Annotated in this window: 56 protein-coding genes and 1 pseudogene (1 of these 57 running past the window's edge); 24 read left to right on the top strand and 33 right to left on the bottom strand. The window is 46.0% G+C overall.

What is annotated here, in order from left to right; genetic code table 11:
• From atpB to JGK07_RS11560, 3 genes are all read right to left on the bottom strand, one after another.
• Nucleotides 1-318, bottom strand: the beginning of a protein-coding gene (atpB, locus tag JGK07_RS11570) for a F0F1 ATP synthase subunit A (RefSeq protein ID WP_293154916.1). The gene continues 438 nt to the left of window position 1, outside the view; only the first 318 of its 756 coding nucleotides appear in the window; the start codon lies at nt 316-318; its stop codon lies off the left edge, out of view.
• A gap of 27 nt (nt 319-345) precedes the next feature.
• Nucleotides 346-717 carry an ATP synthase subunit I gene (locus JGK07_RS11565; protein WP_293180536.1) on the bottom strand — a complete coding sequence of 124 codons (372 nt, stop codon included), beginning with the start codon at nt 715-717 and terminating at the stop codon, nt 346-348.
• Between the two features lie 227 nt (nt 718-944).
• The gene (locus JGK07_RS11560) at nt 945-1172 is read right to left on the bottom strand and encodes a hypothetical protein (protein ID WP_293197041.1); all 228 of its coding nucleotides are present in this window, start codon (nt 1170-1172) and stop codon (nt 945-947) included.
• A gap of 171 nt (nt 1173-1343) precedes the next feature.
• On the opposite strand from JGK07_RS11560, the gene JGK07_RS11555 reads away from it, so the two are divergent.
• Nucleotides 1344-2426 (top strand): trypsin-like serine protease, encoded by a 1083-nt coding sequence (locus JGK07_RS11555; RefSeq protein ID WP_293180395.1) that lies wholly within the window; start codon nt 1344-1346, stop codon nt 2424-2426.
• An 85-nt stretch (nt 2427-2511) separates the two neighbouring features.
• Here the strand turns inward: JGK07_RS11555 and JGK07_RS11550 are convergent, their stop codons facing one another.
• Nucleotides 2512-2964 (bottom strand): nitrate reductase associated protein, encoded by a 453-nt coding sequence (locus JGK07_RS11550; protein WP_293180399.1) that lies wholly within the window; start codon nt 2962-2964, stop codon nt 2512-2514.
• Between the two features lie 297 nt (nt 2965-3261).
• Between JGK07_RS11550 and moaA the strand changes: the two genes are divergently transcribed.
• The 3 genes from moaA to JGK07_RS11535 all read left to right on the top strand — a co-directional run bounded on the left by moaA (nt 3262) and on the right by JGK07_RS11535 (nt 4983).
• On the top strand, nt 3262-4251 hold the full coding sequence (gene moaA, locus JGK07_RS11545) for a GTP 3',8-cyclase MoaA (RefSeq protein WP_293180402.1): 990 nt from the start codon (nt 3262-3264) through the stop codon (nt 4249-4251).
• An 88-nt stretch (nt 4252-4339) separates the two neighbouring features.
• The gene (locus JGK07_RS11540) at nt 4340-4690 is read left to right on the top strand and encodes a type II toxin-antitoxin system RelE/ParE family toxin (RefSeq protein WP_293180405.1); all 351 of its coding nucleotides are present in this window, start codon (nt 4340-4342) and stop codon (nt 4688-4690) included.
• Complete coding sequence (locus JGK07_RS11535) at nt 4687-4983, top strand: XRE family transcriptional regulator (RefSeq protein WP_242717105.1); 297 nt, start codon at nt 4687-4689, stop codon at nt 4981-4983. Before JGK07_RS11540 ends, JGK07_RS11535 begins: the two co-directional genes overlap by 4 nt.
• A 32-nt stretch (nt 4984-5015) precedes the next feature.
• On the opposite strand, the gene JGK07_RS11530 is transcribed toward JGK07_RS11535, so the two are convergent.
• Both JGK07_RS11530 and JGK07_RS11525 read right to left on the bottom strand, forming a co-directional pair.
• On the bottom strand, nt 5016-5606 hold the full coding sequence (locus JGK07_RS11530; protein ID WP_293180410.1) for a Uma2 family endonuclease: 591 nt from the start codon (nt 5604-5606) through the stop codon (nt 5016-5018).
• Between the two features lie 73 nt (nt 5607-5679).
• Complete coding sequence (locus JGK07_RS11525) at nt 5680-5982, bottom strand: helix-turn-helix domain-containing protein (protein ID WP_293180413.1); 303 nt, start codon at nt 5980-5982, stop codon at nt 5680-5682.
• Nucleotides 5983-6102: 120 nt separating this feature from the next.
• Here JGK07_RS11525 and JGK07_RS11520 point away from each other — a divergent pair, with 120 nt between their 5' ends.
• Together JGK07_RS11520 and JGK07_RS11515 are read left to right on the top strand one after the other, a co-directional pair.
• Nucleotides 6103-6327 (top strand): hypothetical protein, encoded by a 225-nt coding sequence (locus tag JGK07_RS11520; protein ID WP_293180416.1) that lies wholly within the window; start codon nt 6103-6105, stop codon nt 6325-6327.
• Nucleotides 6320-6787 (top strand): hypothetical protein, encoded by a 468-nt coding sequence (locus JGK07_RS11515; protein WP_293180419.1) that lies wholly within the window; start codon nt 6320-6322, stop codon nt 6785-6787. The genes JGK07_RS11520 and JGK07_RS11515 overlap by 8 nt, the downstream gene beginning before the upstream one ends.
• A 178-nt stretch (nt 6788-6965) precedes the next feature.
• Here JGK07_RS11515 and JGK07_RS11510 read toward each other — a convergent pair whose 3' ends face one another.
• Nucleotides 6966-7781 (bottom strand): class I SAM-dependent methyltransferase, encoded by an 816-nt coding sequence (locus tag JGK07_RS11510; protein ID WP_293180422.1) that lies wholly within the window; start codon nt 7779-7781, stop codon nt 6966-6968.
• Between the two features lie 478 nt (nt 7782-8259).
• Between JGK07_RS11510 and JGK07_RS11505 the strand changes: the two genes are divergently transcribed.
• Entirely contained in the window at nt 8260-8421 is a 162-nt protein-coding gene (locus JGK07_RS11505; RefSeq protein ID WP_293190977.1) for a hypothetical protein, read from the top strand.
• A gap of 110 nt (nt 8422-8531) precedes the next feature.
• On the opposite strand, the gene JGK07_RS11500 is transcribed toward JGK07_RS11505, so the two are convergent.
• Nucleotides 8532-9791 carry a bifunctional 2-polyprenyl-6-hydroxyphenol methylase/3-demethylubiquinol 3-O-methyltransferase UbiG gene (locus JGK07_RS11500; protein ID WP_293180425.1) on the bottom strand — a complete coding sequence of 420 codons (1260 nt, stop codon included), beginning with the start codon at nt 9789-9791 and terminating at the stop codon, nt 8532-8534.
• Between the two features lie 307 nt (nt 9792-10098).
• On the opposite strand from JGK07_RS11500, the gene JGK07_RS11495 reads away from it, so the two are divergent.
• The 4 genes from JGK07_RS11495 (at nt 10099) to JGK07_RS11480 (ending at nt 14283) form a co-directional block, all read left to right on the top strand.
• A complete protein-coding gene (locus JGK07_RS11495; RefSeq protein WP_293180428.1) occupies nt 10099-10278 on the top strand; it encodes a hypothetical protein in 180 nt (59 codons plus the stop codon).
• Between the two features lie 143 nt (nt 10279-10421).
• Nucleotides 10422-13208, top strand: coding sequence for a phycobilisome rod-core linker polypeptide (locus JGK07_RS11490; RefSeq protein WP_293180431.1), 2787 nt, complete (start codon nt 10422-10424; stop codon nt 13206-13208).
• Between the two features lie 342 nt (nt 13209-13550).
• Entirely contained in the window at nt 13551-13784 is a 234-nt protein-coding gene (locus JGK07_RS11485; RefSeq protein ID WP_293180433.1) for a hypothetical protein, read from the top strand.
• Complete coding sequence (locus JGK07_RS11480; protein ID WP_293180435.1) at nt 13777-14283, top strand: hypothetical protein; 507 nt, start codon at nt 13777-13779, stop codon at nt 14281-14283. Before JGK07_RS11485 ends, JGK07_RS11480 begins: the two co-directional genes overlap by 8 nt.
• On the opposite strand, the gene JGK07_RS11475 is transcribed toward JGK07_RS11480, so the two are convergent.
• Both JGK07_RS11475 and JGK07_RS11470 read right to left on the bottom strand, forming a co-directional pair.
• The gene (locus tag JGK07_RS11475; protein WP_293180438.1) at nt 14280-14918 is read right to left on the bottom strand and encodes a Uma2 family endonuclease; all 639 of its coding nucleotides are present in this window, start codon (nt 14916-14918) and stop codon (nt 14280-14282) included. The genes JGK07_RS11480 and JGK07_RS11475 overlap by 4 nt on opposite strands.
• Nucleotides 14919-14967: 49 nt before the next feature.
• Nucleotides 14968-15858: a LysR family transcriptional regulator gene (locus tag JGK07_RS11470; protein WP_293180441.1), complete on the bottom strand. Its 891-nt coding sequence runs from the start codon at nt 15856-15858 to the stop codon at nt 14968-14970.
• A gap of 18 nt (nt 15859-15876) precedes the next feature.
• Here JGK07_RS11470 and JGK07_RS11465 point away from each other — a divergent pair, with 18 nt between their 5' ends.
• The 6 genes from JGK07_RS11465 (at nt 15877) to JGK07_RS11440 (ending at nt 20596) form a co-directional block, all read left to right on the top strand.
• A complete protein-coding gene (locus tag JGK07_RS11465; protein WP_293180444.1) occupies nt 15877-16044 on the top strand; it encodes a hypothetical protein in 168 nt (55 codons plus the stop codon).
• Between the two features lie 129 nt (nt 16045-16173).
• Nucleotides 16174-16854, top strand: a complete 681-nt coding sequence (locus JGK07_RS11460) for a type 1 glutamine amidotransferase domain-containing protein (protein WP_293180447.1) — start codon at nt 16174-16176, stop codon at nt 16852-16854.
• 85 nt (nt 16855-16939) lie between these two features.
• Complete coding sequence (locus JGK07_RS11455) at nt 16940-17176, top strand: hypothetical protein (protein WP_293180450.1); 237 nt, start codon at nt 16940-16942, stop codon at nt 17174-17176.
• Nucleotides 17177-17414: 238 nt separating this feature from the next.
• Nucleotides 17415-18785, top strand: coding sequence for a P-loop NTPase fold protein (locus tag JGK07_RS11450; protein WP_293180453.1), 1371 nt, complete (start codon nt 17415-17417; stop codon nt 18783-18785).
• 266 nt (nt 18786-19051) lie between these two features.
• Nucleotides 19052-20053, top strand: coding sequence for a shikimate dehydrogenase (locus JGK07_RS11445; RefSeq protein ID WP_293180456.1), 1002 nt, complete (start codon nt 19052-19054; stop codon nt 20051-20053).
• A gap of 111 nt (nt 20054-20164) precedes the next feature.
• A complete protein-coding gene (locus JGK07_RS11440; protein ID WP_293180459.1) occupies nt 20165-20596 on the top strand; it encodes a hypothetical protein in 432 nt (143 codons plus the stop codon).
• A gap of 151 nt (nt 20597-20747) precedes the next feature.
• On the opposite strand, the gene JGK07_RS11435 is transcribed toward JGK07_RS11440, so the two are convergent.
• The 3 genes from JGK07_RS11435 to JGK07_RS11425 all read right to left on the bottom strand — a co-directional run bounded on the left by JGK07_RS11435 (nt 20748) and on the right by JGK07_RS11425 (nt 22119).
• Nucleotides 20748-21035, bottom strand: coding sequence for a YggT family protein (locus JGK07_RS11435; RefSeq protein ID WP_293180462.1), 288 nt, complete (start codon nt 21033-21035; stop codon nt 20748-20750).
• 221 nt (nt 21036-21256) lie between these two features.
• Nucleotides 21257-21580, bottom strand: coding sequence for a hypothetical protein (locus JGK07_RS11430; RefSeq protein ID WP_293180465.1), 324 nt, complete (start codon nt 21578-21580; stop codon nt 21257-21259).
• Nucleotides 21581-21750: 170 nt separating this feature from the next.
• Nucleotides 21751-22119, bottom strand: a complete 369-nt coding sequence (locus tag JGK07_RS11425) for a YkgJ family cysteine cluster protein (RefSeq protein WP_293180468.1) — start codon at nt 22117-22119, stop codon at nt 21751-21753.
• Nucleotides 22120-22447: 328 nt separating this feature from the next.
• Here JGK07_RS11425 and JGK07_RS11420 point away from each other — a divergent pair, with 328 nt between their 5' ends.
• The 3 genes from JGK07_RS11420 to JGK07_RS11410 all read left to right on the top strand — a co-directional run bounded on the left by JGK07_RS11420 (nt 22448) and on the right by JGK07_RS11410 (nt 23741).
• Nucleotides 22448-22672, top strand: a complete 225-nt coding sequence (locus JGK07_RS11420; RefSeq protein WP_325315843.1) for a hypothetical protein — start codon at nt 22448-22450, stop codon at nt 22670-22672.
• 96 nt (nt 22673-22768) lie between these two features.
• Complete coding sequence (locus JGK07_RS11415; RefSeq protein WP_293180471.1) at nt 22769-23422, top strand: Uma2 family endonuclease; 654 nt, start codon at nt 22769-22771, stop codon at nt 23420-23422.
• A gap of 178 nt (nt 23423-23600) precedes the next feature.
• The gene (locus tag JGK07_RS11410; protein WP_293180474.1) at nt 23601-23741 is read left to right on the top strand and encodes a photosystem II reaction center protein Ycf12; all 141 of its coding nucleotides are present in this window, start codon (nt 23601-23603) and stop codon (nt 23739-23741) included.
• A 459-nt stretch (nt 23742-24200) separates the two neighbouring features.
• Here JGK07_RS11410 and recJ read toward each other — a convergent pair whose 3' ends face one another.
• Nucleotides 24201-26276, bottom strand: coding sequence for a single-stranded-DNA-specific exonuclease RecJ (gene recJ, locus JGK07_RS11405; RefSeq protein ID WP_293180477.1), 2076 nt, complete (start codon nt 26274-26276; stop codon nt 24201-24203).
• Between the two features lie 351 nt (nt 26277-26627).
• Here recJ and JGK07_RS11400 point away from each other — a divergent pair, with 351 nt between their 5' ends.
• Nucleotides 26628-27533, top strand: coding sequence for a bestrophin family protein (locus JGK07_RS11400; RefSeq protein ID WP_293197036.1), 906 nt, complete (start codon nt 26628-26630; stop codon nt 27531-27533).
• 312 nt (nt 27534-27845) lie between these two features.
• Here the strand turns inward: JGK07_RS11400 and lnt are convergent, their stop codons facing one another.
• From lnt to JGK07_RS11385, 3 genes are all read right to left on the bottom strand, one after another.
• A complete protein-coding gene (gene lnt / locus JGK07_RS11395) occupies nt 27846-29651 on the bottom strand; it encodes an apolipoprotein N-acyltransferase (protein ID WP_293241867.1) in 1806 nt (601 codons plus the stop codon).
• Between the two features lie 342 nt (nt 29652-29993).
• Nucleotides 29994-31076: a photosystem II q(b) protein gene (psbA, locus tag JGK07_RS11390; protein WP_293180485.1), complete on the bottom strand. Its 1083-nt coding sequence runs from the start codon at nt 31074-31076 to the stop codon at nt 29994-29996.
• Between the two features lie 606 nt (nt 31077-31682).
• Nucleotides 31683-32030 carry a histidine triad nucleotide-binding protein gene (locus JGK07_RS11385; RefSeq protein ID WP_293180488.1) on the bottom strand — a complete coding sequence of 116 codons (348 nt, stop codon included), beginning with the start codon at nt 32028-32030 and terminating at the stop codon, nt 31683-31685.
• A gap of 244 nt (nt 32031-32274) precedes the next feature.
• On the opposite strand from JGK07_RS11385, the gene JGK07_RS11380 reads away from it, so the two are divergent.
• Nucleotides 32275-33804, top strand: coding sequence for a YifB family Mg chelatase-like AAA ATPase (locus JGK07_RS11380; protein ID WP_293190961.1), 1530 nt, complete (start codon nt 32275-32277; stop codon nt 33802-33804).
• 685 nt (nt 33805-34489) lie between these two features.
• Here the strand turns inward: JGK07_RS11380 and JGK07_RS11375 are convergent.
• The gene (locus JGK07_RS11375) at nt 34490-36358 is read right to left on the bottom strand and encodes an adenylate/guanylate cyclase domain-containing protein (protein WP_293190959.1); all 1869 of its coding nucleotides are present in this window, start codon (nt 36356-36358) and stop codon (nt 34490-34492) included.
• Nucleotides 36359-36638: 280 nt separating this feature from the next.
• Complete coding sequence (locus JGK07_RS11370; RefSeq protein ID WP_293224592.1) at nt 36639-39959, bottom strand: PAS domain S-box protein; 3321 nt, start codon at nt 39957-39959, stop codon at nt 36639-36641.
• Nucleotides 39960-40139: 180 nt separating this feature from the next.
• On the opposite strand from JGK07_RS11370, the gene tnpB reads away from it, so the two are divergent.
• Entirely contained in the window at nt 40140-41315 is a 1176-nt protein-coding gene (gene tnpB, locus JGK07_RS11365; protein WP_293197034.1) for an IS200/IS605 family element RNA-guided endonuclease TnpB, read from the top strand.
• A gap of 264 nt (nt 41316-41579) precedes the next feature.
• Here tnpB and JGK07_RS11360 read toward each other — a convergent pair whose 3' ends face one another.
• The 4 genes from JGK07_RS11360 to JGK07_RS11345 all read right to left on the bottom strand — a co-directional run bounded on the left by JGK07_RS11360 (nt 41580) and on the right by JGK07_RS11345 (nt 46208).
• Complete coding sequence (locus tag JGK07_RS11360) at nt 41580-44699, bottom strand: SMC family ATPase (protein ID WP_293190955.1); 3120 nt, start codon at nt 44697-44699, stop codon at nt 41580-41582.
• A gap of 65 nt (nt 44700-44764) precedes the next feature.
• Nucleotides 44765-45106 (bottom strand): type II toxin-antitoxin system PemK/MazF family toxin, encoded by a 342-nt coding sequence (locus tag JGK07_RS11355; protein WP_293212749.1) that lies wholly within the window; start codon nt 45104-45106, stop codon nt 44765-44767.
• Nucleotides 45099-45440: a hypothetical protein gene (locus JGK07_RS11350; protein ID WP_293212751.1), complete on the bottom strand. Its 342-nt coding sequence runs from the start codon at nt 45438-45440 to the stop codon at nt 45099-45101. Before JGK07_RS11350 ends, JGK07_RS11355 begins: the two co-directional genes overlap by 8 nt.
• 372 nt (nt 45441-45812) lie before the next feature.
• A complete protein-coding gene (locus JGK07_RS11345; protein WP_293212753.1) occupies nt 45813-46208 on the bottom strand; it encodes a type II toxin-antitoxin system VapC family toxin in 396 nt (131 codons plus the stop codon).
• A 488-nt stretch (nt 46209-46696) separates the two neighbouring features.
• Here JGK07_RS11345 and JGK07_RS11340 point away from each other — a divergent pair, with 488 nt between their 5' ends.
• Nucleotides 46697-46963, top strand: a complete 267-nt coding sequence (locus JGK07_RS11340) for a nucleotide disphospho-sugar-binding domain-containing protein (protein WP_363319680.1) — start codon at nt 46697-46699, stop codon at nt 46961-46963.
• A gap of 30 nt (nt 46964-46993) precedes the next feature.
• Here the strand turns inward: JGK07_RS11340 and JGK07_RS11335 are convergent, their stop codons facing one another.
• From JGK07_RS11335 to JGK07_RS11290, 10 genes and pseudogenes are all read right to left on the bottom strand, one after another.
• A complete protein-coding gene (locus JGK07_RS11335; protein WP_293212757.1) occupies nt 46994-49036 on the bottom strand; it encodes an amylo-alpha-1,6-glucosidase in 2043 nt (680 codons plus the stop codon).
• 125 nt (nt 49037-49161) lie between these two features.
• Complete coding sequence (locus JGK07_RS11330) at nt 49162-49287, bottom strand: hypothetical protein (RefSeq protein ID WP_293212759.1); 126 nt, start codon at nt 49285-49287, stop codon at nt 49162-49164.
• Nucleotides 49288-49343: 56 nt separating this feature from the next.
• A complete protein-coding gene (locus JGK07_RS11325) occupies nt 49344-50906 on the bottom strand; it encodes a GMC family oxidoreductase (RefSeq protein WP_293224598.1) in 1563 nt (520 codons plus the stop codon).
• Nucleotides 50907-50917: 11 nt separating this feature from the next.
• On the bottom strand, nt 50918-51724 hold the full coding sequence (locus JGK07_RS11320; protein ID WP_293241870.1) for a glucose 1-dehydrogenase: 807 nt from the start codon (nt 51722-51724) through the stop codon (nt 50918-50920).
• A gap of 5 nt (nt 51725-51729) precedes the next feature.
• Nucleotides 51730-52512: an aquaporin gene (locus tag JGK07_RS11315; RefSeq protein ID WP_293241873.1), complete on the bottom strand. Its 783-nt coding sequence runs from the start codon at nt 52510-52512 to the stop codon at nt 51730-51732.
• A 28-nt stretch (nt 52513-52540) separates the two neighbouring features.
• Nucleotides 52541-53044, bottom strand: a complete 504-nt coding sequence (msrB, locus tag JGK07_RS11310) for a peptide-methionine (R)-S-oxide reductase MsrB (protein WP_325315842.1) — start codon at nt 53042-53044, stop codon at nt 52541-52543.
• Between the two features lie 9 nt (nt 53045-53053).
• Nucleotides 53054-54421, bottom strand: a complete 1368-nt coding sequence (locus JGK07_RS11305) for a 2Fe-2S iron-sulfur cluster-binding protein (protein WP_293241876.1) — start codon at nt 54419-54421, stop codon at nt 53054-53056.
• A 283-nt stretch (nt 54422-54704) separates the two neighbouring features.
• Nucleotides 54705-55082: a hypothetical protein gene (locus JGK07_RS11300; RefSeq protein WP_293197029.1), complete on the bottom strand. Its 378-nt coding sequence runs from the start codon at nt 55080-55082 to the stop codon at nt 54705-54707.
• 59 nt (nt 55083-55141) lie between these two features.
• Nucleotides 55142-55879, bottom strand: a complete 738-nt coding sequence (locus JGK07_RS11295) for a DUF4079 domain-containing protein (RefSeq protein ID WP_293180524.1) — start codon at nt 55877-55879, stop codon at nt 55142-55144.
• Nucleotides 55880-56288: 409 nt separating this feature from the next.
• Nucleotides 56289-56756, bottom strand: a pseudogene (locus tag JGK07_RS11290) (IS1 family transposase); the annotation flags it as partial.

Raw genomic sequence — 56756 nt, 5'->3', positions numbered from 1 at the left:
TACAAAAATAAACAGGAACAATGTGCCAATAAATGGCAGCCAAGGACGGTACTCTTTCTCGCCGAGTTGATTTCTAGCCAAGTCTCGAACGAATTCTAAGGCGTACTCCATGAAATTTTGCATTCCGCTCGGAATTCTCTGCACATTGCGAGTTGCCGCGAGGGAAGCTATCAGGAGGAGAGCAATCACAATCCAGGAGGTAATAAATACCTGTCCGTGAACTTTGAGACTGCCTATGTGCCAGTAGAAATGCTTTCCTACTTCCAACTCAGCGAGGGGAAAAGCATTAAAGGCATTTAAGACATTTAGCATTTCCATTCACAAGAAGTTCACACAGTGGAGGGTTCACCGACTGCCTGACCCATTGGCAGGGTCGGTAACAAACAGGCTTTGCAGCATATAAAAGACGATCGCGCCCTTATACGTCAGAAATCCCAAAAATATGGGCAAAATCTGTAGCTCTTTCAACTGAGTTGATACTACAATCAACCCAATAAATACAGCTAACCTATTTTTGCTCAGACTCGTTTTTTGCGGGCCGATGCGTTCAACGTCTTTAGCCAACATTCTCAAGTAAACCACACCGGCGATCGCCCCAAGCATATAATTTAGGGCAATGTTGAGTGAATAAAAAATCCACACCGAGATAAAAATTATTCCCGTGAAAGCGAGAGTGACCACAAACAACTGTTGTTGAAGTTTGTAGAAATCTTGCATAGTGTCGGTGGACTCCGGTTCGGACGAACCTGTCTGAGAGATGTCCCCCGTTTCAGCGATGGATGCGCGAGATTGATCTGACAAGGTTACTTGACTTTTAAAGCAGTCGGTGTTAGTTGACTCCCACTACAATTAATTCGGTTGAAACCGTCTTGTAGCGACAAGTGTGACAAAAGCTACAGCTCGTACACTTCAGATCGAATAATACCACGCGCAGGTAACATAACTTAAAAAAAAATGAATTTTTTGATTGGTTTCTGAGAAAAGTCTGGCTGAGTTACCGAACCCAGGTAAGCGTGCCGAACCTTTCCGAAACCAGAAGCTAGAAGGGTTTTATGCAGACAGCCGGAGATTCTCTGAATATTTATCATGTTGTCGTTGTCGAGCGACTCGGAAATCTTTTTGGTCGATCGACATAATTCTACATCTCCCACCGCCCGATCGCACCAACTCACACTTTATATCGCCTGAAGCGCACAAAATCTTTCTTACTTAGTATAAAAAAACGGGAGCTTTTTGGCGAATATAAAGATTTGTAACAAAGCCCAACATTTTGCATAAAAATCGAGTTTTGCACCAGATAGGTCAATAGAACAACAAATTTAACATCGATCTCGGTGCTTACTGTGAAAACTCAAAACCTAATTACATCAACGCTAACAGCCTTTGTGGCAGCAGCAGGTTTCAGTGGCAGCGCGATCGCCGGTACGATTCGGCACGATCGATCCGACGCCCAGTACATAAACTTCGCCAACCAAAACCAATTTGCCAGCGTCGGCCGCCTCGACATGAGATTTGCTAACAACACGTTCACCCTTTGTTCGGGAACCCTGATCAGTGCCAACTGGGTACTAACCGCAGCGCACTGTTTTGAAAACGGTCAACAAAGTCTTGCTGGTGCAGGTTTTTCAATTGGCGGGCGCAGCTATTCAATCAATTTGGGACTTCAGAACGGAGGATGGGCCAGTAGCAACCGGAACGCGAGTGCAGGCGCTGACATAGGCTTGTATCGGCTCAGCAGTTCAATCTCGAACATTAATCCGGCCACCCTGTACTCCGGTACTAACGAAGATTTGCAAGTCGGCAGCTACGTCGGGTTCGGAAATACAGGCAATGGCTTAAGTGGCGAAAATGTAGGAACATACAAAACAAAACGAGCTGGTCAGAATACGATCGGCCTGGGTAGTCGATTAGGTTATTCCAACGGAATACTCGTGTCAGATTTCGACGATCCTCGATCGGTCGATCCCTCACAGCCATTGACTCGCCCTCTCAACCTAGAATACCAATTAGCCCGGGGCGATAGCGGTGGAGCACTGTTCATCGGCGGACTCCTGGCCGGTGTCAACTCTTTTATTACCAGCCAGAACAACCAGAGGTTGGCTGACTACGGCGATATTTCTGCTACTACTCGCGTCTCGTCGCAATACAACTGGATTCGGAATGCCATCAGCGGATTAGCTGGAACAGGAGTGCTCAATAGCTTACCTAGAACTAGCTCAAACTTTGGCCCAACTACTCTCGCGGAGCTCGTAATCGATCAATCCGACAGTATCGGCGACTTGTCACAACCACTGGAAATAGTACAGGATACTTGGGACAACTCCGAAGCAGTACCGGAACCGACAACAGTAGTCGGCGGATTGCTTTCCTTGGGGGGTTTTATTTTAGCCCGCCGCCGCCAAAAGTTAGCTCAAAAACAAGCTTGAAGCTAGGAGTAGGTGGACGCAGTTAAACGTAAAATCCGCGGCTAGAACCTGCTAGAAGCCGGACTTATTCAATAATTCCGGCTTCTCATGCAACGAGGTGAAATTCTCGAACAGCGGGGAGAAAGTTTTTATTCTCGTGGCTCGATCGACTAAGTTTGATTAAAGCAAACCGCTGTAGCGGCTGCAAACCGCTCCACTGGGCATCGGTAACAGTCAATCCGAGCTCTTGCGCTTTTGCTGTGACGGATTCTGGTATGGTTGCAGCATCCATCCACGGGGGATTTTGGTCGATCGCCAAATCGGTTCCGCATTTTCCAGTATGTTGGATTAATATTTGGTTTAGCTGTTCTCGGTAATCTTGAATTTCTGCACTTGTCACACAAGGAAGCTCTACAAGTGTTTGGCGTTCTGCTTGAGTAAAATGATTCCAATCTTGCAACTTGAGTTTGATGCCGCAAGTATCTAACTTGAGGCGTACTTGCATTGGGATGCAGCGCAGGGCTTCTACAAAGTCAGCTTCAAATTTAAAAAATGTCATAGATATATGGATTTGCAAATTAGATTTTTTTTATTAACCGCAGAGGGCGCAGAGAGCGCAGAGTAAGAGATGAGGGAGAAATCGATGTCGTTTTTTTGCTTCTTGGGTGCATCTCATTTTTGCAAATATCTTCGTAGGGGCGAAGCATTCCGGCAGACGATTTATTAGCTATCGCCAGAGATTGACTACCGGAATGCTTCGCCCTTCCCAAATTGAGATGCACCCTTTTGCTTTCTATCAATAATTGCAGAAAATCGAGTCCGCATTTATAATTAAATAATATTACAAATCATTGACATGAATCCCGTAGACTACCTTCGGATTAGTTTGATAGACCGCTGCAATTTCCGCTGTCTCTATTGTATGCCGGAAGGTAGCGAGTTGGACTATGTGTTGCAGCAGCAGTTGCTAACTCACTCGGAATTGCTAACTTTGCTGCGGGAAGTTTTCATACCTGTGGGATTTACTAAGTTTCGGTTGACTGGTGGGGAACCGCTGCTGCGCCCTGGGGTGGTGGAGTTGGTTGGGTCGATCGCATCTTTGCCCGAAACACGAGATTTGTCAATGACAACTAACGGCTTTTTGTTGGCGGGAATGGCGGAAAATCTCTACAGTGCTGGTTTGCGCCGGATTAATATTAGTTTGGATTCCCTGGAACCGGAGACTTTTGATCGGATAATTGGTAGTCGGGGACGATCGCGCTGGATGCAAGTTTGGCAGGGAATTCAAGCGGCTTATGAAGCTGGATTCGATCCGCTGAAACTGAATGTGGTGGTGATTCCCGGTGTGAATGATGGCGAAATATTGGAGTTGGCAGAATTAACTATTAACCGGAATTGGCACGTTCGATTTATTGAGTTTATGCCGATCGGCAATGGCGATTTATTTGGCGATAAAGGTTGGGTAGCATCGGCAGAATTGCGGCAACAAATTAGCGATAAATATGGTTTAGCCGAGTCGGGAGTGCGGGGAAATGGGCCGGCGGATGTGTTTCAAATTCCGGGGGCGAAGGGGACTTTAGGATTTATCAGTCAGATGTCGGAGTGTTTTTGCGATCGGTGCAATCGGATGCGTTTGTCGGCTGACGGGTGGCTGCGGCCTTGTCTGCTGAACGAAACGGGGCAAATTGACTTAAAAACTGCTCTGCGGAATGGGGTGTCTACGGTTGAATTGCGCGATCGAGTGCAGCAGATATTGGAGATTAAACCGGAGATTAATTTCAAGCAGCGGGATTCGGGAACTACTCAAGGAAATTACAGCCGCACAATGTCTCAAATCGGCGGCTGAACTAACCGACATAGAGCGCTGAAGAAATAAAATACTTAAGGCAATACTTGAGTATAATTGTCACAGTATTCGATTCTCAACAAACTCGATGACCATCAAGCCGATTCGGTGGGTTGGCCCTGCCCGCGAAGAAATCCAATCTCTTCCTGAAGAGGCCCGAAAAGAAGCCGGTTTTTCACTTTGGACTCTCCAGCAGGGCATACAACCACCAGACTTTAAACCGATGTCGATCGTAGGTAAAGGCGTTGAAGAAATTCGGATTCGGACAGAAAATGCCTATCGGGTTTTCTATATTGCTAGATTTGAAGAAGCTATTTATGTGCTCCACGCCTTCCAAAAGAAAACTCAGAAAACAGCCAAGAAAAATATCGAAGTTGGGCAGAAACGCTACCAAGAGTTGTTACAAAATCGTTTAAACTCAAGAGAACCGGAACAATGAGCGAAAATACTATTACCCAAGCAGTCGATAATATCTTTCTAGACCTCGGATTCTCATCTGAAGAAGCTGATAACTTACTAATCCGATCGCAACTAATTCTCGCCCTGACTCATCAGATTAAAGAGCGCGGTTGGACTCTCGATCAAACGGCTCAACACCTCCAACAGTCCAACGATCGAATCAAAGCTCTAACTCAAGGTAAAATAGGGCAGTTTTCCGTTGACAGTCTGATTGCAATGCTCAATAAAGTAGGTATGACTGTCAAAGTCGAAATTTGCCCCAAGGTAGCTTAGGTGAAAATTATGCAATTTGGCGCATTCTACAACTAAAACTCTCCTCCCAAAACTTGTCCAGCCGTCAAGTTCAACTGCGGAAAAGTCGGCGATATCAGCGCTTGTTCCCCTTGAAAAAACCCAACTTCGACATACTCACCTGATTCTAGTCGTAGTACCGCTACTATCTGCTCTTGAGGGTCAACAATCCAATATTCAGGGATACCCCGCGCTGCATATTGAGCTCGTTTACTAATGTAATCGCGATCGCGCCCAACTCTACCTGGACTAACAACCTCGACAACCAACTGAGGAGGCGGCATATCAAGGGTGATAGTTAGCCTAGATGCTGTCAGCAAGATGTGTTCGGGGCGCAAAACCACTAAGTCGGGGTAGCGGTTAGCTGCGTCGCCCTCCCGCAGGATCGGAACTTGGATTTCGCACAGGTGAAGTTTGATACACCGCCAAGGGATGCCAGTATTAACAAGCACTAAAAACAGATAGCTGACAATGGCGTTGTTGGGTTCGGATTCTGGCGGCAATGTTACTAAGTCTCCGTTAATTAGTTCATAGCGGTTGTCGGTGTCGTCCTCGTAGGCGAGGTATTCTTCAAAGGTAAGTTTTGACTGGTGGACTTGTATCATCTTTTGCCTTCCAGGATTGCTAAAGTTTTTAAGGCCATGCTTAAGTATAATTGTGACATTATTCGATTCTAACTCAAGGTAAAATTGAGCTATTTTCCGTATCTTCATTTCCTGTCAAATTAATCGGGCCAAAATCATCAGGAACCTCATCAAAAGATTGAATCTGCAATAGGCGCATCATCAGTTTCCACTGACGGGGTGTTGGTTTTGCTTCCGTTTCACCCGAAATCCAACGCTGGTAAGTACGCAGCGGAATCCCGCAATGCACGGCAAATTCAGCCTGAGATAGCTTTGTTCGCTCAATTCTCAAAGCCTCGATCGGCGATGCGCTCTCTTGTGGTCTTGTATCTTTTTTCGTCAAATATTGGCGCGTCATATTGACGTATTCTCCGAAATAACTCTATCATATCGGGTACGCCTTGGCGCAGTGCTCGAATCACTACACCAAAGCGATTCCCCCAATGTTGTCAACTCAACACTCGGAGTAATATCAATAATGCCAAAAAAACCAACTTGGTTGCGTTATGACCCAGATGAGGATATTTCCCGTCACGCAGCCGCCGATGATGAATGCTGCTACGAAATGGAGGCTAAATATGGATGGACACTCAAGAGGATAGAAAAACTTCAGGGTGACACCTTGAGGGCCGATTGCGTGTTCGAGGGTAAGACAGAATTTCCTCAGCCGTTTCACGAACAGGAAGATGACGACGATGCGTAAATACATTGTTTTTAGAGCCGAAGGGCGGCAACCGGGATGGGAAGATAGAATGCTATCTCACACTCATTCTCTGACTCGCATTCTTGCTGAATACTTTGATTCGTCCGATCGCCCGATCCCGCAACCAGGATACAGGCCAACTGAGTTTGTCAGGGTTGAAGCCGAACACGAACCAAATTTCCACGGTTGGAGTACCCATTACAAAACCGGAGATTGGGAAGTTGCGAGAGTGGAAACCTACACCTCTGATACTGAAGGTAGTTCGAGCGAATTCGGCACTGAAGGTAGTTCGAGCGAATTCGGCATGGTAGTTATCTGCTATTGTCGCTACAATCCGATCGGCTCACAGCTCAAACCAATGCCCGATCGCGAGGTGTCGATAGATAGTTTCGGTGGAGACAGGGTAGCCTACGAAACTTGGTTAGAATCTCAAAAAGATCGGCAACCTGCTGAAGTATAGTTAGGTAAATAGAAGAGCGATCGCTCACTCTTTGATTGACCAATTTCAGTCAAGGAATCTCGCCCTTCCACCAACCAATCTAACTGAAGGGCGATGATTGATTTTCAATTTGGGATTGGCGATTCGGTATGTCGGGCGATCGCTACGCACCTGATGGTGCTAACTAACAGTAGATACATTATTTCTGCGCTACAGCATACAAAACATTTACATCTAGTGCAGAAACTTCATTTGTCCGCAGAAATTGCAGATTTACTTGTCGCACGCGTTCCCTGGTAGCTGGATCGAGTTGGTCGATCGTACCCCGGAATCCTGCACCTAAAACTATTGTCCACCAATCCTCTGGAGAAGTCAGTTGGTGAGTGCCAACTTCTTCAAAAACTTTTACGTTTGTTGCACCACCTGATTCTAGTAGTGCTTGCAGCGAAGCAGAATTATTAATCCGATCCCACGGCGTAAATTTCCGATATAAATCTGGTCGTTCAGCCTCAATTGTACTCCAAAACATTTGATTGGCAGGTTCAAATACCTTTTCCCCCCAAGAGGTAATTGCGAGTTTCCCGCCTGGGCGAAGCATACGCCAAAGTTCTTGAACTGCTGCTAGCATATCTGGAACAAAGAAAATCCCGAAAACACAAACAATTGCATCAAAACTGGCGCTGGGGAAACCTAGATTTTCAAAATCGCCATATCGAAACTCAATATTTTCAAGCCCTTGTTGTTGTGACTTGTGACGTGCCAGTGCTAGAAGTGATTCGGCCAAATCTATTCCCAACACTTGTCCGTTAGCGCCTGCACATATGCCTGCTGGAATCGCAGAAGCGCCACTTCCGCAACAAACATCCAAAATGCGATCGCCCGGACGCAGCGAGAGTCGATCGATTGTTTGCTGTCCAAAGCGATTCCAGAAAGATAAAGCTGGAGCGTCAAAGCGATCGGATGCTGCATTAAAAACATTTTCTATTTTGGCGATCGTCTCTTGTTTGTTAAGCATTGATTAAACTGCTCCTTATTTTCAAGACTTGATTCTGTTTTCAGGATTTAATATATGTTGTCACATTCTGATAAGCTGTCGCGCATTTAAATTGCATATTCGGGACGCTGCTCAGAGCAACGTCCCACAATACTTTGATTATTTCTTGACATACATTTTAAATACAGAACAGCTTAGTAAACCAATTCTAGCATAACTTATTTTAGGAATGAGAATTAAATAACTTACAATTTTAATTATTGTGGGATGGGCGTCCCGCCCATCCCACTTTTAAGAGTGTAAGTTATTTAATTTTCGTTTCTTAGTAGCTGTAGGGTGCGTCGCCGTCGAAAATTTCTAAGAAAATAGCGACCATCTCTGAGTGACATACCTCACATAATCGTTAAAAACGATAACATTTTTTGGACGACAATATATTTGAGAAATTGTACTATTTTATCTTGGATATTACCTGAAGTTAATAACTGAAATTAGTGAGGTGCGTCAGTTCGGAAATTGTCGATTTTTAGCGGAAATTATCCAAGCTGACGCACCCTACGACTTAACGGTGTGTCAGTTCGGAAATTGTCAATTTTTAGCGGAAATTATCCAAGCTGACGCACCCTACGACTTAACTGGATTCTTTAATGGAGTAAGATGAAATGAACCGCGAAGACACGAAGGACACGAAGGAAGAGAAAGAAGAAGATGCAGTTCTTGCTTCGCGCTCTTCGCGTCTTCGCGGTTCGTTCAAATAATTAAAAAGCGCTATTAATTCGGTGTTAGCAAAATAAGCTGTTTTGATAAGATCGATCGCACTTCATCCAATCCCACCTCAACATCCGCCAAAATCTCCCCTATGCTTTTGCCAGACGGGCTTCCCTCTTTCTCCCCCCCTTGGTAAGGGCTTCCCTCTTTCTCCCCCCCTTGGCAAGGGGGGGCTGGGGGGGGTAAACAACCTTGCAAAAACTCAAATTCAGCACTTGACAAATTGAGCAATTGGTAGTTGCAATCAAACACTTGTTGACTCGGCCAACCGTGCATACAAACGCTCAACTCTGGAATTGCCGCCAAAAGTGCTTTATCATCCGACCAATCAATTTTATTAACAGGCTTTTTGCCCAAGAAAAACTCGTAATGAGTGATTTCCGTATCCAACAATTCAATTAATCGATAAAGCTCCCGTTCCGTCAAACCCTGAGCTCTTTCTATCAATTCCGGTGCTTTGCCCAAAAGTCTTTCTAACTGCCAATATCCCGGATTTGAGAAACCGATAAATTCTAATCCAGAAGCGTCAATTAACTCGAACAAAGTCTCGATGTTGTAGTCAATTTCCTGCGGGTGAACGTACATATCGGCAAAACATTCGTCTCGCAGATTTTCTCCCGCCCAACGCTGTTTTTCGTACTTGACAAGGCGGTTGGTTTCTGGTAGCGAAGCAAAGATTTCACGGCCGACTTTCACACCATCGGGATAGTCGCCTTTTTGAGTTCCTTGGAGAAGTGCGATCGCCCTTTGCATCAATTGAATTTCCCAGCGGCCCAATTCAGCATACACAAAAATGTGCATCAAGCCACCAGGAGCTAACTTCGCCGCCAGTGCTTGAATGCCACGAATCGGATCGGGCAAATGATGCAACACGCCCACGCAATTGATCAAATCGAACTCGCCTTCGAGTCGATCGGCATCGTACAGGCTGAGGTGCCGAAAATCTGCTTCTCGCGCGCCCGATCGCCTACAACGTTCTTGTGCTACCTTCAAAGCACCGGAACTAAGGTCGATCGCTGTTACCGACGCTTCAGGATTCAAGTGAATCAGATAATCCGTACTCGAACCCGTGCCGCAGCCAGCATCCAAAATCCGAACATCCAGTTTTGGCGGCTTTTGGCCAGTGCAAAAATTGTAAGCATCCGGCCAACTCCAGCGCCAGTTGTATCCCGGTGGTGGTTCGTCCGACAAAGGATCGGGCGGGAAAGGAAAAGTATCGTAAAGCCGACGCACGGCAGCACTGATATCAGGCGAAGTTTCCATAGATTAGGGAAGAGTTTTAAGTGTTGAGTTGGGCTTCGGGATGGGATTGGACTGACGGCTGACAACTGCCTACTGACAACTGAGGGCGGGCACTCTTGGCACCGCCCCTACCAACTGCCTACTGACAGCTTCCGCGTAATAAAACTTATCATTTTTTCTCATATAAGCTCTCTTAAATCTATACAATAAATCTCGGCAGGCTTTTTAACAAACGAGGACTGTCCATCACCCAATGCTGAGCTTTCGGGTAAGGCAGCGGCGTCTTTCGGCAGAAAGTAAAAAGCCCAGAAAAAGGCAGAAGAAAATTTTGGATTTTCTTTTTCCTGAATTCACGGCTCTTGCTGCGATCGTCGCAGGAGTCAGCTATCCTGCCTTTGTATTTTTTCCAGGAATGTACGGGCGAAGCAAGCGCGGAGGGAGTGCCCCGTCGGTGTCTTCGGGTCGGACATTTCCCGGCAGGACGAAAGATGAAACCAAAACATTTTAATCTAAGAAAGTAAGCGCCCTAACCTCGTGATAGGTCAAGGCAAAAAGTAAACAAAGCAAAAATACCTAATTTTACCTGCATGAGAAGGCAAGGTTAGTCTGGGTAAATGCTGCAACGATTTAGATAGGGAGCGAAGGAGTCTAATGACTGTAAAAGCAAGTGGTGGAAGCTCAGTTGCCCGTCCGCAACTATATCAAACTGTACCAGTCGCAACGATTTCGCAAGCTGAACAGCAAGACCGCTTCCTACAGCGGGGCGAACTGAGCGAACTGGCAAGTTATTTCAGTTCCGGTGCTCTTCGGATCGCGATTTCTGAGACGCTGACCAGAAACTCGGAACTCATAGTATCCCGCGCAGCCAACCGGATTTTTGTCGGCGGTTCCCCGCTGGCATTTTTGGAAAGACCAGCAGAACCAGTGATGGCTATGGCTGGCGCAACTCGCGGCGGCTCGGTAAATGTCTCTGAAGGCATGAAACTGGGAACTGTTACTTACGTTGAAGGTCGCGCAGGTGGCGGCGGCGGTAACGGCAAAGGCTCAGGTGGCGGCGGATTCTTGGGCTTGGGAAATCTGTTTTCCACTAACGGCGGCGGTGGCGGCCCAATTCCAGCAGGATTCCAGCCGATTAATGTCTCGCGCTACGGCCCGAGCAACATGACCAAATCTCTGCGGGATTTGAGCTGGTTTTTGCGTTACATTACCTACGCGATCGTTGCTGGCGACCCGAACATTATTTCGGTGAATGTGCGCGGATTGCGGGAAATTATCGAAAATGCTTGCTCGTCGGCGGCGACAATTGTGGCAATGCAGGAAATGAAGGCTGCATCCTTGAACTATTTCAAGAATGATGAGGCCGCACGCACGATCGTCGCACAGTATTTTGACGTAGCAATTACCGAATTTAAAGCTCCTACACCTTCACCGAAGGTGCGTCAGCGCGAAACCAATGACCAGCAAGGGCTGCAACTTCCTCAAATCTACTTCAACGCAGCGGAAAATCGGGCGAAATTCGTCATGAAGACGGGTCTGTCGTCGGCTGAAAAGATTGAAGTAATCAAAGCAGCTTACCGCCAAGTTTTTGAGCGCGACATTACCCGCGCCTACAGCCAAAGCATTTCTGACCTGGAATCTAAGGTCAAAAACGGCGAAATCTCCATGAAAGAGTTTATTCGCCGCCTTGGCAAATCTCCTCTGTACCGCCAGCAATTCTACGAGCCGTTTGTCAACAGTCGCGCTGTAGAACTGGCGGCCCGCCACTTCCTCGGCCGTGGTTTGAGCTCGCGGGAAGAATTTAGCAAGTATTTTGCGATCGTCACCAAAGGCGGCCTGGCAGCCCTCGTAGACGCGATGGTTTATTCTCAGGAATATTCCGACTACTTCGGCGAAGAAACAGTCCCTTACCTGCGCGGTTTGGGCCAGGAAGCTCAGGAATGTCGCAACTGGGGCCCGCAAATTGATTTGTTCAATTTCAGCGCTCCTTTCCGCAAGGTTCCTCAGTTCATCACCTTGTTCGCAGGCTACACTCAGCCTCTACCAGATCAGCACGTTTACGGTATTGGTAACGATCCGCTGGAAATTCAGTTCGGTGCGATTTTCCCGAAAGAAACTCGTAACCCTAAGAACCGTCCAGCTCCCTTTGGCAAAGACACTCGCCGGATCTTGATCCGTCAAGGTGCGGGGATTGACAATCAATTGAGTAACCCAGCGGCTCGCGGTGCGGCTCCTGGTTCTCTGGGCCCCAAGGTCTTTAAACTAGACCAGTTACCCAGCAACTATGTGGCTTCCAAGAAAACCGCTCGCGGTGCCTCCAGCAGCTACAGCAATGCTTCCAGTGTCAAATATACCGAAAGTTCGACTCAAGCGGTGATTCGGGCTGCTTACCTGCAAGTGTTTGGTCGCGATGTGTTCGACGGCCAGCGCCAAAAGGTGGCGGAAATTAAGCTGGAAAACGGCGACATCCCGATGCGCGAGTTTATTCGGATGTTGGCGAAATCCGATGTGTTCCGCAATATGTACTGGAGCAAGCTTTATGTTTGTAAGGCGATCGAGTACATCCACCGCCGACTCCTGGGACGCCCTACTTACGGCCGTCAGGAAATGAACGCTTACTTTGACATTTGTGCCAAGAAGGGTTTCTACGCGCTGGTCGATAGCATCATGGACAGCATGGAGTACAACGAAGCTTTCGGGGAAGATACAGTCCCCTACGAGCGCTATGTGACTCCGGCTGGTTTGTCGATGCGGACGATGCGATCGGGTTCCTTTGGTGAGAAAAAGGCCAACGTTGAGCCGACTCCTGAAACACCTCGGTTTATCGAATTGGGTACTGCGATCGATGGCGGAGATCTTCAGTTGCAAACTCGGATTGCTCAAGGTGTGAGCAAGCGCCGTGAACAAACTAAGGTGTTCAAGCTAACAACTACTTCGGATAAGGTAGCTTTGAAAACTTTAATTCAAGCTGTTTACCGTCAAATTTTTGAGCGTGACATCAACTCGTATGTTGTGAAGAATGAATTCACGGCGTTGGAAAGCAAACTTGGCAACAATGAAATCAATCTCAAGGAGTTCATTGAGTGTTTAGGTTGTTCGCCGCTGTACGTGAAACAGTTCTATGCACCTTATCCAAATACTAAGGTGATTGAGTTGGGTACGAAGCACTTCTTGGGCCGTGCTCCTCTGAATCAAGCGGAGATTCGGACTTATAACCAAATCTTGGCAAGTAAAGGGATTAAGGGCTTTATCAATGCGATGTTGCTGACTGTTGAATATGCTGAGGCTTTTGGTGAGGATACTGTTCCTTATCGTCGCTTCCCAACTCTACCGGCTGCTAATTTCCCGAATACTGAAAGGCTGTACAACCAGTTGACTAAGCAGAATTCTGATGTTGTGGTTCCGAGTTTTGAGCCTGCGACTGTTACTGACAGAAGTTAGATTAATTTGAGTTTTTGGATGTTAAATTACTGGTAATTTAACGTCTCAAATAGTTGAAGGGCTGGTATAGTTACCGGCCCTTTTTTGGATAATTTGGATTTTTTTAACCGCAGAGGGCGCAGAGAGCGCAGAGTGAGGAAAGAGAGAGTGTGGTAGTGGAAGTTGTTTCCTTTATCGCGTGTTCCTCAACGTGAAAGTGTCAATTACAATGGATAGAATAAATTGGTATAAAAATTGGGTTCTATAATATAAATTATGTGAATGCGCCCCGGTGAGTGAGGACACACTCAACCGAGACGACTTCTCCAAAGTTCGACTATCCGAACTAGGAGTAACTTAAGTATGACAAAACCCAGATACGACGAGGAGAAAGATGAAACCCGCCATGCGGCAGCGAATGAAGAATGCTGCGAGGATATGGCAGATAATTACGGGTGGACGCTGAAGCAGGCAGAGCTAGTCGCAACTGATGTTTTACCTGTGGATTGCGTTTTCGATGGCTACTGCGAGTTTCCACCCTCTCGCATGGATTTAACGCAAGGCGACTATTTCAAGGAGGACAAAGAAGATGCGTAAACTGATTCTGTTCAAAGCGGATAAAGGTGAAATTGAAAAGTATCGTCAGAAAACTGAGACACAAATCGGAAAGTCATTTTACCGCATTGCAAATGTGGATTCAGTACCTTCTTTAACTAACACCATTGCCGAACACTACGACTCTAGTGGCAAACCTGCTCCTGCGATCGGACACCGACTGACGGAAACAGTGCCAGAAAACCGGGACTCCTTTCGAGATAGTGGCTGGGAAGTTGTGCGGGTGGAAGAATACACCCCTGAAATCCCGCCTCCCTATGGTGCAGGATTTGATACAATTTGCATTTGCTACTGCGCCTATAAGCCTTTAGCACCTGAAAATGTCTGGATGAAAAAGGCTCATCGCTTTGCTCCATCCCTAGATTCCTTTGGTGGTGATGAAAAGGCTTATCAGGAGTGGCTAGCTACTCAGTCGGAGGACGTGCAGGCTGAATCGAAATCGGCAATGGAGTGGCTCAAGACTCAAGAAAAACAGCATTAAAACCAAGCTCGCAGGTCGCGTATTGCCGCAATTTCATCTTCTTTTGCCTGTTCTAGAAAAGCAATTAGCCTTTCTTTCGGCACTTGAGGAAAGGTAGGACTCGATTCAACCTCCATATACTCGCCCTCGTGCAATTGATAAATTCGCCACACTTTGCCATTGAACCGCCAAAACTCCGGTACACCAATAGCAGCGTAGAATTTGTTTTTCTCAATATCAGTATGAGTAATATCTACTTCTACCACTAAATCAGGCGGAGGATCTTTGGTAAAATCAACATTTCGGCCTTTGACGAGGGGTTGATTTTGAATATAGTAGGCATTATCTGGTTCGGCTCCCTTTTTCAGAAAAGGATAGTTCATAGTTGTTGAACCCATCGTTTTCATCCGCATCCCCATGAGTTCAATCAGCGTCCGAATAAAACACTCGATTAATCGACTTGAAAATTCGTGTTCTTCTAAGGGCATGGTGATTTCTAGAATCCCGTTGTCATAGATCAAATGACAGCCTCGTGACTGGGGTAAGGCATTGAGAATTTGTAGATAACCGTCCCAAGATAACCCCCAAATTACGACGCGCTGTTCGCCAATAGGTTTTTGCAGTTCTGCTGTAGCTTCTGGTGCAGATGTTACCACAAGTGACCTCCAAGTGGAATTGATATTGATGGTTTACTCTAAGGCTAACTTAGTTTACATTGATTTGGCAAATTTCTAACATCCGTTTGACTTTTGGCAACTGTCTTTCCGATTTCCGAAAAGCCAGCCAAATCCGATTGGTAACAGCCTGTGTAGGTTTAAGCACAAGTGTCAAACGATTTTCTGTCACCCAATCTGCACACAAGTAATCGGGAAGCACGCTAAAGCCAAATCCGCATTCAACGGCTTGTCTAATTGCTCTTAAATCGGGAATAATTAGTTTGGGTTGAACATCGATTCTTTTGCCAAACACGACGCGCCAAAAGCGGCGGGCGATCGGTAATTCTTCGCTGTAAGCAATCCAAGGTTGAGTTAATAGCCATTGAGAAAGTGGGTTTAAATCTGCTTGACTGATTCCTTCAGCAATCGGAATCGCCATATTTGGCGGCCCGACTAGCCAGAAGTTTTCCTCGAATAGTAGTTCATATTCAATGTCAGACAAGGTAATTTTTTGGGTAGCAATTACGATGTCTAGTTTTCCGGCTTTGAGTTGTTGGATCAACTCCGATGTTAGTCCAAATTGGATTGTGTAAAAAGTGTGATCGTCTTGGGGTAATTGACTGAGGATGCGATCGGTAAAAAATTCTTGTGGTGTACCGATTCTGATGGTTTGTGGTGTTTCGGCGCTGGAGTTTTTGTGGGGAATTGATTCGAGTTTCTCGATCGCACTTGCAACTTGACTATACAGTCTTTTTCCCGCATCCGTCGGCACCATCCGTCTCGGAGTTCTTTGAAACAACGGATTTCCCAAAGCTGACTCTAGGGCTGCGACGTGTTGGCTGACAGCCGGTTGTGTTAGGTGCAAAACTTGGGCTGCCCCGGATACGGTTCCGACGCGGTAAACCTCGATAAAGCTGCGATACCACTCAAAGCTAATCATAAATAAGGCAGTTCGGCAATGGATTTTAGGAACGGGCAAGATGCCCATTCCACAAGAAATGCACTTTTTGTGGAACAGGCCGGAAAGCCTGTTGCTAAGCCCCCACAAGAAATGCACTCTTTGTGGAACAGGCCGGAAAGCCTGTTGCTGACAATGGTGAAATATCTCAGATTTAACGGATGTTAGGAAGTTCGGCATTGGGATTTGGTATAACTAGATTTATAGTTACACGAAACTTTCATAATTTGTATTTTAGATGAATTCGACCTAGGATAAAAACAACGAGCACAAAGACACCCACAACAGGAATCGAATATGACTAGCCAAAAAGTTCTGATTGTTTTAACCAGCCACGATACTCTTGGTGACACTGGTAAAGAAACTGGTTTCTATCTCCCAGAAGTAACCCATCCCTTGGACGCATTTACTAAAGCCGGATTAATGGTAGATTTTGTCAGTCCAAAAGGCGGCAAAGCTCCAATGGTTGGGATTGATTTGGAAGACCCGCTAAATAAGGCTTTTTTAGATGATTCTGAGCAGGTTTTGCAAGTCGAAAATACTCTGAATCCTGCACAAATTAAACCCGCAGAATATGCTGCTATTTTCTATGCTGGCGGACATGGAACCATGTGGGATTTTGCTGATAACCAGGAACTTGCTGAGATTGCGGCTGCTATTTATGAAGCAGGCGGAATTGTCGGTGCTGTCTGTCACGGGCCTGCGGCGTTAGTCAATATTAAGCTATCTGACGGTACATACCTGGTTGCTAACAAGACTGTGGCTGCTTTTACTAATGAAGAGGAAGCGGCTGTGGGATTGACTGATATCGTGCCGTTTTTGCTGGAGGCGAAGTTAATTGAGCGTGGGGCTAATTTTACTAAGGTTCCTAATTTTCAAGTTTGTGTTGTGGCGAGCGATCGACTCGTCACAGGGCAAAATCCCGCTTCCGCCGCAGGTGTAGGCGAACGAATGGTAGAATTAATTAATGCAAAATAGCACTTTGAAATCTGGTGAATCGGTACAGCCAACAGTTTCGGCAAATTAATCTTGCTCGGTGATAAATCTGTTACGGGATTCGCTGATGCAATTAGATTTGAGGTTGGAGATCCCCGCCAATCTTAACTGGATAATCCATCGGGGCGAGTGCAAGTGCTCGCCCTTTCTGCATTCGGTTAACCCTACTCAAATACCCAATTTTACTGGAGAACATTACCGCCCACAGTTCGTCTTTGATTTTAGCAGACAAATTCGCGATCGCCTGTGTCAGATGCTGTTCGGCAAATTCTCCGCAATCAATCTGTTAGTTGTGATGACTTGAGTCCTCTGATTTTGGAGAGAACTCAAGTCCTCACGCTCGAAGCAATCAAGTTATTACTGACTTTTGTTCATTCCGTGACTGCAAAAAATAAGTGGGATTTGTGATTGCGGATTCCGATCTACATTTAGATATTGAAAGACCAATAAAACATCAAAACAACTAGCAATTTGTGCGGAGCGGTCAAATTGCTCAATGAAGAAGCTCTTAGGGCATAATATTATAAAACAGAGAACAGGGTATGGAACTAAATTTACAGAAATTTTATACGGCCTGCAATCCCAGCTACACCCTGGCAGTAGCAAATCAAGAAGACCGACAATACTATATCGATTTTTCGTCAGTGCGGGGCGGCACAATCGTAGAACAATTGGAGCGCACCATCAGCCGTCTCTCGCCCGATGTACCTACCTGTCAATTATTTACCGGTCACATCGGCTCGGGGAAATCCACAGAATTGCTGCGGCTGCAAGCTCAATTGCAGGAGCAAGGTTTTCATGTGGTTTATTTTGAGTCGAGTAAAGATTTAGACATGGCTGATGTCGATATCACTGACATTTTGTTGAGCGTGGCGCGTCAGGTGAGCGAAAGCATTGAGAAAATGAAAATCAAGCTGCAACCGACGGGTTTTAAAGCTTTGCTCAAGGGCGTTGCTGATGTTTTTCAAACTCAAATAGATCTGAAAGCGGGAGCTTCTGTCCCCGGTTTGGGTGAGGTAAATGCTAGCACGGATGGAGAGTTTTCTTTGTCTTTGGGTATTGGCAAAATTACTGCTAAGGCGAAGGATGCTCCGAATTTGCGATCGGAGTTGAGGCAATATTTGGAGCCGCGGACTAATGTAATTTTAGATGCGCTCAATAAGGAGTTGCTGGAACCGGCTAATCAAGAACTCAAGCGCCAAGGTAAACAGGGACTTGTGGTAATTATCGACAATCTCGATCGCATACACCTGTGCGCGAAACCAACGGGGCGGATGCAGCCGGAATATCTGTTTGTCGATCGCGGGGAGCAGTTGGCAAGACTGAACTGTCATGTCGTGTATACAATTCCTTTGGTGCTGATTTTCTCTAACGACTTGGGTCAGCTTAGCAATCGCTTCGGGGTAGATCCAAAGGTTTTGCCGATGGTGCCGGTGCAATTGAATGACGCTTCTGAGTGTGCAGAGGGTGTCGAATTGCTGCGACAGATGGTTCTGGCGCGCGCTTTTCCAACAGTGGAGGCGTCGCAGCGCTATGCTTTGGTTGGCAAAATTTTCGATTCTGCCGAAACTCTCGATCGCCTCTGTCGAGTTAGCGGGGGTCATGTTCGCAATTTGTTACAACTACTCTATAGCTGTCTGCAAAAACAAGACCCTCCTGTGTCGCGGGAAACTTTGGAAAATGTGATTGTCCAACGCCGTCACCAGCTTACTTTGGCGATCGAACCTGATGAGTGGCAATTACTCCGCCAAGTATCTGCTACCAAAACAGTGAATGGTGAAACTAAATACCAAATTTTGCTCCGCAGTCTTTGGGTATTTGAGTACCGTTACGGCGAGGATTACTGGTTTGATGTCAATCCGATTTTGGCTGACGCGAAGGAGTTTCGGGATACCGAAAATGCGGCCAAATAGCTTTGATTTGTAAAAGATTAAAGATGTATAGCCTTCTCAGAAAGATGAGGTACTCATGGGCATAGGGCATAGGGCATAGGGCATAGGGCATAGGACATACCTCACCCCGCTTGAGAACCGCTATAAATTACTTTCAAATTATCTGCGTCGATCTGCCTTAAATCTGCGGCTTCTGCATAAATCTTTGATTGATACAATAAGTTTCTTACTTCTTCCTGATGACAACTGACAACTGACAACTGACAACTGACAACTGACTTCAAACTATGATTAAAGGCACTACTAAACTGCTCGGAGTAATTGGTCATCCGATCGCACATTCTCTGTCCCCGGTGATGCACAATGCTGCCATTTCTCACTTGGGTGTCGATTTTGTTTACCTGCCGTTTCCGGTAAAACCAGAGGATTTAAAGGCTGCGCTGGCAGGATTTGCCGCGATCGACCTTCGGGGATTTAGCATCACGATTCCTCACAAACAGGCAATCTTACCGCTGCTGGCGGAGGTTTCTCCCATTGCTAGGGCGATCGGCGCAGTCAACACCGTCTACCGCACTGACAAAGGTTGGTGCGGCACAAATACCGACGTAGAAGGCTTTCTCGCGCCGTTGCAAACAGAGGGTTTTCCCACTTTCCGATCAGATTCCGATCCCCCCCAGCCCCCCTTAAGAAGGGGGGAGAATTCACTCAAAGTCCCCCTTCTTAAGGGGGATTTAGGGGGATCTCCGGGTTTAAAAACCCCCCTAGGGCGGGCTTCCGATTGGAGTCAGAAAGTAGCGGTAATTTTGGGGAATGGCGGGGCGGCGAGGGCTGTTGTGGCTGGATGCGCTCAATTGGGATTTGCAGAGATTCACGTTGTCGGCCGCAACGCCCCCAATTTAGCGGAATTTCAACAGAGTTGGGTGAATTCTCCGATGCCGATGCAGAATTTGCAGGTGCATACTTGGGATAATTTGTCAATGTTGATTTCGCAGGCCGATTTGCTGGTGAATACAACTCCTGTGGGAATGCACCCGCACGGGGAAAAGTCGCCGGTTGCTGCTGCTGCGCTCGATCGAATTTCCGCAGGTGCGATCGTTTACGATCTGATTTACACCCCGAATCCTACTCAGTTGCTCAAAGATGCACAGCTTCGCGGTGCAATACCGATTGACGGACTAGAAATGCTAGTTCAACAAGGAGCAGCAGCCTTGAAAATTTGGCTGGACACAGAATATGTCCCTGTGGATGTAATGCGCCAAGCCTTGCGCCAGCATTTAGGTTTAGACTAATGCCGTCTCCTCCTGGAGCCGGACACGGCAGTGCCGTTTCCCGGAGGAGGTTAAGAATTTGACCTTGAATTCGCGCTAAGCTGAGTAAAATATATTTACGCTGCAATTGTTATGAAATTTCGAGCTATCAGTCTTCTTTTTGCCACTTGGGCGATCGCAATTTTGAGTTTGGTATTCACTCCACCAGCTTGGGCTACCACACAGATTAAACTTTCCGATCTTTCCTATCACGAATGTCCCGCAGAAATGGCAGAAGGAACAGTCACCAGCGGCAGTTCTATGGAAGCTAATTGCTTTTTGATTACTGGGAAAGCTGAAAATACTAGCGGCAAACCTGTTTTTGATGCTGATATTTTCGGTCGTATTTATGATGCAGATGAAAATCCAGTGATGCAAAACCGGACTCGCTTAGGTTCTATCGAAGAAGTTCCTCCCGGAATTAGCGATTTTCAGCTCAGAATTTCGGTTGCAGCCAATCAACGAACACCTTTGCAGCTCAAGCAGTTTAAAGCTACAGGTTTTACTGGCGTGGTTCGCCGTTAGTGAAACTATAGCCTTTCGAGCGAAATATGAGGTGCTCATGGGCATAGGGCATAGGGCATAGGGCATAGGGCATACCTCACTTTTTCGAGAACGGCTATAAATGTAAATTCCCCCTATAAGGGGGAAGTTTTAAACCCTATTTTTCTGATAACTAAAAAGCGGTTTGCAAGCTGCCCAAAAGACCGATCAGAAATTGCGAGCCAAACTGAAGTACAAAAAACGCAATCATTGGAGAAAAGTCAATACCTCCCAAGGGGGGAATAATTGAGCGGAAGAGATTGAGGTAAGGATCTGTTAACTGACTCAAAATCGAAAACGGGGGGTCGTACCAATTGATGTTGGGGAACCAGCTTAACAGTACCCTAATAATCATCAGGACTAGATAGATTTGCAGAAATGTCGCTAGCGTGTTTGCCAAAAGGCCTATTGAATAACTCATAAATTTTGGTTGTCGTTTGAGTAAAGTTTACAGACACTTTAACTTTGAGTTTAGCATAGCTGCGGAAGAGGGAAGGCACTGAGGGTAGAGGCTGAGCAATTTTGTGGTTCCTTTTTACTTTTGCCTTGGTTTTTAATGGGAAAGTTGAACAGAGAAATGTGCGACAGTTGGTCGATCGCCCGCATTCTACTCCCCGACTGCTCTAAAATCTTCAATCTTATTCAGGAGTCAGGGGCGATCGAACCCTCGCTGTTGTGGGCTGGCGCGTTCCCGTTGACATCGCCGAGTTGCAGCCGCACGTCATCAATTGCCTGATTTAGCTGGGCAATTTTATCTTCCAAACTCAGCCTTGCTACTTCCATCCCTTCGGCTTCGAGTTGGCTGGCTTTCCTCTGGCGCATCTTTCTGATCTTGGCATCGGAAGGATCGCTCAGCAAAGCTTCAGCAGCGCGCCTCGACAGCACCGCACCCAAAACTGCCCCTACCAAGCCCCCAACTGCGGCTCCCGCAATAAATCCGCCTGTAAAACCCTCTCGATTGCTCATGGCTCAACTCAACTGCGCGATATTTCCTTGATTTGTCTATTTTTACACTCTCTGGAGCGATCGACCTGGAGAGGATTTTAGATTTTAGGTTTGAGATTTTAGGTTTGAGATTGAAATACGATCTCGAAAAATGCTTCGGAAGCACAAAGCCCACAGGGACATCAAGTCGGTTAATTGTCGGGTAAGGCGATCGTTCCAACTTCAGAGTTGAAGCGAATCATCTCCAAAGATCGATCGCCATACATATCTTCAATGTGCTCCAAACAGCAGTCGATCGCAAAATCGTTCAACTCAGCAGGCTCAATCCCGTACATATCCTGAAACACTTCCTCGTCTACCCGACAAAAGCGCGGGCGATCGGCATAAATTCCGCATTCCCTCGTTTCTTTGTCAAAGTTTATACACCAACCGTCATCTCCCACTAAGCTCAAGTAGAGCGCCAATTGCTCGGTAGATAAATACTCGTCCAGGTCAGGGCGCTCTGTTGGTTCTAGGTAACAACAAGCACCGCACTGCTTTACGCAACGCCAAGTAGCCATAATTTGATTTTAGATTTTAGATTTTAGATTTTAGATTTGGAGCATTATCTGGAAAATGCCCAACTTTAAGAGAGATTAAAGCCTTTCAAGTATACCAAGTGCCAGCGCCGCAGAAGGAGTTCGCGAAAAGACGGTTCGATTTTTGATTGCGAACACTCTCCGGTAAAGGCATCCAGCCCTGGTTCCTGTACGGATGACTGTTTTATGCTTGGGGCTGGCTCTTTTTTGGCTGTGAGCTTTATCAAAATCTACAAGTACATCACTTGTCAAGTATGATGTACCTGATGGTAAATTGAAGCCTCGGTAGACAGTCGCGGATAATGTTGATATGTATAGACAACCGCGCGATATGGCTACCAAGCGACCAAGAACTACCATCAGCTTTGACTTTGACGAGTACAAGGAGTTAAAAATTTGGGCTGATTCTGAATTTCGTTCCATTCCTCAACTGGTTCTTGTCTTGGTCAAGAAAGCCTTGATAGAGAGGAATAAACGATCGTCAGATCCAGCCAGCGCACCTCCGAGTGAACCTGATAGCTCCGGACTCACATAAACCAAACCCCCGCCAACTACCAAAGCTAAGCGGGGCAAGGAAAGTAAGGAAGCTGGCTAATATCTAGTATAAATCTAGCAAAGGAGGAACAACACCATGATCCAAGCCCAAACAATCCCCAAAACAGTCACTTTTGATGAGTTCGCAGCCTGGTATCCAGAGAACTCAGTTCACCGCTACGAACTACACAATGGAGTAATTGTCGAAATGCCTCTAGGAACTGGCCGCCATTCCGGTGTTACAGGTTTTATCAGCTTAAAAGTAGGAGTTGAAATTGACCGACGCGAATTACCTTACTGCATCCCTGGTGACTGCCTGCTTAAACCCACTCGCGATGAGGCTGGTTATCAGCCCGATGTAATTGTCCTAGATCAAGCATCTCTGGCAAAGGAACCGCGCTGGGAAAGGGAGTCCATCATCACGATGGGGTCTTCGATCCGACTGGCTGTAGAGGTCGTCAGCACGAACTGGCGAGATGATTACCATTTCAAATTTGCTGATTACGAAGAAATTGGCATCCCTGAATACTGGATTGTGGACTATTTGGGTTTAGGTGGCCGCAAGTTCATTGGGAATCCCAAACAACCCACCCTTTCAGTTTGCCAGTTAGTAGATGGGGAGTATCAGGTAAAGCAGTTTCGGGGCGATGACACTGTTGAATCGCTGGCTTTCCCAGAATTGAGGTTGACTGCCGAGTTGATTTTTCGGGCAGGTTTGCCTCCAAGCAGCCCCATGGATGAACCGGACTAATTACGATCGCCCAAACTCAGGGTTTTTTAGCCGAATTTGCGATCGCCCGCAGGTCGATCGTTCTTTACATTTTGTTGAATTTTGTAAACTTCCTTAAAAAAGAGGGCCGATCGCCCGGTAAAATCAGAAGCGGATTTTCTCATCAATCTAGACTTACTCACTACAGTCAGGAGGACACATGGACTTTATAACGGATCTTTTTAACGGCGGAGGCCCTGTAAACTTGCAACTTATTGTTCAGGTAGCTTTACTGGCAGCAGTCGTGCTTTCTGGCCCGATCGTGATTTTTCTGTTGGCAGCTAAAGGCGGCGACCTGTAATTATACCACGGCTGGCGATCGATAGTTGAGAGTTTTGCATAATTTAAAATTCAAAATTCCCAAAGCTCGATCGCCACTCATAGTTAGGACGGGCTAGAAGCCCATCCCACAAAAATCTTTTTTCTTGTGGGATGGGCTTCTAGCCCGTCCCAAAATTTGATTAAAAGGACTTTTGCAATCTTGTCTATTGACTTGCAGCGCAGTAAATCTGCGACGTTGAATTTTGGTCTCAAATTGTCGATTCGATCCTAACCTTCGTGTTGGGGGCTTGTACCTGTTTTTGTGCGGGCGAATTTTCCCTAAATTTCACCCCGATGAATTAGGTTTACCAGAAAGAATTGGTTGAAAGCCGGAACACGAGTGAGGGAGAAATTAAAATAAGACTATTCATTGCTTCAATCCTCGGACTGACCGGAAGAGGTAGCTGTCAACTGTCAACTGTCAACTGTCAACTGAAGATCAAATACCGAGGGCGTGTTTAGCCGTTTGAATCAAATTCTCGAAAAAAGGTAGAGATACATCGACTTCTCTAGCATCCTGGCGGGAGTTACCCAACAAACCCATGCTTTGTCCAGGTTCAACAACCAAAACTTGCCCTTGAGAATTGCGAATTCTCAATTCCTCTTGAGAACCGGCGGGAGACAGACTACAAGAATAAGTGCGATCGCAATAATCAAACTCAACTTTTCCAAACACCGACGGCCTCGAACTAGCAGCACTGGCCACTAAGCGGACACCCAACAATTCCAACTCAACCGAAGTCTTGCCATTAAAACTATTTTCCCGCAAGCGGTACGCAATATCAACCCGCCGAGGCAACGGAAAATATTCACCCCAACGCCACGCAATCCCCTTCAAACTAGCCGAACCTTTTTCATCTTGAGTTGCAGTTAGTTTAACATGACCTCCCTTACCAACAATTTTTTGTTCAGTAATACAAACATTAGGCGTCCAAAATACAGGAGCCTTATTTTCAATCCCGCAAGGTTCTAGAGCATCAATTTGTCGGTAAAGGTCAAGATTAATCTCAGCCAAATCCGCTCGCACATCTACTGAAACCAACGGCTTGAGGTGTTCCGGCTGCAAACATTGATTCGCAAAAATTGACAGTTGCTTGCGGAATTGTTCGAGATTCTTGGCAGGCATCGAAAAACCGCCAGCCGCCTTATGTCCACCAAATTTAGTTAATAAATCAGCGCAAAAATTTAGCCCGTCAAATACATTAAATTCAGGAATTCCCCTCGCCGAACCCCGGATGATATTACCCGTTTCGCCACCCTCATCCTCAAAAGTACCGATAAAAACGGGTACGCCGTAACGTTCGAGCAACCGAGATGCTACAATCCCAATCACCCCGTGGTGCCAACCGGGCTGCACGACAACTAAAACTCGTTCCTGCTGTAAATTGAGCGCACTTTTCTCGCACCAAGCAATCGCTTCCTGCTCAATTTCCTGACACAACTCCTGACGGCGCTGATTGATTTGTTCGCACTGCATCGCGTTTTTGAGTGCCAATTCGCGATCGTCCGTTGTCAGCAACTCTATCACAATTTGAGGGTCAGCCAGCCGCCCCACAGCATTAATCCGCGGGCCCAGCCGAAAACCAATATCTTCAGGCTTTAAGGTATTGTTAGCTTGAGTTTTTGAATTAAAAAGAGGTAAATTTTCCGCACTTGCAGGCTGCACTCCCGCCACCTGAATCAAAGCTTGAACTCCGGCTAATTGCGAGTGAGGCAAAAGTCGCAAACCCCGCTTTACCCAGCGGCGGTTAACTCCTGTCAGAGGCGCCAAATCTGCAATAGTTCCCAAGGTAAATAATTCCAGCAGCGGATTCACCAACCCGCCAACTTTCTTCAAATCTTGAGCCAAAGTAATCGCCAAAACATAGGCAACGCCTACTCCAGCCAAACCGCGATAGGGCGAAGATTCCGCAATTAATTTTGGGTTGAGAATAGCATCAGCCGGGGGCAGTTTTGGCGGCAAATCGTGGTGGTCTGTAATAATAACTTTTACACCGAGTTCTCGCGCTCTGGCAACTGGGCCATAGGCTGCAATCCCGTTGTCTACCGTCAGAATCAGAGCCACACCTTCGGCATGAAATTCTTCTACAATGCGATCGTTAATCCCGTAACCTTCGTGCATCCGGCTGGGAATCGCATAATCAACATTCGCGCCCAAAGCCCTCAGAGCTCGCAGCAACAAAGCCGTGCTCGTCATCCCGTCAGCATCGTAGTCGCCACAAATCGCAATTTTCTGCCCTGTTGAAATCGCCTCCCGCAACAATTTGACACTCGCAGCCAAATCGGGAAATTCATCCAGTGGCGCCGGCAAAACCAGAGATTCCGGTTCGATAAACCCTTGCACTTCTTCGAGAGAATCGATACCGCGATTAATAAGTACCTGTGCTAGCAAGCATGACAAACCGATTTCATTGGCAAACTGTTCGGCTTGCTGTGGTTGAGGCGAATAAATTTGCCACCGTTGGTTCGGCAATCGGGGAGAATGCGGGGGTACAGATGTCGGTAGCTCTGGCACGGAAGCTGAGGTCTAAAGATACATAACCAATCTTACCTAATTAAGTGTCTAATGAAATCAATATTAGATTGGCGATCGATCGCAAAGATGAGTTTTTTCGGTAAAATCCGAAGGTTGTGCGGATAAAAGCAGCGTGGTGAACAGTTGACAGTTGACAGTTGACAGTTGACAGCGAAGTGATAATAACGGAGATTTAAACTCGGTTCTTATCACAATCTGCCGACCTGAGTAAGGGCTTCAAACCCTTGCTATTCGGTGAAAGTGCGATCGCATCTGAAAACAATGTCTAGCAGGCATTTGTCACGCCCATACAGTCCCCAGTGCTGGATTTTATTTTAACAGGAGATTGTGATGATTACAGAAAAGCGGCCCTGGTTTAAAGTTGCCTTCCAGTTTCAAGGGTCGATCATTTTTTTCATTTGGCGCCGCGTCATGCTGTGCGCTAGTTTTGGGTTGTTGATTTCGGTACTGTACTTTTTTAACTTCCCAGTATCCTTGCCCATCCTATCAAGCATTGTTCCCAGTATAGTCCTCGGCTTATTGTTAGTGTTTCGGACAAATACAGCTTACGATCGATTTTGGGAAGGCCGGAGGTGCTGGGGAACCTTAATTATTGCAGTCAGAAATTTGGCACGTCAAATCTGGGTATCTATTAGCGATCGAGAACCGGATGATTTAGCGAAAAAAAAGTCTACTTTGCGATTATTAGTGGCTTTTGCCATAGCAATGAAATTGCACTTGCGCCAAGAACCAATTAGCTCAGAAATAGAGCCTTACGTACTACCCCAACAGTATGAGAATCTCAAAAAGATGAACAATCCTCCCCTCGAAATTGCTTTTTGGATTGGGGATTATTTGACGATACAGTACGAGGCAAATAACCTCGATGTCTATCGGCTAACTGCGATGAATCAGTTAGTAAATAACATGATTGAGGCCTTGAGCGGTTGCGAGCGGATTTTGAGAACTCCGATGCCTCTTGCTTACGCGATTCATCTCAAACAGCTACTCTTGCTTTACTGCTTGGCACTGCCTTTTCAAATGGTGAAGGAGTTAACTTGGGGGACAGGCCCTGTGGTAGCTTTAATTAGTTTTGCTTTGTTCGGTATCGAAGAAATCGGCATTGAAATTGAAAATCCTTTTGGACACGATGCCAATGATTTGCCTTTGGATAATATTTGTGCTACTATGCAGCGCAATATCAACGATTTAATTACTTTATCTCCTAGCGTTCATGCTCGGGCAAAAGAGCATTAAAGTCATTAGTGATTAGTCATTGGTTATTGGTTATTGGTTATTAGTTATTGGTTATTGGTCATTGGTTGTCGAGCGTTAGTCATTGGTGATTGGTTACGCTTTTGTGCATTTAAATTGTATTTTTACGGCGGGCAGGATTCCCGCCCCACAAAAGTTTAACTTTATTCGGACGTGCAATTTAAATGCCTCGGAGCTTATTTGTCTTATGTTTCTTGTTCGTTCTAATAACCAATAACCAGTAACTCATGCCCTATGCCCTATGCCCATGAGTACCTCATATGGAGATCGAAATGCTATAGCTTCCGCCTAACGTTAATTTCTAGCAATTAACCACATTAACCCAGCTAAAACCAACAATAAAGGCGTCAGCCAATCTCCCCACCGCACGTACAAAGTCCGAGTTTGCCGCCGATAAATAGTAGCATCTCGGACTTCATAGGTATTAATTCCAGACTTCCAAATCGTCTCGCCGCGAGGATTTACAAAAGCAGAATAACCTGTATTAGTTGCGATCGCAGCCCATCTATCAGTTTCAATGGCCCGCATCACATCCAAAGCGTGATGCTGAGCCAGCATTGGCGGTTTGTAATGGGCATTGTTGGAAGCTGTGAGTATAAATTCACCTCCATTTGCCGCCTGATATCGGAAAACTTCAGCAAACGCTGAATCGTAACAAATTCCGACAATAGCGTGGCCAAACGGCGTATTAAACCATTGTTTTGAGTTCCCTGGTACTAAATGAGTATCTAAGGGAGACAGCCGATTAATAATGCCGCCTAAGATTTCGTAAAAAGGGATGTATTCGCCTAAGGGCACTAGCTTGAGTTTATCATACCGGCTGACAATTTCTCCTGTTTTGTCGATCGCCAATAAGCTATTAGTCATGCTATCTCCTTCCTGTCCGAATCCTCCAACCCAAGCCAGAACACCGCGTTGGAGAATCGCTTGGTAAAAAGAAAGAGTAGAACGTTGATACTCGTTTGTCCAGATAAAAGGCAAAGCCGTCTCTGGAAGCAACACAGCATCTACTCCTCTGTCAGCTAACTCCTTATATCCAGCCGTGTAACCTTCCAAAGCGCGCCGCCAACCACCTGAGTCAAACTTAATCTCGTTAGGAATATTGCCTTGAATAATCCCAATTTTTAATCCTGTTCCCGCCTCTTGAATTAACGGGCGATTGTACAAACTCCAGCCGACAATATGCAAAACTAAAAATAAACCCGCAGGCAAAATATAAGCAACCCACTTCTTCCATCTTCCTTCTCCCTTCTTCTTTCTTCCCTCCTCCTTCCTCCCATCCGTTACATCCCGTACATTGCTCGTTGCCGAACTTCCCTCTTCCTTCTTCCTTCTTCCTGCGATAAAAGCTTCAGCAATTAAGCCATTTACTGCTACAATTGCCGCTGTTACTGCGCTGGGCCCGGAGAGTTGACCGAGGTGCAATATGGCTAAGTTGTGCGGGCTTTGGGTGTATGATAGTGATGTCCACCACAGCGAACCCATACTCCAAATACTTTCTAAGGCGCACCACAAAGCTGTACCAATTAACACGCGGGCCAACCCTGATAATTTAGATCTACCCCCCCCTGCCCCCCCTTGTAAAGGGGGGGAGTTAAGAATAAGAAGAGGATTTTTGCGTGGTAAAGTGAGGGAGTTGAGAATTATAAATAGCCACGCCCAAACAGTGACTAATCCGGCTCCCCAGAGGGTGATGAATGCCCAGCAAAAAAGTGCGATCGCCAAACTGGGCCACCAAGGAACTCCCAACCAAGTCATTGGGTGTATTCCCATAATCCAAGATATGGCTAATCCGTGATAGCCGATTCCCCAGAGAGCAGGAAGAAGGAAGAAGGAAGCAGGAAGAATGAATAGGAAAGAAGGAAGAACTTTTTGTTTTTTTTCTGTGATTATTGCTCGTTCATAACTGACAACCAAAACCCACAGGGGTGCTAATGCTACCCAAGCCAACGGCCAAGCATTGACTGGTGCTGTTGTCAATGCCATCAAAATGCCGCTGAAAAATGCGTTAGCGAAGCCCTCGAAGAGGATCGCCCCGCCGAATATTTGAGATTTCTCAACCGCGAGTTTTTCAAATTTAAGTCTTTTAAATATCGCCACTTTGATGATTACCAATTAAATATATAGCGGTTCTCAGAAAGATTCGCGGACGTTGTTGGGAAGAGAGCCCTCTTGGTTTCAGTGGTTATATAACCTGTCAGTCATACCTCACCTTTTTGAGAAAGGCTATAATAATTCTTAATCAATATATCATATCATAAAGGTTTGTAGTGAGGACTTTAGTCTGCATCCAAGAAAGGACTAAAGTCCTCACTACAAACCAATTTGATTCTGGTCAGTGTAGCGGAAACAATATCAAAAATAAATCTCTTAATTTATGCTTTCCAAAACAAAAAGCGCCCTCATTTGGAGAGAGCGCTTTTTATTAATCAACAGCTAAATTTAGCCGTTGATGGAAGGAGCAACCAATGCTACTGGGGTGACAGCACCGGCGGCCAAGTCGAGGGGGAAGTTGTGAGCGTTGCGCTCGTGCATAACTTCCATACCCAAGTTGGCGCGGTTGATGACATCAGCCCAAGTATTGATGACGCGACCTTGGGAGTCGATAATCGATTGATTGAAGTTGAAACCGTTGAGGTTAAACGCCATCGTGGAAATACCTAAAGCGGTAAACCAGATGCCGACAACTGGCCACGCACCTAATAAGAAGTGCAAGGAACGGCTGTTGTTAAAACTTGCATATTGGAAGATCAAACGACCGAAGTAGCCGTGGGCTGCAACGATGTTGTAGGTTTCTTCTTCTTGACCAAATTTGTAACCGTAGTTTAGCGATTCGCTTTCACTTGTCTCGCGAACCAAAGAAGATGTTACTAAAGAACCGTGCATGGCAGAAAACAAAGCACCGCCGAAGACACCAGCAACTCCCAACATATGGAAGGGGTGCATTAGGATGTTGTGCTCGGCTTGGAACACGATCATGAAGTTGAATGTGCCGCTGATACCCAGGGGCATTCCGTCAGAAAAGCTGCCTTGCCCGATCGGGTAAATCAAAAATACTGCGGTAGCAGATGCCACAGGTGCAGAGTAGGCTACGCAGATCCAAGGACGCATTCCTAAGCGATAGCTCAGTTCCCACTGGCGGCCCATGTAGCAAAAAATGCCGATGAGGAAGTGGAAAATGACGAGCTGGTAAGGGCCGCCGTTGTACAACCATTCGTCTAAAGAGGCTGCTTCCCAGATGGGATAGAAGTGAAGCCCGATCGCATTAGACGAAGGAACAACAGCACCACTGATCAGGTTATTGCCGAACATCAAGGAACCAGCAACTGGTTCGCGGATGCCGTCAATATCCACAGGAGGAGCTGCTACAAAGGCAATGATGTAGCAGGTGGTTGCGGTCAGCAGAGTTGGGATCATGATTGTCCCAAACCAACCAACATAAATCCGGTTATCGGTGCTAGTTACCCACTCGCAGAACCGTTCCCAAACGTTGCCGCTTTCGCGACGCTGTACGGTTGTTGTCATTTGTTTTATGATTGCTTAATTGAATTTTCAACGTTCTGTTGTGGAAATCTCCACGCTTATATTAGTAACACTATTCACAACAGTTTGCAAAGGGATTAGTGCTTATATTTGAATAAATTTATAATCCTTTACATAACTTGATTCTTGATGAATTTTTGTGGCTGTTTGCAAAGTAATATTACAGAATAAATACGGTTAAAATAAAGCGGGCAGAAGAGCTGAATCTTTCTTCTGTAGGTTGGTTCAGCAGTTAAGTCAAATTATTTTTGTTGAGGTCAAACTTCTTTATAGTTAAACATATCTTAATTGGCGATTGAGCAGATGAATTTTAATATTTGTTTACATATCCTAGGTGGATTGACGGTTGACAGTTGACTGTTGACGGTTGACTGTTGACGGTTGTAGAACGAGAATCAAATCATTGATGCTTGAGGAGTATCGGCTCTATTCAAGAAGTTATTTATGTTCTCACGGATGTGGCGATCGCACTAAATTCTCCAGAATCCGCAATCAACCGGATTCATCAACTAAAAACCCGGTTCATAAGGCGCTTTACAATTGCCATAAACCGGGTTTCTTTCGTAAATTGTGCCTAAAAATTAGCCTTTAGCCTGGGGGCCACTTCATGTGCCGTCCGCCGAGAATGTGAAGGTGCAGGTGATCTACGGTTTGGCCACCGTCATTGCCGGTATTAATCACGACGCGATAGCCGTTACTGAGTCCGAGTTGTTCGGCTACCCGTTTTACAGTCAGCAGCAGGTGTCCCATGAGGGCATGATCTCCCGATTCGGCATCGGCTAATTTGGGAATAGGTTTTTTGGGAATGACGAGGATGTGGACTGGCGCTTGCGGATTGATATCTCTGAAGGCGAGGGCTAAGTCGTCCTCATAAACGATGTCTGCGGGAATCTCTTTGCGGATGATTTTGCTGAAAAGCGTTTCTTGGGTTGTCATGGGTGTTAACGAAGTTCGGCAACGGGCAATGTACGGGATGTAACGGATAAATTTTCAGGGAAGGGGGAAGGCGGAGGGGACAAGGGGAGGGAGGAAGGGGGAAGAGGCAGGAGGAGAGAAGGAAGAGAAGAGGAGAAAAGGAAGAGGCAACGAAAAGTTTTTCTTGCCTCTTCTGATATTCATTAGTCATTGTTAATCATAATAGATGATGGATCGAAGACAGGCAAATTGAGGATAAAAAATAATGCTTGCGAGGGTTTGGAGTGCATCTATCGTAGGAATTGACGCGGTAAAGGTGGGTGTGGAGGCTGATGTATCGGGGGGACTGCCGAAAATTGTGGTTGTGGGGTTGCCGGATTCGGCGGTGCAAGAGGCTAAAGAAAGGGTTAAGGCTACGCTCAAAAATTCGGGATATGGTTTTCCGATGCGGAGTATTGTGATTAATTTGACTCCGGCGGATTTGCGTAAGGAAGGCCCGAGTTTTGATTTGCCGATCGCCATTGGCATTTTAGCAGCATCCGAACAGGTCAGCGCCGAGCTGTTGGGAGATTATTTGTTTTTGGGGGAACTCTCTTTGGACGGGAGTTTGCGGCCTGTGGCGGGGGTTTTGCCGATCGCCGCTGCTGCTGCCAAAATGGGTATTTCGGGGTTAATTGTACCAGCAGCCAATGCAAAGGAAGCGGCTTTAGTAAAAGGAATATCTGTTTACGGTTTTGAAAATATATTTGCAGTTACTGATTTTTTGAACAATCCTCAAGTTTATTCACCGATACAAGTAAACGGTAGAGAAGAGTTAGGAAAAACTAGGTTTCAGGGTCTAGATTTAAAAGACGTAAAGGGGCAAATTCACGCGCGGCGGGCTTTGGAAATTGCGGCTGCCGGTGGACACAATTTGATTTTTGTGGGGCCGCCAGGAAGCGGCAAGACGATGCTGGCGAGACGTTTGCCGGGTATTTTGCCACCGCTGACTTTTGATGAAGCTTTGGATGTGACTCAAATTCATTCGGTGGCTGGTTTGTTGAAGGATAAGGGTATGCTGGTGAGCGATCGACCTTTTCGCAGTCCTCACCATTCAGCATCCGGGCCTTCTCTCGTTGGCGGGGGCAGTTTTCCGCGTCCGGGTGAAATTTCCTTAGCACATCGCGGCATACTTTTTCTGGATGAATTAACTGAATTTAAAAGAGATGTTTTGGAGTTTTTGCGACAGCCTTTAGAAGACGGTTATGTGACGATTTCTAGAACCAGACAATCGGTGATGTTTCCGGCACAATTTACATTAGTTGCTAGTACGAATCCTTGCGCTTGCGGTTACTATGGCGACTCGATCCAACAGTGTACTTGTTCGCCCCAAAAGAGGGAACAATATTGGGCAAAACTTTCGGGGCCTTTGATGGATCGGATTGATTTGCAAGTGGCGGTTAATCGTTTGAAACCTGAGGAAATTACCAGACAGGCGACGGGGGAGGAGTCGGAACCGGTGCGGGTGAGGGTGCAGCGGGCGCGAGAGATGGCGACTCGCCGTTTTCAGTCAGAAGCTGGCTTGCGGTGTAACGCGCAGATGCTAAGCAGCCACATTAACCAATGGTGTCAGTTGGATGATGCTTCGCGGAATTTGTTGGAGATGGCGATTCGGAAATTGGGGCTTTCGGCGCGGGCTAGCGATCGCATTTTGAAGGTTGCTAGGACTATTGCGGATTTGTCGGGGGATGACAGCTTGAAGACTAATCACGTGGGGGAGGCGGTGCAGTATCGGACGATCGATCGGATGCAGTAAGGAGGATTTGTGCGATCGGGCGTAGGGAAAATGAGACATTAATTCATCTAAAATATCAGAATAAACGTTGATATAACCCTTCTCAGATAAGTGAGGTATGTTGTTGGGCTTCAGCCCTCTTATACTAATTGTATACTAAGGATCGCGAATTAAATAATTTACACATATTTGTGGGACGGGCGGGACGCCCATCCCACAAGAACAGTAAAAATTGTAAGTTATTTAATTGTCATTCCTAAGCGAGGTCGCATCAAAAAAAACATTGGGAGCATCTCATTTTTGTAAAAAGCATTTTTTATTATAGTGCTGTCCCCGCTCGCGTATTATACGATACGCGAGCGGGGACGCTCGCACTATAGCAATCCTAATTGATTTTCTAGATATGGAAATCCTAAAATCCTTGCTATATAAGGAGTCTACTAAGACAATTGGGTCGTTATCTTGTGCCAATCAGATCGGACAGCACTATAAGAAAAAAATGCTTTTTACAAAAATGAGATCCACCCTGGATTTGGGAATTATACCAAGCACAAACAAATATTGCTACAACACAATTATTTAGTGGAATGAACGTCCAAGTTGTTTCCTCAAATATTCTCGCCTGTGCGTCGTTAGCTCGATTTTAGATTTTTTCGGGTACGAGCGATAACGACACACCCTACAAAATAAATTTGGAAAATTGCTATTATTTACGACCAGTCAACAAATAAGTAACCATGTATCCCTTGCCCTTAACTTGAATCGCCCCTCGCTTCTGAAAAGTGTATTTATTCTTTAATATTTCGTAGGTTTCGGCGGTGACTTGAATGCAGCCGGTAATCCCGTGGGATTCCATGCGCGAAGCAATATTTACTGTGTCGCCCCAAAGGTCGTAAATAAACTTTTTTAAGCCGATGACGCCGGCAACTACAGGGCCACTGCTAATTCCGATCCGAATGCTGAATGGTTCGGAATGATTTAAGCTCAGAAACCGGATTTCTTGTAGCATATCGATCGCCATATTCGCCACCGCCTCGGCATGATCCTCTCGCGGAGTAGGTAAACCGCCGACAACCATGTAAGCATCACCAATAGTCTTAATTTTCTCCAAACCGTGGCGATCGGCTAAATGATCAAAAGCTGAAAAAATATCATTGAGCACGGACACTACCGCAGTCGCTGAAATTCTCGACGAAAGCTCTGTAAAGCCCACAATGTCGGCAAACATCACCGTTACTTCCCCAAAACTTTCGGCGATATTATGTTCATTGTCTTTCAAACGCAGGACGATCGCCGCCGGCAAAACATTCAGCAACAGTTGCTCGGATTTCGCTTGTTCCACTTCCAACTGTTGGTAAGCAGCCTGCAACTGTTCGGTTTGGAGAATTCTTTCTCGGGCTAGCTTTTCGATTTGGGCGGTGCGACTCAACGCTGTCAGCATATATGTCACCGGCAGCAGAGTCCACAACATCCCCATACTCAGAGTTCCCCAAGAACGCCAGTGCTTGCGAGTCTTCCGAATTTCCGGCGTTGCAGACACGTATAAAGACCACTGGCTGCCGCTAATTTTCAGCACCCTTTGGCAAGCCGCATACTGCGGGCCTGGATTGTCCAGAATCGGGCAGTTTGACCTTTGAGTTACTTTCGCAGCGGCCGATGCGGTGAACACTTGTTGGGTGGAGGATTGGAACAAAGCCGCAAATTGCGGAATTTGCCCGTCAGCAGCCCGATTTTGCAGAACGGGGTCGGGCGTTGGCGGTAACAACGGCAGTGCTTCTGGCTTGTCTGGAGGCTCGCTGGCGAGATAAATGGTGAGGTAGTCGGTATTGCGTCCTTTTAAAGAGGTTTGGAAAATATCTTTGCCTTGAAATACGCCCAGAACAAATCCTTGTAGCAGTTGGCGGCGGGATTCCAGGGTAGTCGGTTTAGTGCTGTTTTCGTAAATCGGAACTATTACCAAAAGACCCACTTCCGGCGAATTGCGCTGAATTAGACCGTCGTAGCTGGTGACAATCATTTCTCCAGTATCGCGCGCGCGATCGATCGCAGCGCGAATTTCTGGGTGGGAAGTGAGGTCAAATCCCAATGCTGTCTCGTTTCCCGCCGTTGGTTCGACGTAAAAAGCTGGGAAATATTCCGAACGCTGGCCGGCCTTGCGGAGTTCTCCCTGGGGGCCGCGCTCTGTAATCTGGAAGCTGGAGTCAGTTTCGGTTCTGGCTTGGGCTTCGTAGTTGGCGCGCTGGGAATTGGGAACGCGGGGGGCCCAAGCCAGCAGTTGCAGGCTGGGGTGAACGGATAGGGGACGGCCGACAAACCGAGCAAAAGAAGAACGTTCGACGACGCTAAACGCTTTCATGTAGTCGCTGAGGGCGAGAACTGCGTCTAAGTCTGAGTTGAGTTGGCGTTCAATGCCGATCGAAATATCGTCGATGCGGCGGTGCATTTCGTAGTCGTGGCGCCTGTCTTCCCAGTCCCAAACCAAGGCAAATGCCAGGGCCGAGAATCCGACACCCAAAACAAGTGTCAACCCGGCTGGAATGTAGCGAGACCAGGATAAAGGTAGTTTTTTCAGCATAATTGCCTAGCGAATAAGGGCAGCAGATGAGCACACCGCACAAATGAGATTAATTTCGGCGTCTCAGTGCCGTTAATTCAAAACCCTGATAACTCAAGCACCGACGGCAATTGGGGATTAAAAGAAGACCGTACGTTTTATCTAAATTTCCATCCTTTACCAGAAAGAATTGGTTGAAAGCCCGCCCGCCGGAGCGGGAGAAATTAAAATCAGAGTATTCATTACTCCAATCCTCGGACTTAAGGGTAGAGGTCGCTCTCAAACTGTCAACTGTCAATTGTCAACTGTCAACTGTTGAAACCGGAATTTCAATCCAGAATTCTGCTCCTTGTCCGGGCGCTGAGATGCACCGCAGACTTCCCTTATGTTTTTCTACCACAATCTGATGGCTGATGGACAATCCCAAACCTGTTCCAGACCCAACCGGTTTCGTGGTAAAAAAGGGGTCAAACAGGCGCTTGCTAACGTCTTCGGTCATTCCAGGGCCGCTGTCGGCGATGCAAATGACCACGCGATCGCACTCGCCGACATTGCTTTTACTATTGTTCAACCCAGCTTTTTTCATTTCAGTACGAATCACGATCGTCCGGGGTTGTTTGCGGTTTTCCACAGCGTCAATTGCATTGCTGATAATATTAAAAAACACCTGATTTAACTGCCCCGCACAACAGTAAATTTTCGATATAGTTCCGTAGTCTTTAATGATTTCAATTCGTTTTTCTTGAGTGTCGTGGTGCAATCGATGCTGCACAATTAACAGCGTACTCTCAATTCCTTCATGAAGATCTGCTAACTTTATTTCTGATTGATCTAATCGCGCAAAATTCCGCAGCGACAATACAATATCACTAATTCTTTCTACTCCTACTTTCATAGAATTTAGCATTTTTGGCAAGTCTTCCTTGAGGAAATCAAACTCTATTTGCTTCAGTGTTTCGGTAATTTGCTGAGCAGGAGACGGGTAATAGTGCTGGTAGAGATTCAAAAGTTCTATTAAGTCGTTAAAATAGATGTTGGTGTGAGAAATATTGCCGTTAATAAAATTTGCAGGATTGTTGATTTCATGGGCGATACCAGCCACCATCTGCCCGAGGCTAGACATTTTTTCTGATTGAATTAATTGGATTTGAGTATGTTGGAGTTGTTCGTAGGCTTCTTGCAATTGAGTTGCTTGTTTTCTCAATTGAGATTCCGAAGCTTGGAGTGCTGCTGCGGAAATTTTGCGGTTAGTAATATTTTCAATCATCCCTAAGTTGTAAATAGCTTTTCCTTCCCCGTCTCGGATCAAAGTAGCTGTCACATTTACCCAAACAGTTTTACCTGTAGCCGAAATATGGCGAATTTCGATTTGATAGCTCGGAATTTCTCCCCGATTGAGAGCGGCAGCAGCTTCGAGATTGTTTTGACGATCTTCGGGATGCCCAATTTCTATGAATGTTGTACTCAGCAATTCTGCTGCTGTATATCCCAGCATTTCGCAGTAAGTTTTATTGACTCGCACCAACTGGCGATCGTCTAAATTGGCTAAATAGATACCGATGGGTGCATCTTCAAATATTTTGCGAAATAGTTCCTCGCTGGCCCGGACTTTAGCTTCAAGTGAAAGCCGATCGGTGATGTCTTCCAAAGTACATAAAATGCCGACGACATTGCCGTAATTGTCATGCAAAGGTATTTTATTTGCATCCATCCAGCGCTGGGTGCCGTCGGCTTGCATTTGAGGTTCAATAATGTGATATTCAGCGGTATTTTTTGCCATGATCCGGCAATCGCAATCTCGGAAAAATTGTGTTTCTTCTGGCTTCCAGGGCATATCGTAGTCCGTGAGACCGGTGATTTCAGTGGGATGATTTAAACCTGCGATTGTGGCAAAGTTTTTGTTACCTCCCAAGTAAACTGAATCTAGATCTTTCCAGGCGATTAACTGAGGGATGTTGTCGATCACCAACCACAGCATTTTTTTGGATTTTTGCAAAGCTTCTGTGCGTTCTAGGACGCGCTTTTCTAGTTCTTGATTGGCTTGTTCCAGGGCAACTTTTGACTCGCTGAGGGCGATTTCTGCTACCTTGCGATCGCTAATATCGATTGTCACCCCTTCCCAAAGTATCTCGCCGCCCGGTTGCAGTTCGGGGCGAGCAATGGCGCGAATCCATTTCAGTTTTCCCGATCGCGTAACGATCCGCCCTTCATATTTCCAAGGTTGTAAATTTTTTCCGCAAATTGTGAGTGACTCTTGCATCGGTTGTAGGTCTTCTGAATGCACCAACGACCACATTAAATTTGAGTTTTTTTGAACTTTTTCTGGAGTTAATTCATAGAGTTCCCAACAGCCGGGACTGACATAAATGAATTCATTGGTACCGTCGAGATGCTGCAAGTATTGATAAATCATTCCCGGCAGGTTGCCGGCCATTTTTTGGAATCGGGCTTCGCTTTGTCGCAGTGCTGATTCGGCAAGTTTGCGATCGCTAATGTCGATCAACAAACCATCCCAAATAATGTCACCTTTTTCGCTCAGTTCGGGTCTGGAAGCCCCGCTAACCCACTTGATGCGATCGCCAGGTAACACTAATCTGCCTTCCCACCGCCAAGGATCTAAAGTTTTAGCTGAGATGGCCAGAGTTTCGTGGAAGTTTTGTGCATCCTCTGGGTGAATCATTTCGATCGCAGGAATAGCTGACTTTTGCAGCACCTCTGGTTCTAATTCGTAGAGTTCGCGACAGCCAGAACTGATGTAGGGGAATGACACAGCGCCGTCGGCTGCTAGCTGAAATTGATAAATCATTCCCGGAACGTTGGCGGCTAGTTTTTGCAACCTCGCTTCGCTTTGGCGGAGTGCGGTTTCTGCTTCTACGCGATCGGTAATATCATAAAATGACGATAAAATTGATGCTTCGCCCTTAAAATTAATCGCTCGCATCGACATCTTTGCCCAAAAGCAACTGCCATTTGCTTTCTTGAGGCAGATTTGATCGCTGTCGCTAAAGCCGTGTTTTTTGACTGATTCTAGCAATTGATGGCGATCGCCCGCATTAGCATAAAAGTCGATCTTTTTGCTAGCGATCAGCTTGTCTGAACTCAAACCGAAAGTTTCTCCGAGGGCAGAATTTGCGTACAAAATTGCGCTGTCTGAACGGCGCGTAATGATCGTAGGAATGGGAGTCGCAGTAGCGATCGCCCGCAATCTTTCTTCGCTTTCTTGCAGGGCTGTTTCGGCTGCGACTCTTTGGGTAATATCGTTCTGAACTCCGATAAAATGAGTGAGGTTTCCGTCGCCATCGAGGACGGGGGAAACAGTTAATTCGTTCCAAAAAGGTGTTTTATCCTTGCGGTAATTCTTGAGAATTACCTTAACTTCTGTTCCCGATCGCAAACTGCTGCGGAGTCTGTCTAATTCGGCGCGATCGGTATCCGGGCCTTGCAAAAACCGGCAGTTGCGTCCAATGACTTCTTCCCGGGTGTAGCCAGTCAGTTTCTCAAAAGCAGGATTGCAATATATAATAGGTCTGTCGAGCCTGCCAGCATCTGCGATCAGGATGCTGTTGCTCGACGCTGCGATCGCCCTTTCTAGGAGAGACAGGTGGAAAGAGTCTGTTGTCATCGGTGGCAATACACACACTCCGAGGGAGCGGACATGAAAATAAAAATTTATCGATAGCTTGACACATTCTTATTTTATCAAATTTTATCAAAAAAATGGGTCTAAAAACCCGTCTTTTAAGACTGATTTGCATTTAGGCTGTCCTGTGTTACCATAGTTAAGACTGGTTTGGTAAACAAAATGTTAAAAGCCTTCAAGTACAGAATCTATCCGACAAGTGAGCAATCAGTTTTGCTTGCCAAGTCGTTTGGATGTACTAGATGGTTCTATAACTATGCCCTCAACTTAACGTCTGAAACTTACAAGCAAACGGGGAAGGGGTTAAGCAGAAATGAAATAATCAAACTTCTACCCTCCCTGAAGAAAGAGTATGAGTGGTTGGCTGAAGCACCATCACAAGTCCTTCAGCAAGCTGCTTTAAATCTTTCTAGTGCTTTCCTGAACTTCTTCGAGGGTAGGGCTAAATATCCCAACTTCAAAAAGAAACAAAATAGACAGTCTATTAGATTTCCTCAAGGTTGTGAATTAAAAGATGATACATTGAAACTGCCTAAGATTGGTGATGTTCGTTGTAAAGTATCACGACAACCAGAGGGGACTCTAAAGTCGGTTACGGTTTCAGTTAATCCATCGGGGGAATACTTGGCGGCCTGCCTCTATGATAACGGCAAAGACTTACCTGAGAAATCAACAGAAGGAAAAGCCATTGGCATAGATGTGGGACTAACTCACTATGCTGTTACATCCGATGGAACCAAACATGGGAATCCCAAATACTATCGAAAGTATGAAAAGAAATTAGCGAAGAGACAAAAGCAATTAAGTCATAAGCTTAAAGGGTCTGGCAACCGCAACAAAGCTAGGGTTAAAGTTGCCAAAGTTCACGCGAAGATAGTTCGGTGTCGCGAAGATTTTTTACACAAACTAAGTCGTAAATTAGTTGACGAAAACCAAGTCATAGTAGTCGAGAATCTAGCAGTTGGAAACATGGTCAAAAACCACAAACTAGCTAAATCTATTAGTGATGCTGGTTGGGGACAATTCTGCACCATGTTGAAGTACAAAGCCCAGTGGGCAGGAAAAACCTATGTCGAAGTAGATAGGTTTTATCCCAGTTCTAAGACTTGTAATAAGTGTTTAAGTCGCGTGGATAGCTTGAGTTTGGATGTTCGTAGTTGGCAATGTCCTAAATGTGGAGAAAACCATGATAGAGATATTAATGCTGCTAAGAATATTTTATATGAAGGTTTACGAATTTTGACGGCAGGGCATACCGTTACTGCTTCGGGAGGGAGAGTAAGACCAAGTAAAGGCACTGCTTTTACAAGGCATCTCCCTGTGAACGAAGAATCCTAGCCCTTTAGGGGGGAGTGTCAATTTATTATCTTATTGTAATTTAGCTTTTTCCACCAAGCCTACAGAAAAAAAGCCGATAAACAAATAATATCGGGCAATTTCAACGGCTATCTCATTTTCGAGTTCTGATTTAAGATTTTCTCTCGCCGATGACTTATATTCTCAGGGTGGGGAGCAGATCTACAGCAGTTGCATTCTTTTTTGAAACTGGTATTATCTGCGATCGCCAATCAAAAATCGAAAATCGAAAATCGAATAATCAATCTAGATTGACAAGGCAAGGCTAGAACCCTGAGCAGTTTTGGTGACTTCTATCCTGGCTTGAAAAGCTTCTTTGAGGTGCGGCATATGGGTAACGGTGAGGATGCAGGCGAAGTCAGAGGCGATCGCATTAATGGCAGCAATTAGGCGATCGCACCCTTCCGCATCCTGAGTCCCAAACCCCTCATCAATAATCAACATTTGCAAAGCCGTACCCGCCCGCTGAGACAGCAATCTCGCCAGCGCCAGCCGAATCGCAAAATTAATCCGAAAAGCTTCGCCACCCGAGTAAGTTTCATAGGGACGAGTACCGCGAGCATCAGCAATGAGAATGTCTAAAGTGTCAATCAATTTAGTTGCTTTTTTAGAAGCAGCCGCCCGCTGAGTAATAAATTGTACGTGCAACTGATTCGCGCTCAATCTCGACAATATCTGATTGGTTTCAGCTTCCAGTTGAGGCAAAACATTTTCAATCATCAAAGCTTGAATCCCGTTCTTGCCAAAGGCTTGACCCAACTCTTGATAAACTTTGTATTGGCGTTTAGCAACCTGCATTTGCTCTTTTTGAGCGACTAACTGAACTTGCAAATCTTCTAGATTTTGCTGCTGTTGTTGGAGGCGTCCGAGACTTCCCAAATGTTGGTCTAGCTGCTGGCGGCGGCGGCCCATTTGTTGTTCGATCGCACTTATTTGAGCAGTCGGATCGGGATGTTCTTGCAACTGCTGGTTCATCGCTGAACTTTGAGCGGTGACAGCTTGCAAATCACGATCGCGCACGGCGATCGAACTGGCGATTTCATTAACCCGCTGCTGCACTTGCGGGAATTGCTGAGTTGCCGATCGCAATTTTTCAGCACGGGCGATCCAAAACTGCGTTTTACGCATTTCGCTACGGACGTGTTCGTGCTGTTCCAAGTTATAGCCAACTTCCGCGATATATCTATTTAAAGACAGAATTTGCTGCTGAATTTCCGAGCTATTTTTTTGCTGTTCAAACTGTTGCTGTACGGCGGCTAATTGAGTTTGCAAATCCGGGCGGCGGCTGTTAATTTTATTAAGTTTCTGCTGAGCGTCTTTGATTTGAGCTTGCTTAATTTCCGCCCAGCGCAAACGCTTTTCATCGCTGCGGGCGAGGGAGTGGCTGCGATCGCTATAATTGAGCTGTTGCAGTTGCTGTTCAATTTGCTGAAGTTCCCTCAAATCATCAGATCCATACTCGCCAGTACGCAACAACCGCTCGATTTGGGCAGCATCTTGACGCATACTTTGCAGTCGAGTTTCATCTTGGCCCAGGCCATCCAATTGAGCTTGCAAATGGCTGCGGCGTTCCCGCAATTCTTGGTAAGGCGCTAATTCCTGTTCTAGTTCGCGGTATTCGTGTCTGAGGACTTGAATTTCGCGCTCGGAAACTGCCAACTGTTCGCGGACAACCCACAGTTGATTCCAGATTTCTTGCTGTTGGGAGTGGTGCTTGGTGACTACCAAATTCCAGTAGTGTTCGTCTAAAGGTCGATCGCACAAAGGACAGGCGCCAAAACCCGAATCGCGCACAATTAAAGGCGAATTCGCTTCCTGAGTTTCCCCAAACTGGGCAGCTTTACCTTCCCCCGCGCTAGTTTCTGCTTCATTTTTCCGCAACAGTTGGAGTTTTTGGTCAATTTCCGCGAGTCGGGTTTGATAGTCGCGGCTTTTAGCTTGCAGATTTTCTAGAAAGCTGTGCCTTTCTTGGCCTTTTTCGCGGACTCGTTCCTGATAAACTCGCTTGTTTTCCAACTGGACAATTTGATGGGCGATGGCCGAGATTTCCTGCTGCAATTTCGGCTGTCGCTGCTGTTGCTGAACTTGCACCTGTCGGTTGATTTCGGCTAAGCGGGCGGTTAAACCGGCATGGGCGCGATCGAGCTTAGTTTGCGCCTGCTGCTGCTGTTGGAGTAGCGGCGAAACTTGCAGTTGCAGTTGTTCTAGTTCGTTAAGGCGCGATCGGGCTGCTTGCAACTGTGCGAGTCCTTTGTCAACCTCCGGCTGCTGCTTGAGAACATCTAGAACATCTTTTTCATCTTGTTCTAAGACATCTAATTGAGCTTGCAACTGCTGAATTTTGTTTTGCAAAAGGCTCAATTCTTGCCGTTGCTGTTCTTGCAAGTTTTGGCGCTGATTTTGCGCTTGTTGGTGAGCTTTGAATTTTCCAGCCTGCGTCTCTTCTGTGGATTGTAAACTCTGAAAATAGGCAATTCCTGCTGTTATCTCATTTTCTTGGGCGAGCAGGGCTTGCAGCTCGTGTTGCTGCCGCTTGGCGGCTGCGAGTTCTTGCTGCAAGCGGCGGCATTCTTGAGAGATATTATAGTGTTGTTGCTGGTGGCCGGCGAGGAGTTTTTGCCAAGTTTGGCGGTTGTGGTGCTGGAGTTGCAGTTGCTGCAAATGTGCTGTGTCGGCTTGCTGCTGCGAAGAGAGCAAATCGGTTGCTTGCTGCAATTGAATTTGTTCGGATGCGATCGCTTCTTTTTGTTGCAGTTGCTCTTGGGTTGTCTGCAAGCCGTGTTTTAGGACTTCGACTTTGGCTTTAAAATCTCTGGCTTTTTCCTTGGCTTGTTCGGATAAAGTGTCGTATCGATCGAGTTTGAGGAGGTTGGCTAAAACTTGCTTGCGCTCGATCGGCTTTTTGAGCATAAACTCATCAGCACGCCCCTGCCGCAAATAAGCCGAGTTAATAAAAGTATCGTAATCTAGCTTGATATGTTCGAGAATTTTCTGCTGAGTATTTCTCAGCCCCTTGTCAGTGAGAGTGCGAAAACTGAGTCCATCCTGAGTTTCGGCGCAATTCAAGCTAACTTGAAATTCCAAACTTCCCGATTGTCCGCGCCGGCGGTTGCGAATCACCCGGTAGATTTGGCCGCCCGTAGAGAAAGTGAAATCAACTCGGACATCAATTTCGCCGATATGGATGATATCGTCTTCTGTATCGCTGCGACAACTGCCCCAAAGCGACCAGGCGATCGCCTCTAGGAGAGAAGATTTACCAGCACCGTTAGGCCCGCAAATGCAAGCAGTGTGAAGTCCGCGAAAGTCTAAAGCAGCTTCGCGATAGCTGAGAAAATTTTTGAGTGTAAGTTGTATAGGAATCATTTAAGGCCATCGCGCCATACAATCTATTTATAAATAACACTATTTGTACGCTGTTGGCTAGTTATTCAATCCAGATCCAGCACAATTGTCAGTGTATCTGCAATTTCTTCCATAATTGTTTCCGAAAGGCTTCCGAGTTGTCGGACAAATCTTTGTTGGGAAACGGAACGGACTTGAAAAGTGTCGGCGGCTGAGAGTTTAGCCAAGCCATTTTCGCTACTTGGTTCTAGTCGAACCATCCAATTTCTCTCTGTATATCGTTCTTTCCAGTCAGTGATGGGGACAATCACTTCAAGCAGCAAAATTCCCACAGTTTCATCGCTAACAATTACTACCGGACGAGTTTTGCCGATTTCTGCGCCAACAGTAGGCTCAAGTGCAACCAGCCAGATTTCACCTCTACGCATTAGTCTTGACCCCAGCGTTTAGGTATTCTTCCTCGGATTCAAAATATGGTTCGCTGTCTGGCGACCACAAATCATGTAAAGCACCTCCCGGCATATAATCCTTGACTGCTGCTTCTGCTGCGGCTCTGAGTCTCAGCTTTCTCTCAGCTTTGCGCTGGGCTTTTTGTTCTATGTCGTCGCGCATCATCCGCGAAGCTGTTTCGATGATTTCTAGGCGTTCTTCTGCTGTCAGATTTTTGAGTGCTGCTAAGATTTCTGTTTTGGTCACGGTTTTTTTGGGTGGTGGGTAAGAAAGTGCGATCCAACCATCATTATATCTTTGAGGAAAATCCATATCGGCGATCGCAGTTCAATTTTGGGTGCATCTGGTTTTTGAAGCCTGAAGAAGCATGACCGCATATAAGTTATTAGTTATAATCCCATATTGATTGCGGTCATGCTTCGCCCCTACGGATATAATTCCCAAATTGAGATACACCCAAAATTTTGCACCTCATCCTGGGAATTTCGGTGTTCTCCAAATTGCTTTTTCTTGTACGGGCGATCGACTTTACCAGAAAAAATTGGTTTAAAGCCCCAAGCCCGATCGCCCTTGAGAAATTAAAAGAAGACTATTCATTACTCCAATCCTCTTCCTTCTAGGTAGAGGTCGCTGTCAATTGTCAATTGTCAACTGTCAACTGAATGAAGGATAGTTGTTGGGATTTTAAACGATCAAATCCTCACTTGTTGCTGCTGCATTTAACTCCCCATCAGCAGATACAAAAGTCATCGCCGGCAAACTGTTAGCTGTGCAGAGGTTATTTATGCTACAGCCTGTTGCTAGCTGCACAGCATCATAGCCTCGCAATCCGTAGGTTTCAGCTAATGCCATTGCAGAGTTAATAATACTTTCGGTGAATTCTACAACTTGATAGTCAGATTGCAAATCACTCCTGAACTGATTGCACGCTGCTGTAGCATCTGTCGCATTGATACTTCTGCCACGCGACCTTCTCGTAATTGCAGCAACAATTTCCACACTGGTAATTCCAGCAATCAATATATCGTTGTTAAGTGCAGGATCGAACAAATTCAAATGCTCTGGGAGTAAGTCGAGCATTTACTCTTTCAAAGTAATCTTATAAATACTAAATTTTACGCCCGAAAGGTACTGCGCGATCGATTTGGCTCTTATTTCGTGAGTCCTCGCCGGACGACGAGCGAACTCGTGTGTTATTTCTTGTGGCCACGGCAAGGAGTAAGGAAGGCTAAAGGATCGAAGTCTAGATTGTAGGCGGCCCCATCCGCGAATCGGTTACATCCCCACGGCTCTTATCACGGGGGATGCAAGCTCGTTTTTCGTTAACAGACTTGCGTCAAGATTACTTGCACAAATTTATATCAATGCCACGAAAAGAAATCCTTTCGGCAAACTCCCAAATGCCGAAACCTTAGAGCAACTGGGATTAATAGTTGTGCAAGAAAACGCGCCGCTAGACACCAAATTTACCAACCCAAAAAATTCTAGGGAAACTCCCAGAAATGATGGCACTTTAGAAATTCCGTTATCCAGCTTAAAAACTACTATTTTGGAAAAAATCAAACAGTCTGCCAATCTCACAGAGCGATCGTACTCCGCTGCCAGAAAACCTGCGATTGGCGCAATTTATCCCTTTCTATCATCTGATGCCTTATGTGGATGTGATGGTCACAAATGGCGGATTTGGCGGTGTACAAATTGCTTTATCACATGGAGTTCCTCTCGTTGTAGCAGGTGCAACAGAGGAGAAACCGGAAATTGCGGCGCGGGTGGCATGGGGTAGCGTCGGCATCAATTTGAAAACGGGAAGACCAGCAGCTAATTACAGCTTATAAGACTGGACATCAAAGAGAAATTTACAACAATTATTTATAATCCTTGATCGATACCCAAGCCCGTAATACTTCAGCAACAGTCCAAGCTTGCGCGATACAACCCCGTGGAGTCATCGGCGCATCGCCATCGAAGATTTCGCTACAAGTGCCCAAACCGTGGGCTGTCAAATGATGTGCGATCGGTTCTAAAAATTGTCTAGCCTGAGTAGGATTTTTATACACCTGCAAATGTGCCAACACAAACGAACCTAGCAGCCAGCCCCAAGTCGTGCCCTGATGGTAGGCTCCATCGCGTTGTAACTGGCTTCCGCCGTAGTGTCCTTGATATTGGGAATGGTTGGGATCCAGAGATCGCAAGCCGTAAGAGGTTAATAACGATCGTCCGCAAGTATCGACAATTCCACGTTGTAGATCGAGTGTCAAGAGCGGTACATAGCCCTTCGCGCCCATTCCTGGTAACGATACGGCAAAGATTTGATTCGGACGTAAAGACGCATCATCGCCATCGGGACTGTCGAGGACATCGTAGCAATAACCCAGAGCGGGATTCCAGAACCTCGAAAATTTTGCTAAAGTCCGATCGGCGAGTGCTTCATATTCTTTATACGGTTTGCCAAGCTGACGGGCAAACTGAGCAATCGATCGCAAGGCACAATACCACAGCGCATTAATTTCGATCGGTTTACCAATACGCGGGGTGACTACCCAATCGTCTACTTTGGCATCCATCCACGTCAATTGCACGCCCGATTCACCAGCGTACAGCAACCCATCGCTAGGATCGAGGTGAATATTGTAGCGAGTGCCGCGACAGTGCCAATCGATAATCTCTGCCAGTACGGGAAAAAGTTCGGATAATAAGTCATCGTCGGCGGTGGTATCGTAATAACTGCGAATCGCCTCAAAGTACCAGAGCGTGGCATCGACAGTATTGTATTCCGGCACGTCACCCGCATCAGGAAAACGATTTGGCAACATGCCGCGATCCATATATTTAGCAAAAGTCCGTAGAATCGATCGAGCAATTTCCGCTCTTCCCGTTGCGATCGTCAATCCAGGCAGACTAATCATCGTATCGCGTCCCCAATCGCCAAACCAGTGATAACCCGCAATGATGGTTTTACCATTGGGTACGTCGGGCACCGGACGCTCTACAATAAACTGGTCGGCTGCTAATACGAGTCTATCGATCCAAGCCGGACGATCTGGTTTAGAAGTGGGGGTTGCGGGTCGATCTAGTTTCCAGGTATTGAGGAGTTTGTGCTGGCGATCGCGTTCTAATTTGAGTGCTGCTGTCCCATCTAGATTGGGCTGTGGGTCGGTACTAGCGACAAAAACGATCGATTCGCCCGGATTGAGGCTAACTGCGAAGGTGGCGGCGTGGAGGTGGTCTTCGCGATCGCTCAAACCGCGATATCGTTCGATCGCTAGATCGAAATCATAGTGCCAATTATGGGCGGGGGTGGCATTCGCGAGATCGCTTAATAAGTATAGCGGTTGAGCACCAGCATTGGCAGTAATACAAATGCTGCGATGCTCTGCCAGAGCCACTTTGCGAACGCATGGCTCGACGCTCATTTCCCAGCCAGTGCTGTGGGTATCACCATGATAATCGCGATAATTCACCAAGGCTTTGAGCGTTAACTGTAGCGGTTGAGTGGCGCGGCTCAATGTATAGCGAACATAGGTAGTATTGGCTCCCCACTGCATCCAGATCCGTTTCTCTAACAGAGCATCACCGCAAGCAAATCTCCAAGTGGGGATAGTACCTTCGAGGGCAAAACTTTCGATGTGACGATAGCCATGCGGCTCAATGCTGCCATTTGCCCAACGATTGGTATGGATGTCGTAGGTGAGATCGCCATATATTGCCACCTCATCCAACTTGGCAAGCAACAAGGTTCTACCCAAGGGTGGATTTAACGCCGCAACTAGCAAACCATGATAGCGTCGAGTCAACAGTCCAGCTACCGTACCAGAAGCATAACCCCCAATCCCATTGGTTAGTAACCATTCTCGCGTTTGAGCATTATTTAGATCGCCACAGATTTCTCGCCCAAATTCGATATTCATTTTGCGATTCACTCAACTAGATTGTGGATGTGGCAATGGCTAATAGCATCCGATATTTTAGATTCTATTACCCATTACTTGCGACCTAATTTCGACAACAACTCATAAGTTAGCAACTCGATCGATTAGTGTTGTCGGCTGAATAATTGCAGATTTACAGCACTAATATAATTAGCATCGGCTTGAGTTTCGGGAGCTAGTTGTTTTAATTCGATGTCCATTGCGATCGCGCTACGCTGTTCGGGAGGCACCCAATCTACCGAATTTGACTGAACTGCGCCTTCACTGTCAGTTACGATAAATCGGATTACTTCAACCGATCGATCAATCGATCGCCAACTCGTAAAGCATTAGCAATAATCGTCAATGTCGGATTGACAGCCGAACTGGAGGGGAAAAAGCTGCCATCGACTACATATAGATTATCCACATCGTGAGTGCGACAGTTCAAATCCAGCACTGACTTAGTGGAATCTGTCCCAAAGCGACAGGTACCGCACTGGTGTCCCACCGATGGTAACATCATCATATTGCGAGGATAGATACTAAACGGAATCGTCTGCTCTACCCGATCGACTTGTTTGAGCGTGTCAATCCAGCGTTTTGTCAATCGATCGCTGGCTGCTAAATTATTCGGCGTGTAGTCCAGATAGAGCCGATCTCCTCCGACGCGCACCCGATTTGTAGGATCGGGTAAGTCTTCAGTTTGCAGCCACCACCCGACCGTTCGATCTGCGATCGTCTTGAGTTCTGCCTCCGGTCGTAGTTTGAGGAGTGGGGCTAGGAGCGCAGGAGCTTCGGCTGGCAACATATCTGCTAGGACATTGCCCGTATTTTGAACTAAACCCATCGGATAGGGAAAGTCGGGTTCCCCCCAGTAAAAATCGCTAATACAAATGGTTTTTTGATAAACAGCAGAATTGAGTTTCGGACTCAGTTGTACCAACGCCGTACAAATGTGTTTCATCAGATTGCGTCCCACAAGATCGGAACTGTTTGCCAAGCCATGAGGATGTTTATCGTTACTCGATCTCAGTAGTAATGCCGCCGAGTTAATCGCCCCGCAAGCAACCACGATAATATTGCCTGTAAAGGTTTGCAATTCGCCGTCAATCTCTGCTTCTACTTGCGTCACTTCCCGCCCCGAAGCATTAGTGAGCAATCGAGTTACCTTGGCTTCCGTCACCAACGTCACATTATGATGATGGCGGATCGGTTCGATACAGTTGACATCAGCATCCGCCTTACCCTGCGTCAGACAGGGAAAACCGTCGCAAGTATTACAGCGAATGCAGTTACCCAAACTTCGATCGACTTCGTTGAGTTTCAATCCCAACGGTAGATTAAAAGGATGCAAACCGACAGTGGTAAACGCATCCGCCAGCTCTTGCAGCCTGGGTTCGTGACTGACGGGCGGGTAAGGATAGGGCTGAGTGCGTGCGGGTTCCGTGGGGTCGCTACCTGCTTGTCCATGCACGTCATACAGTTGCTCTGCTCGATCGTAGTAAGGAGCAAAATCGGCATAGTTGAGATCCCACGCTGGAGAAATACCATCTTGATGCGCGACGCTTTCAAAATCCCGTTCGCGCATTCGGAGTAGAGCCGCACCGTAGACTTTAGTGTTACCCCCTACGCAATAGTTCGTTGCTGGACGAAAGGCTCGATCGGATTTGTCAAACCACTGTTCTTGGGTATGATAGCGTTCTCGCTGGTAGACTTCCAAGGCACTCCAGTTTTCCTTTTCCCTAGGTAAGAATGTGCCGCGTTCGAGAATTAAGATCTTTTTACCGCTAGGAGCCAGATGATGTGCCAGCGTTCCACCGCCTGCACCAGTGCCGATAATGATAACATCGTAATGTTGGTTAAGCATGGTTTTCATCTCTATTGTTCTTGATAGTTCCACAACAAACCACCATCAACGACTACTGTCGAACCAGTGATATACCGAGCGTCATCTGAAGCTAGAAAAGCAACTACCGCCGCAATATCATCTGGTTTTCCAAATCGACCTAATGGAATATTTTTAAGCAAAGGTTGCAATTGAGCGGGGTTATTTAGTAGCTGTTGATTGATTGGCGTTTCGATCGCACCTGGAGCCACATTATTGATAGTAATACCCAATCTTCCCAGCTCTACCGCCAGATTTCGCATCATCATTTTCACGGCACCTTTACTAGCACAGTAAGTAGTGAAGTGTGGAAATGGTAATTCTTCATGAACGGAACTAATATTAATAATACTGGCGCGATTTTTGCCCGCATCGATTTGATGTTTTACGAAAGACTGTGTAGCAAAGAAAACTCCTTTGAAATTGATATTCATAACCGCATCAAAATCTTGCTCTGTTATATCCCAAAAGTCAGAATGTTTTTCAATCCCAGCATTATTAACCAAAATATCGATCGTGCCAAAATGTTCGATACTTTCAGCAACTAAACGCCGTACATCATCAACCATTCCCAAATCTGCACCGATACTATAACCCCGATCTCGATCGCAAAATCCATCAGCCATCAAGCAATTACCGCCGATCTCATTAATTGCCTTCAGCGTTTGTTCCGCGCCTTCAGGATTGGAACGATAATTGACAACAACTTTCGCGCCTTCCTGTGCCAATCGAATTGCAATACCTTGACCGATACCGCCACTACTACCAGTGACTAAAGCAACTTTTTCATTCAGTTTCATGATTTTTATTGTGAATTGATAGTTTGACAGCAAATCGGACTGATACACTCAGTAGTATGATTCGGGCAAAGCTTACTGCAAATTTGTCTCTGCACCTTCCGCTGCCCACTGCGTAAATAAATCTCTGCGGCTAATTGCATTCCCAATGGTGGTGCGATGCAATAAATCCAAAACCCATGCCATACTCCCGCAGGCAAAGCCGAAGCCAAACTGCGTGCGGGATTCATACTCATTCCCGAAAGCGGTGCTGCCAATGTGATATAAATCGCCACTAAAACACCGCAAAATAATCCCGTTAATTGAGATAGATGGGGACGATTTGACACCTGTAATACTAAAGTCATCAATCCAAACGAGAGCAGAAATTCAGCCCCAAAAGCTCCTGATTCTCCCGCCATTCCTGGAACTGTAACGATATAGTTAACAGCAGGATCTGCGATCGTTTTACCAATTAATACACCTGCTACCCAGATCCCACAGATCCCACCCAAGCATTGACACAAGATATAGAAAGTAGCATCGATAGTACGAATTTTCTTGAGCCGCCAGAAAGTCAATGTTACCGAAGGATTGAGATGTGCGCCAGAGCGTTTGCCCCAAGGAGAATAGATAATAGTAATCGCCGTCGTACCGATAATAATGCCCATTAATAAGCGACGAATCAGTGGATCGCCAATCGCTTGGTGGAGCGGCGAAGCTGGAAGTTCAAACGCGGTTGTTGCTAGAGTTGCCACAATCATAAATATTCCCAAACATAAAGCCTCGATCGCATATACCATGACATTCATGAATCGCTCCCGATAATTAACAAGCTGGTCAAGCTGCAATAAATTTCATTGCCACCCCATTCATGCAATAGCGTTTACCCGTCGGTTTGGGGCCATCTGCAAAGACATGCCCCAAATGTCCGCCACAGCGACGACAATGTACCTCAGTTCGAGTCATTGCAAAAGCTCGATCGATCGTCGTTCCAATAGCACCCTCGATCGGGGCATAAAAGCTCGGCCAACCCGTACCACTGTTATATTTAGTAGTAGAGGTAAATAGTGGCAAATTGCAGCCAGCACAGGCAAAAGTGCCGTTACCATGCTCCAAATCCAGGGGGCTACTACCCGCACGTTCGGTGCCATGCTGACGCAACACTTCAAATTGAGCTGGTGTCAAAATCTTCCGCCATTCTTGCTCTGTTTTCATAATTTCAAACTGATGATTTTCAGCTATTTTTATGGTTTTTCCTTGAACTTTGTTCGGTAAATAATCCGACAACCAAATCGAACCGATCGTCGCAATTCCAGCAGATAAAAAATAACGTTTTTTCATAGGATTAATCTACAGATCGAGAACTACCCTTGCCGTTTTGGGATGAGAAATACAGATGAGTACCGAACCTCGCTCTACAGTCGCACTTGGTTGTTCTTGATACTCCACTTCTCCTTCAGCAATCTTGCACGTACAGGTACCGCAAATCCCTGCACGACAGCTATATTCAGGTCGCAGACCATTTGCTTCGGCAAACTCTAAAATCGTCCCATCGGCAGGATTCCAAGTATGAGTTCGACCAGATTTACTGAAGACAATTTCTTTAGTATTGCTAGTTGCTGTGGTTACAGATTCACCCGCTTTTGCTGGTTTTGGCATTGCCTTGGCAAAGGATTCAAACATTACTCGCTCGTCTGCTACCCCCCACGTTCTCAATCCATTTCTAATCGCATCCATAAATGATGCCGAGCCACACAGAAAGTAATCTGCTTCAGTGGAACCACACAATTGCTGCATTTCTGGTGCCACTATATTTTGAATCAGAGCAGCATCGACATATCCACGCTGGTGATAATGTCCGATATCTGTTGCCATCGGTTGGCTATAGCAGTAGATAATATGTAAATTAGAATGACTGGCAGCGAGGGCATTAATTTCATCGCGAAAAGCATGATTTTGGCTATCTCTAGCACCATGTAAAAACCAAATGTGTCGCAATGGATTTAGTTGCATCGCCGCTTTTGCCATACTAATCATCGGCGTAATTCCCACACCATTACTAATTAAGATCGCAGGTTGGGGATGGTGAAGATTGAGTACGAATTTGCCAGCCGGAGGTTTTACCCAAATTATCGAATCTTCTTGGATGCGATCGTGCATAAAATTAGAAGCAATTCCTGGAGGTAGATCGGTACCGACTGGTGCAATTTCTCGCTTAATCGACAGGCGATAATAAAGTGGAGATTGATGATAATCGGATAGAGAATAAGTGCGGATTACTGGCTCGGCTCGCTCTGGCAAATCGAGTTTTATCGTCAGAAATTGTCCCGGCATAAAAGCCGGAATCGGCTCGTTATCTTCAGGATGTAAATAGAAAGATGTAATATTATCGCTTTCGCTTACTTTCCGCATGACGATAAATTTTCGCCAATCATGCCATCCCGAATTTAATGATTCTCGATCGCCTAAATCGTTAGACTCAACTTCATTATCTTTATTACGCTTACCCGAACTCAAACCGATCGCCGCACCGATAACAGAACTCGCTAACGAGGTGTAGACAACTAGCTTACTTGCAGATTCGGGAGTTGTCTGCTTTGGAGATTTGAGTAATTCTAAGGCAAGTCCAGCAGGAATTGTGACTAAACTGCCTAGAAAGATACCAGCAGCGATCGATCTAATAATGGGATTGGAAATTTTTTGTATATTTTCTAGCATTTTCTAATTCCTCGTTGGTATAGCTTCTTTCCAATAGAATCAAATTAATGGGCAAATATTTGACTGAATTCTATTTTGGTTATAGATATTACTTGTTGGCATCAACGATCTTCAGAGCAGGTTTATCCAAGTTTTCATGGCAGTAAATTTTGCTAAAATATAGATAGTGGGCAACAGCTCCCGCTCGTCGGAAAACCCGATGATTTTGGTTAAGATAATGCCCACCATCCAGTTCGATCGAGAGACTAAGAATACTAAATTCTAGAATCGATCGCAGAGGATATTACTTAACTTCACTGGGATTGAACCTAGCAATTTTGCCTTTTTTGACTGCCACAACCACATCGTAAACAGTACAGAGTGAAAGTGTAGTGTCATTGTTTTTGCTGTAAAGATTAACTACCATGCCCGCACCACCTGGTTGCACGCCAATTGGATTGAGATCTTTGGGATATAGTTTGCGGAGTAAGTCTCCACTACCTGGTTTACCTTTAACCGCTGTAATTTGGTCGATCTTTTCTTGCGTAGTTTCAGTTTGAGCGATCTTAACTTCTTGGGCAGATGCTTGGAGAGAATTAGGAGCGAATGATTGGAAGGGAACGGTGGCGATGGCGATCGTACCCAGAGCGATTGTTGTCAGCAGAAAAGAAGTAGCTTTCATGTTGTAAATCCTAGAATTGGGTTGTAAAAATTAGAAGTGAAGTCGAGTATAAAGATCGACTATTTTGGGATCGATGGTGCAGACTGAGGTTGTACCAGACAGGTTTGTTTGTCACATTCATATTTGTATAGCGATTCTACATAGGGCTTTTGCCAACTCAGCGGAATTTCCAACAAATCTCGCGTGCCAGTAAACCCCTGACCGATAAATAATAGTAGTGCCAAGCAGTTGAGAATGATATGGACGTTGCGCCAACGATTGCTGCGATCGCGATAAATATCTTGAATAATCGCTAATGAAAAAATCATTAACATCGCAGCAACGATCCCATAGTAATAATGGGAGACATACCATTCAGATTCGCGTCGATAGATCTCTGGTTGAGAACCGATCACTACTAAGCCCATTCCCGTTAATGTGGCAAATATGCCCAGCCAAATCTTTTCGCTCGATCGATATAAAAAGAACAGCGCTCCGCTAGTGGCGACGAACATCATCAGGATAAATACCACCCGAAATGGTTCTTTAATCCAAGCTTGTTGTTCGAGTATTTTTGAGAAGATCGGATGTGCCAGTCCAATTAAGGACAGCACTACAACCGAGCCGCTCAGCCATCGACCCAAATCTACGTGCTCTTTGCCTACAACTCCAGGAATTTGACTTTTCCCACCAGTTGCCACAGCTAGCCGTCGTTGGCGGGTTTGCCATGCCATTCTCACTACCATGCCGATGAGGGGGAAAACTACGGCAACGGCGAAAAAAGGATGCAATAGCAAGAATAGATCGTTGGCATTCATAAAAATAAATCCACAGCAGAAGATCGACTATTAACGTCAGTTAGCAGTTCGTTTTCGACTGGCGGACTGGGGAACATAGATGCTCCCAAAATCCCAACTTCTCACTCGAAAAATGCTACTAGCAACTTGGGTTATTAGTATCATCGCAATGGTTTTTTAAGCACGCCTGAAATGAACTTAATAATTTCCTGAATTTTTGGGTATAGATCTTTCAGCCGATTCTCAGCTAATTCTCAGTAACTGTCACGACACGTCAATTCACTGACATCTAACATCTAATCCTCGTCACGATCTAAGATTGCATCAGCCAGCGTCTTTGCCGCCTTACCCTGCAAGGCATCACCGTGCCGGTAGTGCCCTGAAGGAAAGGATCGACAGAATAAAACTGAATTCAAATAAAAGTAGACATTTAGAGTTGTAAATTATCATTGTAATGATGTACAAAGCGCCAAATTGCAGCAATATGATTTTCTAATTTTTTAGAGAAGGCTAAGCTCTTTCTTACCAACCCTTGATACTCGTTGTCGAATAGTACAGTTGAAGCGCTCGATATAGCTAGTAAAACCACTATCTTTATCTACACTTCGATGACGTTTGCTGGGCAATACAGAATCATAAGCACAAAGCGTGATCGGTATAAAATACTGCACATTGACGGTAAACTGGTGGCATTGAATTCCATAAAGATTGAGCCGATACTGCGCTACGATCTCCAATATGTACACCAACAATTTCCCTAGTCTGGGCATCCAATGCCAGCCAGACCCACTGCTGATTTCCTTTACTATCAACGAATGACCATAACTCATCCATCTGAACATTCAAGCGCTTTTTTTCTTTGGGAGTCACTTCCACTTGCTTCTTAACAGCAGCCGCT

The organism is Microcoleus sp. PH2017_24_DOB_U_A, assembly GCF_020738205.1.
In the GTDB taxonomy this organism is placed as follows: domain Bacteria; phylum Cyanobacteriota; class Cyanobacteriia; order Cyanobacteriales; family Microcoleaceae; genus Microcoleus.
The sequence above is the reverse complement of the archived record's forward strand: the minus strand, read 5'-3'. Positions and strand labels throughout refer to the sequence as shown.

What these genes read in the sequence shown, in the direction of transcription:
- JGK07_RS11565 (WP_293180536.1), bottom strand. Translation starts at nt 717, where the DNA reads ATGCAAGATTTCTACAAACTTCAACAACAGTTGTTTGTGGTCACTCTC.
- JGK07_RS11550 (WP_293180399.1), bottom strand. Translation starts at nt 2,964, where the DNA reads ATGACATTTTTTAAATTTGAAGCTGACTTTGTAGAAGCCCTGCGCTGC.
- moaA (WP_293180402.1), top strand. Translation starts at nt 3,262, where the DNA reads ATGAATCCCGTAGACTACCTTCGGATTAGTTTGATAGACCGCTGCAAT.
- JGK07_RS11540 (WP_293180405.1), top strand. Translation starts at nt 4,340, where the DNA reads ATGACCATCAAGCCGATTCGGTGGGTTGGCCCTGCCCGCGAAGAAATC.
- JGK07_RS11535 (WP_242717105.1), top strand. Translation starts at nt 4,687, where the DNA reads ATGAGCGAAAATACTATTACCCAAGCAGTCGATAATATCTTTCTAGAC.
- JGK07_RS11530 (WP_293180410.1), bottom strand. Translation starts at nt 5,606, where the DNA reads ATGATACAAGTCCACCAGTCAAAACTTACCTTTGAAGAATACCTCGCC.
- JGK07_RS11525 (WP_293180413.1), bottom strand. Translation starts at nt 5,982, where the DNA reads ATGACGCGCCAATATTTGACGAAAAAAGATACAAGACCACAAGAGAGC.
- JGK07_RS11520 (WP_293180416.1), top strand. Translation starts at nt 6,103, where the DNA reads ATGCCAAAAAAACCAACTTGGTTGCGTTATGACCCAGATGAGGATATT.
- JGK07_RS11515 (WP_293180419.1), top strand. Translation starts at nt 6,320, where the DNA reads ATGCGTAAATACATTGTTTTTAGAGCCGAAGGGCGGCAACCGGGATGG.
- JGK07_RS11510 (WP_293180422.1), bottom strand. Translation starts at nt 7,781, where the DNA reads ATGCTTAACAAACAAGAGACGATCGCCAAAATAGAAAATGTTTTTAAT.
- JGK07_RS11500 (WP_293180425.1), bottom strand. Translation starts at nt 9,791, where the DNA reads ATGGAAACTTCGCCTGATATCAGTGCTGCCGTGCGTCGGCTTTACGAT.
- JGK07_RS11490 (WP_293180431.1), top strand. Translation starts at nt 10,422, where the DNA reads ATGACTGTAAAAGCAAGTGGTGGAAGCTCAGTTGCCCGTCCGCAACTA.
- JGK07_RS11485 (WP_293180433.1), top strand. Translation starts at nt 13,551, where the DNA reads ATGACAAAACCCAGATACGACGAGGAGAAAGATGAAACCCGCCATGCG.
- JGK07_RS11480 (WP_293180435.1), top strand. Translation starts at nt 13,777, where the DNA reads ATGCGTAAACTGATTCTGTTCAAAGCGGATAAAGGTGAAATTGAAAAG.
- JGK07_RS11470 (WP_293180441.1), bottom strand. Translation starts at nt 15,858, where the DNA reads ATGATTAGCTTTGAGTGGTATCGCAGCTTTATCGAGGTTTACCGCGTC.
- JGK07_RS11465 (WP_293180444.1), top strand. Translation starts at nt 15,877, where the DNA reads ATGGATTTTAGGAACGGGCAAGATGCCCATTCCACAAGAAATGCACTT.
- JGK07_RS11460 (WP_293180447.1), top strand. Translation starts at nt 16,174, where the DNA reads ATGACTAGCCAAAAAGTTCTGATTGTTTTAACCAGCCACGATACTCTT.
- JGK07_RS11455 (WP_293180450.1), top strand. Translation starts at nt 16,940, where the DNA reads ATGCAATTAGATTTGAGGTTGGAGATCCCCGCCAATCTTAACTGGATA.
- JGK07_RS11450 (WP_293180453.1), top strand. Translation starts at nt 17,415, where the DNA reads ATGGAACTAAATTTACAGAAATTTTATACGGCCTGCAATCCCAGCTAC.
- JGK07_RS11445 (WP_293180456.1), top strand. Translation starts at nt 19,052, where the DNA reads ATGATTAAAGGCACTACTAAACTGCTCGGAGTAATTGGTCATCCGATC.
- JGK07_RS11440 (WP_293180459.1), top strand. Translation starts at nt 20,165, where the DNA reads ATGAAATTTCGAGCTATCAGTCTTCTTTTTGCCACTTGGGCGATCGCA.
- JGK07_RS11435 (WP_293180462.1), bottom strand. Translation starts at nt 21,035, where the DNA reads ATGAGTTATTCAATAGGCCTTTTGGCAAACACGCTAGCGACATTTCTG.
- JGK07_RS11430 (WP_293180465.1), bottom strand. Translation starts at nt 21,580, where the DNA reads ATGAGCAATCGAGAGGGTTTTACAGGCGGATTTATTGCGGGAGCCGCA.
- JGK07_RS11425 (WP_293180468.1), bottom strand. Translation starts at nt 22,119, where the DNA reads ATGGCTACTTGGCGTTGCGTAAAGCAGTGCGGTGCTTGTTGTTACCTA.
- JGK07_RS11420 (WP_325315843.1), top strand. Translation starts at nt 22,448, where the DNA reads ATGTATAGACAACCGCGCGATATGGCTACCAAGCGACCAAGAACTACC.
- JGK07_RS11415 (WP_293180471.1), top strand. Translation starts at nt 22,769, where the DNA reads ATGATCCAAGCCCAAACAATCCCCAAAACAGTCACTTTTGATGAGTTC.
- JGK07_RS11410 (WP_293180474.1), top strand. Translation starts at nt 23,601, where the DNA reads ATGGACTTTATAACGGATCTTTTTAACGGCGGAGGCCCTGTAAACTTG.
- JGK07_RS11400 (WP_293197036.1), top strand. Translation starts at nt 26,628, where the DNA reads ATGATTACAGAAAAGCGGCCCTGGTTTAAAGTTGCCTTCCAGTTTCAA.
- psbA (WP_293180485.1), bottom strand. Translation starts at nt 31,076, where the DNA reads ATGACAACAACCGTACAGCGTCGCGAAAGCGGCAACGTTTGGGAACGG.
- JGK07_RS11385 (WP_293180488.1), bottom strand. Translation starts at nt 32,030, where the DNA reads ATGACAACCCAAGAAACGCTTTTCAGCAAAATCATCCGCAAAGAGATT.
- JGK07_RS11380 (WP_293190961.1), top strand. Translation starts at nt 32,275, where the DNA reads ATGCTTGCGAGGGTTTGGAGTGCATCTATCGTAGGAATTGACGCGGTA.
- JGK07_RS11375 (WP_293190959.1), bottom strand. Translation starts at nt 36,358, where the DNA reads ATGCTGAAAAAACTACCTTTATCCTGGTCTCGCTACATTCCAGCCGGG.
- JGK07_RS11370 (WP_293224592.1), bottom strand. Translation starts at nt 39,959, where the DNA reads ATGACAACAGACTCTTTCCACCTGTCTCTCCTAGAAAGGGCGATCGCA.
- tnpB (WP_293197034.1), top strand. Translation starts at nt 40,140, where the DNA reads ATGTTAAAAGCCTTCAAGTACAGAATCTATCCGACAAGTGAGCAATCA.
- JGK07_RS11360 (WP_293190955.1), bottom strand. Translation starts at nt 44,699, where the DNA reads ATGATTCCTATACAACTTACACTCAAAAATTTTCTCAGCTATCGCGAA.
- JGK07_RS11355 (WP_293212749.1), bottom strand. Translation starts at nt 45,106, where the DNA reads ATGCGTAGAGGTGAAATCTGGCTGGTTGCACTTGAGCCTACTGTTGGC.
- JGK07_RS11350 (WP_293212751.1), bottom strand. Translation starts at nt 45,440, where the DNA reads ATGGATTTTCCTCAAAGATATAATGATGGTTGGATCGCACTTTCTTAC.
- JGK07_RS11345 (WP_293212753.1), bottom strand. Translation starts at nt 46,208, where the DNA reads ATGCTCGACTTACTCCCAGAGCATTTGAATTTGTTCGATCCTGCACTT.
- JGK07_RS11335 (WP_293212757.1), bottom strand. Translation starts at nt 49,036, where the DNA reads ATGAATATCGAATTTGGGCGAGAAATCTGTGGCGATCTAAATAATGCT.
- JGK07_RS11325 (WP_293224598.1), bottom strand. Translation starts at nt 50,906, where the DNA reads ATGCTTAACCAACATTACGATGTTATCATTATCGGCACTGGTGCAGGC.
- JGK07_RS11320 (WP_293241870.1), bottom strand. Translation starts at nt 51,724, where the DNA reads ATGAAACTGAATGAAAAAGTTGCTTTAGTCACTGGTAGTAGTGGCGGT.
- JGK07_RS11315 (WP_293241873.1), bottom strand. Translation starts at nt 52,512, where the DNA reads ATGAATGTCATGGTATATGCGATCGAGGCTTTATGTTTGGGAATATTT.
- msrB (WP_325315842.1), bottom strand. Translation starts at nt 53,044, where the DNA reads ATGAAAAAACGTTATTTTTTATCTGCTGGAATTGCGACGATCGGTTCG.
- JGK07_RS11305 (WP_293241876.1), bottom strand. Translation starts at nt 54,421, where the DNA reads ATGCTAGAAAATATACAAAAAATTTCCAATCCCATTATTAGATCGATC.
- JGK07_RS11300 (WP_293197029.1), bottom strand. Translation starts at nt 55,082, where the DNA reads ATGAAAGCTACTTCTTTTCTGCTGACAACAATCGCTCTGGGTACGATC.
- JGK07_RS11295 (WP_293180524.1), bottom strand. Translation starts at nt 55,879, where the DNA reads ATGAATGCCAACGATCTATTCTTGCTATTGCATCCTTTTTTCGCCGTT.